Raw genomic sequence first — 57,671 nt, 5'->3', positions numbered from 1 at the left:
ATGGTTTCTTTCAGGCTAAATACTCCAACAGGCAAATTGTTCATTGATTTATTGGGTAATGGTTTAGGCTGAACAATAACCAAAGGCGATTTAAAAAAAACATTGATTTTTTGTCCTTCATCACCCTTTTCCACTGATTTCACTAATCTTAAACTTAAGCTTGGTATTCGGATAGGTGTAGGATCCAAAGCAAAGTAAGTGGATTGAAAAAATCGATATTCCGTGTATTTTTTCTTATTGAATTCAACGGAAACAATCTTTTCTTCTTCTAATTCAAAATTCTCTTGCCAACAATTGGCCGGCTTAATTTTTTGGATCAAAAGAGGGATTTGCAAATCATTTCGATCAAATTCCAAATGATCTACATTGTTTTCAGGAATAAATAACGAAAATTTTAAGGTAAAACCTTGGCCAACATAAGGATGATAATTACTAGAAGAAACCAATAAAAAAGGTTTATTATTCGCTTGAATTTCTTTGGGGATGTTGGTCAAAGCTATTTCATCAGTGAGAGAAGGCAAATTAATCCCTTTGGTGACAATCACACTAAAAGGATCTAATTTCACTGCTTGTTGATTAAATAATACCTCTAAAGCGGGTACATTGAAAATACCACTATTGGATGCTCGATAATGTTGTGAATAAGTAAATGTGGTAATCAATTGCCCATTCAAATAATTGGAAGATTTGCTTCTACTTACTCCAATTTTCGTGAAAAAATTAATTTCAGGAAATTTAAAGCTGATGGGTTCATTGGAAACAACAGGAATTTGGCTAGAAACAGAAATCACTAAATCTTCTTCTGTAGTGATATTTTTCGAATCAACCTGCGCAGTAATTTCAGGTTTAGTCTGAGCGCTTGATAAAAAACTCTTAGAGACTAAACCTAAAAACAACAAGAAGAAAATTACTTTTCTAGTAAACATCTTCGCAATTTAGTTATTAGTTGTCAGAAAAGAGGAAAGCGAAAAGAGGAATTCTTAATTTACCTCTTACGTTTTACATCATACATCATGCATCAACTCCGCTTCCCTGTACCCACTCGAAATAGCACCATCTAAATAACCATTCCAGCGAGTGGCTGTTTCAGTACCTGCGAAGTGTAGATGCATGAAAGGTGTTCTGAGGTATTGCCCAAATTGCGTCATCGTATTTGGGCCCATTAAACCTGTATAACAACCTCGAGAAAATTCTTCCTCTGTCCAGCATTTGTCGATATATTCCAAAGGATGCGCGGCTTGTTCTCCAAATACCTTTACAAGTCGATCCAACACCCATTTTTCTCGTTCTTCAGGAGCTAAATCGATGAAATTTCGTGCATCATTTCCTTCCACAAAAACCAACAACACTCCTTTGTCAGAGTTACTATGACCTACATCGAAAGTTACTTTGACAGGAAATTCATCACTCACAATTTGTCCACTGAACCCTAAATCCCTCCAAAAAGGTGTCGGATAAATACAATAACATTTCATCGCAGCACCCATGGGCATACGCTGATAAAGTTGGGCTTTTTGTTGTGGCAAAACAGGTTCAAACTGAATCTGATTCATCAAAGCCGGCGCCAAGGCCAATATGCATTTTTTAGCTTCTATTTTTAAATGATCTGTTTCAGCTATCAAGCCAGTTTCGTGCTGACTAATTTTTCTAAGTACTTGATTAAAATGAATTTTATCCATCAAAGGCTTAGCTATTTTCTTCGCCAATCCTTGCATCCCACCTTTCAAAATCGTTTGTTGAGCACCATTTTTGATAGAAATTAAGGTGTCCATATTATCGCCCGATTGAAAATAAAACAAGGCAAACAACAAAGAAATCTCGCTTGCCTCGGCAGCAAAAACGGTTTGAATCCCAATTTCAAACAAATGCTTAGCTTTCTTTGTCCAAATATTTTTATCCATCCAAGTTGCTAAAGTCATTGAATCATATTCCTTGGCTTTAGGATGATTCCAAGGACTTTCCAATGAAATGCCTTTCGATAATTTATTTATTTTTTCAATCGCAATTCCTAAATCAACCAAGGAAATTGGATCAATTTTGGGGATAACTCCTGTGTAGGAAGATAATTTATCTCCAAATTTCAACAGATTTTTACCTGCATCATAGGTATCATAAAATTCCGTTTCCGTTTCTCGAATCCACTCCCACAATAAATGCTGTGTGGGTCCAGCCCATTTTGCACCTAAATCAACTGTCACTCCGCATTCCAAGGTTTCAGTCAACGTTCTGCCACCAATTCGATCTCGTGCTTCAATCAACACAAAATCTTTATTTGCTGCTTTTAATTTTTTAGCCGCCGCAATGCCAGCAAAACCCGCTCCAACAATTAAAATATCTGTTTGTATCGTTTTCATAGTTGCACTTTTTTATTTTGCCAATTCCAATACAAACGGTAAAAGAAGGCACCTTTGTTACTAATTAAACCCCTGAATTTTTGTTTCAAATCTTGTAAAAACACGTTCGATTCTACTAGGCAATTTTGACTAAATTCCTCCAAATGCCTATGGTCGAAATTTTGCAGCAATTGATAATCCTTCTCTATCCATTCTTCTTCATTGAATCGTTGAAATGTGTCCACTTCATGGTGTATGGACTGATAATTATTCAAAGCCTTCCGATGTAATTCTTCCCATTGCCACCAATAAGAGGCGTCAAATTTAGCACTAGGTGGCATGAAATTTTCCTCCATCAAGACATTTGTTCCAAAATAAAAGGGTTTAAAAACACTCAAACAAGGTGCGGCAGAACCTGTTAACCAAACCGTCGATTGTCCATTATTTCGAAGTTCCGCCACCATACTACCTGTGGTTTGTGAGGGGGTTAATAATCCTTGAGCATGCAAACAAATACTTCCCATATCTCCATCAGAAGGTTCAAAATTGCCCGATGCTTTGTGACTTCGCAAAATAGAAATTGCATCTTTTAGCCTGAATTTCACTGGACCGCTAGCCAATAAACCCTGCTGATCGCACTGAAATTTCCGTTGAGACCCTTTGCCCAAAAACGACATAATAGGTTCTGAAAAGGCTTTTTGAAAAGAAAAACTCTCAGTTCGTGAAGCCCATTTTTTTTGATACGCAAACTCCATGGCTTCTGGATGGATTTCATCGAAATCCCTAGCAATCGTCAAAATGTTCGATATGGAGGAATAAGAATTTACCTTTTTTTGAACCCAAAAATGACCCGCTGTTTCAAAAATATAGGCCTCTGAAGGATCGGCAATCAAAAAACTATTGCTATAAAACATTCCTTTATCTTGATACCCTCCACAAGCGTCTTGCCCATATTTTTCCAATAAATACTTAATGACGCGGAGAGCTTCTAGTGCCGTTTTTGATTGCTCCAAGGCCAAACGAAGCATATCCATACCCGTTAAGCCTCGATTCGTTTTGGCCAACTTCATTTTGGTGAACACAGCCTCATTTCCAATCGCTACACCATATTCATTAGCTCCCATTTCTGCACCCCACATTTGAAAAGGTTTTGAAAGAATGACTTCATAACATTCTTGGGGACAATCTACGGTAATAAAAGTAGTTTGAACTTTTTGATTCAAGCGTTTAGAAGAAGGAATTCGAACAATTTGCTGTGCTTCATTGGGTTCGCGGTCAGAATTTTTCGCTAAAATTGAATGTCCATGTTGGTTTAATTGAGCAGGACTATACAAAGTATCGCACATAGTTAAAGCTTAGATTTGTTTTACAAGTATCGGATTAATTATTGAGCTTCCAAAATATTTAATGGCAATGAAATTTCCCCATCGATATTTTCGTTTAAATTTCAGCAAATTATTCTAAGTTTGCAGATATAATGGTACTATGAAATACATATTGTTCCTCTTTTTATTCGCATTTACACTTCCAAACGAAACATTTGCCGTTTCTGTCAACAGCGCAGTACATTACTCACCCAATAATTTCAAGAAAGCGAATAAGGTTCGAAAAAAAAGAGGCTTCCTTTGGGGCCTTTTCAAAAAGAAAAGCTGCAATTGTCCAAAACATTGAAACCTTTTACAATAAATCAAAGAAAAACTTAGTGTACTTTGCGTTAAAATTTTAACACAAGGAACACAAAGTTTTTCATTTTCAATATCTTTGCTAATTACCATCCATCAATATGCGCGAAGATTATTTAACAGGTGATTCTGAATCTCTAAATCCACAAGAAAAGGAATTTGATAAGGCATTACGTCCTTTGAGTTTTTTGGATTTTGCTGGCCAAGGAAAGATTGTTGACAATCTACAAGTTTTTGTTGGGGCAGCGAAAGGAAGAGATGAGGCCCTTGATCATGTTTTGTTGCATGGCCCTCCAGGATTAGGCAAAACGACTTTGTCGCATATTATTGCCAATGAATTAGGTTCAACCTTAAAAATCACTTCCGGTCCAGTATTGGATAAACCTTCCGATTTAGCAGGTTTATTAACTAATTTACAACCATTTGATGTTTTGTTTATTGATGAAATTCATCGTTTAAATCCCATTGTGGAAGAATATTTATATTCAGCGATGGAGGATTATAAAATAGACATTATGTTAGATTCAGGACCAAACGCCAGAAGCATACAAATTGGATTAAATCCATTTACACTCATTGGTGCTACCACTCGTGCAGGTTTACTAACCTCCCCATTGAGAGCTAGGTTTGGTATCAATGCCCGTTTGGAATATTACAATGCAGAATTATTAACAAGTATCGTAAAACGTTCTGCTACCATCTTGAAAATGCCCATTGAAGAGTCCGGCGCTTACGAAATAGCCAGAAGATCTAGAGGTACGCCGCGTATCGCTAACAACCTATTGAGAAGAACGCGTGATTTCGCACAAATCAAAGGCACCGGAAAAATAGATGAGGAAATTGCTAAAATCGCGCTTCAAGCCTTGGATGTTGACCAAAATGGGTTGGACGAAATGGACAATCGCATTCTTTTGACCATCATTGAAAAATTCAAAGGCGGACCAGTTGGTTTAACCACCATTGCAACTGCCTGTGGAGAAGAAGCTGAAACGATTGAAGAAGTTTATGAGCCATTTTTAATTCAAGAAGGATTTTTAAAACGTACTTCCAGAGGTAGAGAAGCCACAGAAAAAGCTTATCGACATGTGGGAATCGTACCTAAAGCAGGCCTTGGCACATTATTTTAAGCATTCAACAATGAAAAAAATTATATCTATTCTTATCAGCATTTCGGTTTCAATGTCTTCTATGGCACAACTACACTATCCAACAAGCAAAAAAATCAATGTCGTGGATGACTACCATGGCACAAAAGTAGATGACCCATATCGTTGGCTGGAAGATGACAATAGCGAAGAAACAAAGGCTTGGGTAAAGGAACAAAACAAGGTTTCCTTCGACTATTTAGAAAAATTACCCACGAGAAATGCTTTTAAAAAACGCATTGAAGAAATTTCGAATTACGAGAAATTATCTGCCCCAATCAAAAAAGGTGAATGGTATTATTTCTACAAAAATTCAGGATTACAAAATCAAAATGTGCTTTATCGTCAAAAGGGATTAAAAGGCAAAGCAGAATTGGTCATGGACCCCAATACTTTATCCAAAGACGCCACTACCCGATTATCCAATTTTAATTTAAGTAAAGATGGTAAATATGCCTGCTGGGGAATTAGTAAAAGTGGCTCCGATTGGCAGACTTATTATGTGCGGGATATGCAAACTGGGAAAGATTTGACAGATGAATTAAATTGGGTAAAAGTGAGCGGTGTCGCTTGGGCGGGAAATGGCTTTTATTACAGCAGATACCCAGCGCCCGAAAAAGGCAAAGAATTAAGTACGAAAAATGAAAATCACCAAGTTTGGTTTCATCAAGTAGGTACAGACCAAAGCAAGGATCAATTGATTTTCGAAGATCCTTCTCATCCACAAAGATTTCATACAGTTATCACCAGTGATGATGAAAAATATGCTTTTCTAACCATAAGTGACCGTGGAAAGGGATTAGACGGAAATGCTCTTTGGTATTTAAAGACAGCAGATAAAAATGCAACGTTTCAACCGTTAATTAAGGAACCTGGAGAATTTGATTTTAGCTTCATTGATAACAAAGGCGAGCAATTCATTTTAAGCACCAATGAAAATGCTCCCAATCAAAAAGTTATCATCATCGACCCAAAAAATCCTGTAAAAAGTGCATGGAAGGTACTCATTCCTGAAAGCAAGCAATCTTTACAAGGTATTACAACCGTAGGAAACAGACTATTTTTAAATTATTTGAAAGATGTTTGTTCCAAAGTGATCATTTACAATTACGAAGGACAAAAATTAGGAGAAGTAAAGCTTCCAGGCTTAGGCAATGTTAGTGGATTTTATGGCTATAAAAGCGATAAAACCACCTTTTTCACCTATTCATCCTTCAATTTTCCGCCAACGATTTATCGTTACGAAATAGCGGATAACAAGTCCGAAATATTCCAAAAACCGAACCTCTCTTTTGATCCAACGGATTATACCGTTGTTCAAAAATTTTACCCTTCCAAAGATGGCACCCAAATTCCGATGTTCATCATTGCGAAAAAAGGGATTAAACTAGAAGGTAAAAATCCGACAATCCTATATGGCTATGGAGGATTCAATATATCTGTCACGCCGTCGTTTTCTTCAACATTAATACCTTGGTTAGAAAAAGGTGGAATTTATGCTGTTGCTAATTTAAGAGGTGGTTCCGAATATGGAGAAAAATGGCATGAGGCGGGAATGAAATTAAAAAAACAAAATGTTTTTGATGATTTTATCGCTGCCGCTGAATATTTGATCAAAGAAAAATACACCTCTTCCTCTCATTTAGCCATTTCTGGAAGGTCGAATGGAGGTTTATTAGTTGGAGCAGTAATGAATCAAAGACCTGATTTATTTGCTGTAGCTCTACCTGGAGTTGGAGTGATGGATATGTTGAGATTTCAAAAATTCACCATAGGATGGAATTGGATAGCTGATTATGGCAGTAGCGATAATGCGGAAGAATTCAAAGCACTTTATGCTTATTCTCCTCTTCATAACATCAAATCGCGCGATTATCCTGCTACCATGGTCTACACCTCAGACCACGATGACCGAGTAGTACCTGCGCATAGTTTTAAGTACGCAGCGACTTTACAAGAAAAAAACACGAGTAAAAATCCCACAATCATCCGCATTGAAACCAATAGCGGTCATGGAGCCAGCAACACTGCCAAAGCGATTGAATTAACGGCAGATATGTATGCTTTTGTGCTGGGAAACATGGTTAGGTAATAGGTAATAGGTAAAAGGTAAGAGGTAAGAGGTAAGAGGAATAATAGTAAACCCATGGGTATTTTATCTACTCTTTTTTAACATTATGGCATTAAGAATTATTACTAACCTGAAATCCCACCTCTTACCTTTTACCTATTACCTTTTACCTCTTACCTTTTACCTCATCCCTCTACTCAACCTCCACTCTCATCACCAAACCATCTCCGTTTTGTACGACGCGGACAAAATAAATGCCATTACCTGATTTTTTCAAATCGATTTGGCCCATATATTTTCCTTCAAAATTCTTGACCGATTCTGAAGCGATTTCTTTTCCATTTACATCCGTAACTGCGATAATAACATCCCCTTTTTGAATGGCGTTGAAGCGGACATTGATTTTCCCATTGAATGGATTGTTCGGATGAGCAATTAAGCCTTTGATCGTTTTTGATTGTCTTTGTTCTTTTAGCTTACGAAGAATTACATCATCCCTATCCAATCTATCTCTTCTCATCATAACATCACCTGGACGACCTAATGGTTTAACTAAAGGCCTATTTTTTCCATCGTTACGAAAAAAGATTACATCGTTTTCTGCAGGAGATCCCATTCGACCATCATCTTGAATGATGAATCTTCGTGTTGTTTTAGACGAATCACTCGGAGAAAATTCGCTTCTATTTTTGTTAACATTGACTGTAACAATTTTTCGTTTCCCATCTGATTGTTTCATGGAAATATCTAAAGAATCTGAAAACTTTTTGATTTCTTTTTGAGCCAATTCATCATCTGAAAAGATTTTTTCAATGATTTGCTTCTTTCCATTGTCGTCGATGACAATTTTCATCGAGGTGGTATTTTTTTTGTTTGCATCTTGGGCAAAGGTTGAGAAAATGGCCAAGCCTAAAATCCCCGTAATGAATAATTTTTTCATATTATATTAGTTTAAGACTTTGCAAACATACATAAATCATTCAAAACCTAAATGTTAAAGAATGTTAAGCGCGCAGTAAAAAGGATAAGTAATCAATTTATCATTTACTTTTGTATCCAGATTTTCATCAGATGTCAAAAAATAAAATTCGACTCATTATTGGCGCAATGACTTTAGCATTGATTGGCTTAATTGCTTTTCAAGCGTATTGGCTTGGCTTTATGATGGAATCCAAAAAAGAACAATTTTCTGTCCAAGCACATGATGCCATTGAACAAGTGGTTCGAAAATTAGAAAAGCAAGAATTGGTGGTGTTGGCTCAAAGACAACAATTGTACGAAAGACAAAAAAAAGAACTGGATTTGATGGCTGAGAAACTAGCCTCAAAACCGAAAAAAAATACAGAGAAGAAAAATACGGATGTAACTACCATCGATTATTTGGGTGCAACAAATCCTGAAAATTTAAGTAGAAATAAATTAGGTAATTTTCAACATGAAGTGCCAACTGACAACATCATGTATGTCAAAAAATCATTTCTTTTACCCAATGGCCAAATAGCAGAAATCACCGAGGAATATCATCAATTAGAAATCAATTCATCCGACATTCAAAAAAGGTACCAAGAGGAACAGCAATTGAACCAAATCTTTGAATCGGATATAAGACGGCCCAATAGAAATCCATTGGCTAGACAGCGAAGATTAAACAAAAAAATCAAAGAAAAAAACATTCAAATCAGCCAGTTAAAAAAAGAAATACAAACGGAATTAGGTAAAAAAGAACAAGAACTGCGAAAGGAAAAAGCCGAATTGCAGAAAGTAAAGCAAAAAACCGAGCTTGCAAAAGAAGTATTCTCGGATTTTCTGTTCAAAGAAAGACCTATCCAACAAAGAGTTGAACCGCATTATATCGATAGTTTAATCAAGATTGAATTGGCTCAAAAAAATATCCATCAAAATTATTTATTTGGCATTTCACCCTTAACTATTCAATCAAACAAAGATTGGATATATGCCTCCTCTCCAAGCTTGAAAAAATTCAAATCTCTGCAATCAAAAGAAGGCATATTTATTTCTTCTGCCTTATTTCCCAACGACTTACATTCGTCAGGGGAGTTTTTAACCTTGTATTTCCCTAGTCAAAACTCCTACATCTGGCAAGCAATGGCACTGAATTTTTGGGGTTCTGCACTGCTATTATTAATCATGATTGGCTGTTTTTATGTTGCTATCCTGACGATTTTGAAACAAAAAAAATTGGCAGAGGTTAAAAATGACTTTATCAATAACATGACCCATGAATTCAAAACACCTATTAGCACCATTTCTTTAGCAACTCAATTGATTCAAGAAGACCCCATAATGATTCAAAATGATTCGGTTCAGCGATATTTGGGCATCATTAAGGATGAAAATATCCGTTTGGGACAACAAGTGGAACGAGTTTTACAAGCGGCTCAAATGGAAAAAGAAGAAATTAGCTTAAAGAAAAAGAAAGTAGATTTACATGCTTTAATCCGCCAAATAGTAGAAATGAATGGCCCGTTGATTCAATCGCAAAATGGGCAAATTGAATTATTCTTACATGCTGAAAAACACTACGTAGAAATTGACGAGGTGCACATTTCAAATGTTTTGTTCAATTTATTGGATAATGCGATTAAATACAGCAAAGAAAATCCCATTGTAAGCATCACAACCTATGATGACTCACAATTCATGACTATTGAAATTAAAGATCAAGGAATTGGGATTGCGAGCGATTTGCTAGAAACTGTATTTGAGCCATTTTATAGGGTTCCCACTGGTAATATCCACAATGTAAAAGGTTTTGGATTAGGTTTAAGTTATGTCAAAAAAATTGTGGAGGCACACCATGGAAAAGTGAAATTAACCAGCAAGTTAAATGAAGGAAGTACTTTTAAAATCAGTTTACCCCTTTAATTTTTAAATATGGAAGCTAAACCAAATGTTTTATTGGCAGAAGATGATCCAAATTTAGGATTATTGTTATCTGAATTTTTAAAGAAAAAAGGATACCAAGTGCAATGGGCACAAAATGGAGATCAAGCCTTGGATTTTTTTGTCAAAGGGCAATTCGACCTTTGTGTTTTGGATGTAATGATGCCAAAAAAAGACGGATTTTCTTTGGCTAAAGATATACGAGCCAATCACCTTCAAGTCCCCATCATCTTTCTTACGGCAAAATCTATGGAAGAAGATACCTTGCAAGGCTTTAAAGTGGGTGCGGATGATTATTTGACAAAGCCTTTTTCGATGGAAGTACTTTTGGCTAGAATGGAAGCTGTTTTACGAAGAAGCCAAAAAGACAAAGTCATTCCTACTTTAGCAGAAGAAATTACACTTGGAAAGTTTTTATTCTATCCAAACAAAATGAAATTAGTCGTTGACGACAAGGAACAAAAATTTACTCCCAAAGAAAATGATTTAATGAAATTACTTTGCGAAAACATTGGTCATCCCGTGAGTCGTAGTTATGCCCTTAAATTAATTTGGGGAGACGACACCTATTTCAATGCTCGCAGTATGGACGTTTATATGACTAAGCTAAGAAAGATTTTGAAGGATGATCCCGAAATTCAATTATTGAATTTGCATGGAGAAGGGTTTATCTTGAAAGTTGGAAGATAAAGGGAAGAGCAAAGAGAAAACTTAGTGCCTTTGTGATAAAACATCCATTTTAACACAAAGGCACTAAGTTTTCCAATAACTCCTAAAATATCCTATCAAACCCACAATAAGGCACCAACACTTCAGGAATCATAATACCATCTGCCGTTTGATAATTTTCCAATAACGCCGCAACGATACGTGGCAAGGCTAAAGCTGAACCATTCAATGTATGGCATAAAATAGACTTCCCATCAATCTTGGTTCTTAACTTCAAGCGATTCGCTTGAAAAGTCTCAAAATTACTGACAGAACTCACTTCCAACCATCGATTTTGAGCAGCAGACCAAACCTCCATATCATAAGTTAATGCAGAAGCAAAGCCCATATCACCACCACATAAACGCAAAACACGATAATGAAGGCCTAATTTCTGTAAAATACCTTGAACATGTGCCGACATTTCCTCTAAAGCTGCATACGAATTTTCAGGCAATTGAATTTGAACAATTTCAATTTTATCAAATTGGTGCAAACGATTTAAGCCACGAACATGTGCTCCCCACGAACCCGCTTCTCTTCTAAAACAAGGTGTATGACCCACATTTTTGATAGGCAATTCCTTTTCATTGACTATCACATCGCGATATAGATTCGTAATAGGAACCTCTGCCGTTGGAATTAAATACAAACCTTCTTCTTTGGTAATGTACATTTGTCCCTCTTTATCAGGCAATTGACCCGTTCCATAACCTGAATCTTCATTGATCAAAATAGGAGGTTGAATTTCATAATATCCAGCTTTAATTGCCTCGTCTAAAAAGAAATTAATCAATGCTCTTTGTAACCGAGCACCTTTTCCTTTATAAACAGGGAAACCTGCACCTGTGATTTTATTTCCTAAATCGAAATCAATGATGTCATATTTCTTAATCAAATCCCAATGTGGTTGCGCATCCTCAGGTAAATTGGGCACTTCTCCCCAAGTAAGAACCACTTCATTATCCTCCGCCACTTTTCCTTGTGGAACTGAAGCATGTGGTAAATTTGGTAGGGTAATCAAAACATCCAATAAATCTTGGTCCGCTTTTTTTGCGGCTTCACCCAATTCTTTTGATTGAACTTTTAATTCGGCTGTTTCAGCTTTCAAACCTTCAGCTTGTTCTTTTTGGCCTGTTTGCATTAAACCACCAATCTGCTTGGCTAGCGCATTAGATTTTTCTAATACCTGTTCTGCTTGCTGCAATAAACTCTTACGCGAATCATCCAAGCTTAGAATTTGATGGACGATCGATTCCGCATTTGCAAAATGTTTTTTCTGCAAACCTTGAATGGTAACATCTTTATTATTGCGTATAAACTGAACCGTTAACATAGTATTTTAAAAGAATAATCCTTCGTTTAAAGCGTTTAATGAATCGTTTTTGTATTTAGCATCTACCAAAAGTGAAATATTGTGTTCGGAAGCTCCATAAGAAATCATTCTGATTGGAATATTTCTCATTGCATCCAACACTTTAATGGCAATCCCTTCTTTATCTGCATAAAAATTACCCACAATGCAAATAATCACTTGATTCATATCTGGATCTTCTAAATCAGCAAATTCTCTCAATTCGCTCATAATAGCATCCAAATTTTGAGTATTATCGATTGTGACTGAAACAGAAACCTCAGAAGTGGTAATCATATCCACCGGTGTTTTGTATTTTTCAAATACTTCAAAAACACGTTTCAAGAAACCATAAGCATTCAACATTCTGGTTGAATGAATATAAATAGCAGTAATATTATCTTTGGCAGCAATGGCCTTGATTTCTGTGTCCGTTGATTTTTCAGAAATTAACGTTCCATAAGCACTTGGCTCCATTGTATTTTTCAAACGAACAGGAACTCCTTTTAATTTCGCAGGAGTAATGGTACTTGGATGCAAAATTTTTGCGCCAAAATAAGCTAATTCAGCTGCCTCCGCAAAACTTAATTCACGAATCGGAAAGGTATTTTTAACAATTCGAGGATCATTGTTATGCATCCCATCGATGTCTGTCCAAATTTGAACTTCGTCCGCAGCAATAGCTCCGCCAATCAATGAAGCAGTGTAATCAGATCCTCCTCTTTTTAAATTATCGACTTCTCCCGCTGGATTCCGGCAAATAAATCCTTGCGTAATAAAAATTTGCTTGTTTTTGTGTGGCGCTAAAATAGCTACCAAATTGGTTTCTATTTTAGACAAAACTGGTTCGTTGTCCTCATCAATCACCATAAAATCCAAAGCAGGTAACAGCAAAGAATCCACTCCTTCTTCTTGCAAATAAGCTTCAAAAATTTGGGTAGAAAGCAATTCACCCAAAGCAACCATTTCTTTCTCCTCTTTGGAAGTATATGGTGCGGTAGCAATCAATTGATCAATAAATGAAAACTCTTTTTCAACAATCGCTTGGCCCTTCGCTAGTCCAGCTGGAGTTGCATACAATTCTTGTAAAAAAGAATCATAGTGCGCCTTCAACACATTGGCTTTTTCTTTGGCTTCGCTTATATTTTTTGAGATTAAAGATTCAGATATCGACAAAAGTGAATTGGTGCTTCCTGATAATGCAGATAATACAACAATTTTAGGTTTTCCGTCCTCTGTAATTAGTTGACGAATTGATTTCATTCTTTCTGGCTTTCCAACAGAGGTTCCTCCGAATTTCCAAACTTGCATAATAATCTATTTTGATTTTATAAACCTAACATTTTAATAGCGGTAAACGCCGCTTCATCTCCTTTATTGCCATGAATTCCCCCTGCTCTTGCCAAAGCTTGTTCTTGGTTATTTGGAGTTAATACTCCAAAAATCACAGGCTTATCATACTTTAAACTAACATTAGTGATTCCTTGAGCTACTGCGTGACAAATAAAATCAAAATGCTTTGTTTCACCTTGAATCACACATCCCAAACAAATCACAGCATCAATTTCGGGTCTTTGAGCCAACTTCTGTGCTCCTAAACTCAATTCAAAGCTACCTGGCACCTCCGCTCTAAAAATATTTTCAGCCTTTGCACCATAATTTATTAAGGTATTATAAGCGCCTTCATACAAGGCATCTGTCACCTCTTGATTCCATTCTGAAACCACAATGGCAAACTTTTTAGCACTTACATCTGGCAAATTCTTTGCAAGAAATTCACTTAAATTTTTATCTGCAGAAGACATATTATTGTATTTAAAACAAGAAGGGATAAGAACTGCTGCTCTTATCCCCTACCTTATATTTCGAAAAAATGATTATTCAGAGATTGAGCTTTCTAATTGAGCTTTGTATTTCTTTGCAGGAATCGACTCAGACGACTGCGGAAATTTCTCTGTAATTTGTGTGTAAACATCTAAAGCTTCTTTCGACTGTTTATTTGATTCATAAGCCGTAGCTAATTTCAGCAAATAAGTAGGTGTAAAGAATTTGTTCGCTTTATAATCAGCCGCTTTTTGATAATATTCAATGGCCTCAGTGTAAGATTTTTTCTCAGAATAAGCATCTCCAATTAAAGAATAAGCTCTTGCTTGTACCAACAAATCTGTACTGCTAAAGTTTTTTAATTTCTCGATTGCTTGATCAAACTTACCTTGTTTTAAGAAGGTAATTCCTAAATACAAATCAGCTAAATTTTGCGTATTCCCGCCAAACTCATCTGAAATTTTAGATAAGTCCTTGACAGCAGTAGATAAAGAATCATTTTCAAAAGCATAAACCGCTTTGAATAACTTCTTTTCTCCTTCAGCATCTTGTGAACTTGTATAATATTTGTAACCAAAAGCTGCAGCAATAATTGCTACCACGGCTACACCAATTCCAATAAGAGATGATTTATTTTTTTCAACTAAACCGGTTACTTTGTTGAATTCCTCTTGAAGCGCCTCTGGGCTTTCTATAATTTCAATTCCTTCTAATTTTTCTTTCTTTGCCATAACTGTCTTTATCAGGATTCTTTTTGGAGTTATCATTCTTTTGAACTTTCAGTCAAAAGGAATGCAAAATTATAAAATCTCTTTCATTTTTATCAATTTTATTAGAATCTTTTACGTTTATTTTTACATAATCTTCCTAAATTGTCGTTTATTCCTATTAAAGACTACTATTTTATTTTTTATGACATTCAATAGAACCTCCCAATTTCAAAAAATTCAAGAAAACAACTCAACCTATGATGTATGTATTATTGGTGGTGGCGCAACAGGTGCAGGTGTAGCACTAGATGCCACATTGAGAGGGTATAAGGTTTTATTGATTGAAAAAGGCGATTTTGCTGGCCAAACTTCTTCAAAATCGACAAAATTAGTTCATGGAGGAGTTCGATATTTAGAACAGGCTGTAAAAACATTCGATTGGCAACAATTCAAAATGGTGTATAAGGCCTTGCATGAACGACAAATCATGCTAAAAAATGCTCCCCACTTGGCTCATCCTTTGGGATTATTAACTCCTTGTTATTCTTGGTTCGACAGAATTTATTACCGAATAGGAATGTGGATGTATGATAAAATAGCGGGTTCAACCAATTTGCAAAGTAGTAAGGGATTGAGCCCAAAAGAAATGTCTCATTTAATTCCCGCCCTAGACACACAAGGAATGAAAGGGGGAATTTTGTATTTTGATGGCCAATTAAATGACGCCAGATACGCTTTAGCTTTGGTACAAAGTGCTGAAAAAATGGGCGCGACCATCCTAAATTACGCTGAACTAAGTCAATTTACGCTTAGTCCCAAAAGTTTAAAAATAAAAAAATTAACCTTCAAAGATTCCCTTTCAGGTACAGAACACGAAATTTCAGCCAAAGCATTCATCAATGCTACTGGCCCATTTACGGATGCTGTTCGCAAAATGGCGAATCCAAAATTGCACCAAAGAATGAAGGTGAGTCGCGGTGCTCATATCGTACTGAAAAAAGAATTTTGGCCTGGTGAATTATCACTTTTAATACCTAAAACGGATGATGGCCGTGTGGTCTTTTTAATTCCATGGAGAGATTACATCTTAGTTGGTACTACAGATGAAGCGGATTCCTTAAAAGAAAGTCCGGTAATCAAGGAAGATGAAAAAACATATCTATTGGATTATTTCAATCGTTTTGCCAAAAGAAAAGCAAGCATGGAAGACATCTGTTCCGATTTTGTTGGACAAAGGCCTTTACTCCAAGAAGCTTTACAATCTGCCATGAAAACGGACACAAAATCCATCGTTCGTGACCATGAAGTGGAATTTGATCAAAGAAGTAATTTGATCAGTATCATGGGTGGAAAATGGACCACTTACCGAGTGATGGCAGAAGATACAGTTGATGTAATGGAAAATGAAATATTTGAAAAAAATAAATCCAAATGTACCACCCGAGATTTCACTTTAGAGGGCGGGCATATCATCAATGAACAAGCAATTCAGGATTTTGCCAAAGAAACATCTCTTCTTCCCAAAACAATCGAGCATTTGAAAGAAATATATGGCTCTAAGACTTTGGAAGTTTTAACTTTTTGCCAACAACAAAAAAATGGTCTTCAACCAATTTTAGCTGATGAGCCTTATTTAAAAGGTGAAATTGAATACTTAAAAGAAAATGAAATGGCCACCGATTTAGAGGACATTCTTCAACGCCGCTGGGGGATCGAAATTAGGGATAAGGAATTAGCGGAGAGGATTAAGAAAAAACTATGAATTATGAATTATGAATTATGATTTTTGTAAAACATTTCATAATTCATAATTCATAACCCATAATTATTAATATTCGTCTTCATTAAAGAAGAAATCATCTTTTGTTGGATAATCTGGCCAGATTTCTTCAATACTTTCAAAGGGTTGACCATCATCTTCCAATTCTTGTAAATTTTCAACCACTTCTAAAGGTGAACCTGTACGAATTGCGAAATCGATTAATTCATCTTTCGAAGCAGGCCAAGGTGCATCTTCTAAATAAGAGGCAAGTTCTAGTGTCCAGTACATAATTAGTATATTTAAACCGTAAAATTGAATGAATAATTAAATCCTTCGGCTAATTACAAAAAGCCTTCGGACTGCAAAAGTAAAATAAAATTATATTTATAAAAGATTTATTGATAAATTTTAAAAAAATATATTTTCTCAGTTAAAATAGCGTAAAAAATAAGCCATGATTGTTGAATCCATAAAAGTTGAAGTTTGCTCCTATTCCCTATTTTCTACCATTTCAGCGGATCGAGCGGGGGCACATCGAGTTGAATTATGTGGTTCTCCTTGGGAAGGTGGAACAACTCCTTCTCTGGGATTAGTCAAGGCTTCAATTGCCTCCTCCAACATCGAAATTCATACGATGTTACGTCCGAGAGGCGGAGATTTTTGCTACGATTCCTTTGAAAAAGATACCATGCTTTTTGAAATTGAGTCACTAATAAAAATAGGTGTTCATGGAATAGTGGTGGGTGCACTTTTACCTAATGGAGATGTCGATTACCCTTTTATGGAAAAGATCAAAGCGAAAGTTGGCTCTTTGCCTCTCACCTTTCATCGAGCCATTGATGTTTCCAAGGATCCCTTGGAAGTATTAAATGCACTTGTTGACCTTGGATTTACGCGAATATTAACCTCTGGATGCAAAAACAAAGCCCATGATGGCATTGAAATGATTGCCGAGATGGTCAATGAAAGTCAAGGAAGAATAGAAATCATGGCAGGCAGTGGTGTCAATCCAATCAACTGCCTAGATTTTGTTTCAGCTGGAGTAAATGCCGTTCATTTGAGTGCAAGAACTACCAAAAACTCCTTGATGGAATATCGCAGACCTGGCATTTCGATGGGTGGAGTAGCTGAAATTTCAGAATTTGAAATTGCTTATTCCAACGAAGAAATCATTCGAGAAACTGTCCAAAAAATCAAAGCTATCTAACTATTCATGCGAATCAAGAGTCAAAATTTCAAATTTTTATTTCTCTACTTACCGCTTCTGGCCTCGGATACGCCCAGCCAACGCTATTTCTTCTTTTTTCAAACTTATCAATGAACTTTTGGTTAATCCCAACGAAAGATTTGAACGTAGCGGTAGGCGGAGCTTTGACAATGTGCATGGGCGATGTGCGTCAGGGTCAAAGAAAATAGCCAAGAGCGAAGTGAAAATCGGTCAGCTTGCTGATTCGTCTTGGATTAACTTGCGACAAATACGTTTTTTTGTTTCTTTTTTTTCAAAAAAAGAAATACCATAGAAAATGAATTAGCCAGAAAATTGCATTGTTGGCCGGGAAAAATGTAATTAAATTTTATCTAGCCACAATTATTAGAAAAGATCCTGAATTTTAGTTTTTAACCCTTGATTCGCATTATTCGTATAAGTTTGATTCTACCCATTCATTTTGAGGCACTCGATTGATGTCATACAAAGGAACATTGTTTCTTTGGTAAGTAGGAATTGAGAAATCTTTCGAATCAGGGCCACCCTTTTTATAACTATCCAATAATTTCGCAAAACGAACTTCTTCGCTTTCAACAATATTGGAGTTTTGTTTACTTTCAAAATCTGAAAAGTCGAAGGTTTCACCTGGGGTCAATACGGGATTTTCAGCAGATCCATAATGACTTGTATCGTCGAAAAGGAATCCATCCAAGGCATTTTGTTCATGCTCAAAGCCTGCTGCAATGACAGTTAAATATAAATCATCCCCAAGAGTTTCATCGGTAGAAAATCCAAATTTTACCATGTCCGCTTGCGTGCTTACGCGCGCCATTAGATAATCTACAATGACGGATTGTTCATCCATTCTTAAATCCTTGTTACTACTCGTTGCAGCAGTAATCAAAATACGCTTTGCCCCTTTGATTTCTTGAGAATTCAACAAAGGAGATTCCAACGCTTCTGTGATTGAATCCAATGCTCTATTTTCGCCTTTTCCTAAAGCGGAGCTCATCATCGCCTGACCCGCATTTTTCAACACTTTCTTTACATCCATAAAGTCCGTATTGATATCTCCAGGTTTTGCGATTACGTCTACCACACTTTTAACTGCTTTGGCTAAGACATCGTCGGCTTTAGCAAAAGCATCTTTCACCGCTAAGGACTCATAAATTTGAGCCAATTTATCATTCATAACCACTAAAACCGTATCGCAATACGTTTTTAATTCCTGAATACCGTTTAATGCGTATTGAATTTTATCTCTTCCTTCCCATGAATAGGGAGCTGTAACAACTGCCACAGTCAGCAATCCTTTTTCTCTAGCAATTTCTGCAATGACAGGCGCTGCTCCAGTACCCGTTCCACCACCCATACCTGCGGTAATGAAAATCATTTCAGTCCCAGGTGTCAAAACAGCCTCAATCTTGCCCTTACTCTCCAATGCTGCTTTCTTTCCAACTTCAGGGTCTGTTCCAGCACCTAAACCTTGATCGCCTAATTTAATTTTCGTTTTTACAGGATTGGAAGCCAAAGCCTGTGAATCCGTATTGCAAATAATTAAATCAGCTCCTTTGATCTTCATGTTGTCCATGTGGCGAACCGCATTGGATCCTCCGCCACCAATACCAATAACTTTTATAATGGATTTGAATGACGATTCTGGTACTACTTCAAAATTGTGATCAAAGAAAGAAGGACTATTGTTACTCATTTTATGGGTATTTTAGAATACAAATTTTGCAAAATTAATAAAATAAGGGAATATTTAATCGTTTCCCCAACGCCATTCTCCACCTAATTCTAAATCTCTCTTCAAGTTTTGTTGAATGAAAAAATCGCGAGTGGAATAAAAGTCTAAACGTTGCGTCGGAAATTTGGGCACATTGGCCAAACCATACAAAAGCATGGCAGTATATTTAACCGTATTTTTCAATTCTTTTTCATTCACCAAATTAAAACCGTCACAGTTGGCATGGTAGCAATCTACCACTCCTTTTCCCAATCTACCCATCGGTGTACTCGCTGCAATTCCTTCCATTAAAAACGATTGATTATCAGAATGTAAGCCTGCTGAATTGATTTGTTGATTTTCAAAATTGCCATCGATGGATTTAATTTTATCACCTATTTCTTTCAAAAGAGGTAATAATTCTTTTCTCCCTCCTGCATTAAAACCATGCACATCATTTGTCATATCTAAATTGACCATATACACTATTTCATCCAAATCACCATTTTGCTTGGCTTTTTGAATATAGGCTTTGGAACCCAATAAGCCTTCCTCTTCTCCCATAAATGCCACAAATTCAATGGTGCGCTTACTCTTTAATCCCAAGGCCTTAAATGTTCTAGCAATATCAATGACAGAGAATGAACCAATTCCATTATCAATCGCGCCTTGAGCTAAATCCCAAGAATCTAAATGGCCGCCAATCACGATTTTCTCGTGTTTATATTTACTATTATCTCCTTTTAAAGTGGCTATGATATTTCTTGCCTTGATGGGTTGACTTACATTGTGCATTTCAATCATCGACAATAATCCAGGTTGAGATTTCAACCAATTACGAATTTCTGTTCCACTTTCCCACGAAACACAAACTGCCGGAATGGAAATTAAATTTCCTGTAACAGAAGCTGTTCCTGTTAATAAAACTTGTCCTTTTACGGTATTCACAAAAATAACTCCAACCGCTCCATGCTCTATGGCTAAAGCAGTCTTTTCAGAACGGTGAATATTTTTTTCTCCAGCCTTTGGCTCTATTAAACCAATATTCATTAAAACAACTTTACCCTTAACTAAATCCTTTTTCTCAAGAAAATCGCCATCCAATCCATTTCCTACATCAATGATATTACCAGTAATATTGGCTTCAATCGGCGTCATGGCCAAAGAAACAACAGGTACATCTCTAAAATCATCCGATTTTGGTGGAGCAATGGATAAAGTAACAGTATCTCTCGCCCAAGCTTCTACTTGAAATGATTGGTATTTTGTATCTCTAAATCCGTATTTTTTAAATAAAGAATAGGCGTACTCTTCTGCTTTTTTGCCTTTTTCACTCCCCGTCAAACGATGGCCCATGGTATTACAAGCAAATCCAAGATTAGAATAAGCTTGTGAATGCTGATTTACTTCATCATTGATTCTTTTAAAGACATTTTCCCAAGATTCTTCGCCTATTAATGGGATAGAACTAGTTGATAAGAATAAGATTAAAAAGGCAGAAAATATAAGTAAAATTCGGTTCATCGAGGAAGATATAATTAAAGGTAATTTATAATCAGAAATTTAGTTCTTTTTGTGTTTTTATGCAAATGTTTTATAGTTTTGAAAAACTGTTAATTTAAACCTATTCACATGAGTTCGATTTTCGCTGGCGAGTTAGCCGGAACTGCTACCCTACTGTATATTGGAAATGGCGTGGTTGCCAATGTTTTATTAAAAAATACCAAAGGTCACCAAACGGGATTATTGGCCATCGCTGCAGCTTGGGCATTTGCTGTTACAATTGGCATTTTTGTTTCTACCTATTTTGGTAGTCCAGGCGCACATCTAAATCCCATCGTTACCATAGCGGAATCTGCAAAATCTGGTGATTGGAGTTTATTCACAACTTATGTAGGTGGACAAATTTTGGGTGCCATGTTGGGTCAATTATTGGTTTGGATTCAATATAAACCACATTATGATATCACGGAAGATGCTGGGGCAATCAAAGCTTCTTTTTGCACTGATCCTGCCATCAAAAACACGACATTCAATTTAATTTCAGAAATATTACCCTCTGCATTGATCGTTTTCGCATTAGGAACCTTCTCTTCCATTTCACATGGATTGGGACCATTTTTAGTAGGAATATTGGTTTGGGCAGTAGGCTTAGGTCTAGGTGGAACCACAGGCTATGCGGTCAATCCGGCTAGAGACTTAGGTCCCAGAATCCTGCACGCCATTTTACCAATCAAAAACAAAGGAGGAAGCGATTGGTCCTACGGCTGGATTCCTGTTTTAGGGCCCTCTTTAGGTGCATTATTGGGTGTATTTCTATTATCATTAAAATAAGTAATCATGTATATTGGATCTATCGATCAAGGAACCACGAGTTCCCGTTTCATTATTTTTAATAAATCGGGAGAAATAATCTCCATGGGTCAAAAAGAGCATGAGCAAATTTATCCACAAGCAGGATGGGTTGAACATGATTCAGCTGAAATTTGGAAAAATACACAGGAAGTCATTGGATTAGCCTTGGGCAAAGCCAATTTAACCGCCAATGATTTATCCGCGGTTGGAATCACCAACCAAAGAGAAACAACAGTTGTTTGGAATAAAAAAACAGGAAAAGCTTATTACAATGCCTTGGTTTGGCAAGACACTCGTGTAGGTTCTGAATTAGCAGAGCTTGCCAAAGATGGAGGGACAGATCGTTTTAGAGCCAAAACGGGACTACCATTGGCTACATATTTCAGTGGATTAAAATTAAGATGGTTACTGAATAATGTGCCCAATGTCAGAGAAGATGCCGAAAAAGGCGAGGCTATTTTTGGCAATATGGACACTTTTATTGCTTGGCATTTAACAGGAGGAACGGAAGGTGGTATCCATATCACAGATGTTACCAATGCGAGTAGAACGCAATTAATGAATTTAGAGACTTGCCAATGGGACGATGAAATTTTAAACGTGTTGAACATCCCTAAACAGATGTTACCAGAAATAAAATCTAGTTCTACCGTTTATGCAAAAGCCAAAGGCGTATTGAACGGAGTTCCCTTAGCTGGTATCTTGGGTGACCAACAAGCTGCATTGGTAGGACAAACATGTTTTGATCCCGGACAAGGCAAAAATACCTATGGAACGGGTTGTTTTATGTTAATGAACACAGGAACAAAAGCCATTCCATCTCAATATGGCTTATTAACCACTGTTGCTTACCAATTGGGCGACGAGCCTGTGCATTATGCCTTGGAAGGATCTGTGGCTATTACAGGTGCCCTAGTACAATGGTTAAGAGATAATTTAGGCCTTATTCAAGATAGTGTAGAAATTGAAACATTGGCCGCAAAGGTAGAGGACAACGGAGGATGTTATTTTGTCCCTGCATTTTCAGGGCTTTATGCTCCATATTGGAAATCTGATGCCAGGGGTGTTTTGGTAGGACTCACAAGGTATATCAATAAATCACACATTGCGCGTGCTGCATTGGAAGCAACCGCTTTCCAAACATGGGAAGTTTTGGAAGCCATGGAAAAAGATGCAGGCATTCCCATCACTTCACTGCGTGTAGATGGCGGAATGGTTGTGAATGAATTATTGATGCAATTCCAATCGGACATCATAGGACAGGAAGTCATTTGTCCAAAAATCATTGAAACTACCGCCTTGGGTGCCGCTTATGCCGCTGGTTTAGCGGTAGGTTTTTGGGAAAATTTAGAGGATTTGAAGAAAAATTGGGCGATTAAACATCGCTGGAATTCTCAAATGCAGCCTGAAAAAAGACAACATTTGCAACACCAATGGAAAAAAGCTGTTACGAAGAGCTTTGATTGGGCAGAAGAATAGTTGATGTAAGATGTAAGACGTATGATGTAAGATGTATGACGTATGATTTAAGATGTATAATATTTAATTCTACATTCTTAATTCTACATTCCTCTTACATCATACATCTTACGTCTTACATCTCAAATCCTCCTCACTTTCTCCACATTAGCTCTTGTTGTGCCATAAGCAGGGCAATTTGTACTTTGCGAGCATGAACTAACAACAAAGGCTGTAAGTAAAGCGATAGCGATTAATTTTTTCATATAAAATAGATTAGACTGACGTCAATTTAGCTTTTTTATTACTTGTGGCGTTGGTTTCTGGTACGATGGCATCTTTTTTGACATCATTATATCCTAGAATTGACAACATTGAATTGCTTGTTTGTTCTTCAGAGAACAACCTTGTTGTAATGGTTCCATCTTCCAAACGGTCTACAATCACATGTTTAGGTGCTGGAATTAAACAATGTTGAATTCCACCATAACCTCCCAAAGATTCTTGGTAAGCGCCGGTATGGAAAAATCCGACAAACTGTCTTTCCGATGCCTCCTCAAAAATAGGCAAGTACAAATCGGAACTATGCGCCTCCGTATTGTAAAAATCCATCGAATCACAAGTAAGACCTCCTAAGTTGACTTTTTGGTAAGGAGAACTCCAATTATTCACAGGCAACATGATGTATTTTTGGTTCATTCCCCAAGAATCTGGCAATTGAGTAATGAATGAACCATCAATCATATACCACAACTCTTTATCATTTTGCAACTTTTGGTCAATGATTTCATACAATACCGCACCACTTTCACCTACAGAATATGATCCAAATTCAGTAAAAATATTGGGCACTGGAACATTGTTTTTATTACAAATCCAAGAGATAGATTCTACAATTTCATCTACCATTGCTTGGTAATCGTAATTGAACTGCAAAGAAGTTTGAATTGGAAGACCACCCCCTAAATCGATGGAATCTAATTCCGGGCAAATCTTTTTCAATTCACAATATTTATAAATAAAACGACTCAATTCAGACCAATAATAGGCACTGTCTTTGATACCCGTATTGATAAAAAAGTGAAGCATTTTCAAATTAAAACGAGGATTCGGTTTAATTTTCTCTTCATACAAAATGCTTACATCTGAATATCTAACACCTAGTCGAGAAGTATAAAATGCAAAATCAGGCTCTTCGTCTGTCGCAATGCGAATAGCAATGTTTACCTTATCGGCGGTCACGGACTTTTCGTAAAAATCAATTTCCTTTAAATTATCTAAGATCGGAATACAATTAAAACCTTCATTGATTAATTCCGAAATATATTGGGTATATAAAGGTTGTTTATAGCCATTGCACAATATATAGGTCGATTTTGAAATCTTTCCACGTTCGTGCATATCTCGAATAATCGGGATATCGAAAGCAGAACTAGTCTCTAAATGTACATTTTGTTGTTCTAAAATTTCTTCCAAAACAAATGAAAAATGGGATGATTTTGTACAATAGCAATAAGTATAATTCCCTTTGTAATTGTATTTTTTGATAGCATTTCTAAACAAAAGCTTGGCATTTTCGATATGCTCACCAATTTTAGGCAAATAAGAAATTTTCAACGGAGTACCATATTGCTTGATGATTTCCATCAAAGGAACATTATTAAACAACAATTCATTGTTTTCGTTGATGTTGAATTCACGCGTAGGGAATTCAATGGTTTGATCAATTAGATCGACGTAATTTTTCATTTACTTATACCAAAAATTTAAATCATTTGTTTTTGACTCGTGTAAAAACGTGCAAAACTGCAATAAAAGTATGTACTTTGCAAACTATTCTAAAAATGTTATATGCCAAAAATTCATTTTATTGCAATCGGAGGTGCTGCGATGCACAATTTAGCATTAGCTCTTAAAGCAAAAGGGTACCAAATTACAGGTTCCGACGATGAAATTTATGAACCTTCCAGAAGCCTTTTAGAAGCAAATGGGATACTTCCAAGTGCATTTGGATGGTTTCCAGAGAAAATCACTACTGATCTTGACGCCGTGATTGTAGGGATGCATGCAAGAGCCGACAATCCTGAATTATTAAAAGCACAAGAATTAGGCATCAAAATTGAATCTTATCCATCTTTTTTATTCGAGGAAAGTAAAAATAAACAAAGAATTGTTATTGCAGGTAGTCATGGAAAAACGAGTATCACTTCCATGATTTTACATGTTCTAAAAACCCTTGGTAAAAAATTCGACTATCTTGTTGGAGCAAGAATTGAAGGTTTTGAGTTAATGGCATCACTTTCAGATGCTCCAATTATCATCATTGAAGGGGATGAATATTTGGCATCCCCAATTGACCGAAGAGCTAAATTCCTATTATATCAGCCTCATATAGCATTAATTTCAGGAATTGCTTGGGATCACATCAATGTTTATCCCACTTTTGAATCCTATACAGATTCCTTCAAAAATTTAATTCTTGAATTACCCAAATCAGGAAGCTTATTGTTTGATGAAACGGATAAGGTTTTAAAGGAATTAACTGAATTTTGCCCTGAGCATGCTCAAAAAACAGCTTATTCAGCTCATCCAGCCAGCATAAAAAATGGAAAAACCATTTTAAAAGGAGAAGATGGGATCAATTATGAAATTGCCGTATTTGGAGAACATAACTTAAAAAACATCAATGGTGCCCGATTAATTTGTGAGCAAATTGGAGTGGGCCAAAGTGAGTTTTACCAAGCGATACAATCTTTTAAAGGTGCTAGCAAACGACTTGAATTAGTAAAAGAAAGCCCAGATAGCATCATTTACAAAGATTTTGCGCATGCCCCTTCTAAGGTAAAAGCAACAACAGAAGCACTAAAAATGCAGTATCCTGACAGGAAATTATTTGCCTGTTTGGAGCTACATACATTCAGCAGCTTGAATCCTGCCTTTTTACCCCAATATGAGCATACACTAGATCAGGCAGACACTGCTGTGATTTATTTAAGCGAACATGCCCGTGCCATCAAAAAAATGGACCAATTGGATGAAAAAGATGTGCAGAAATATTTCAATCATCCCAATTTAAAGGTCATCAGAGAACCGGAACATTTATTGAAATTATTACAAGAACAAAATTGGAAAAACCAGAATTTATTGATGATGTCTTCTGGAACGTTTGATCAATTGGATTTTGAATCTTTGTAGGAAGAGAGAAAAGAGGAAAGAGAATAAATTATTTCCTACTTGCTTGATTAATGAACTAAAAGTTCAATCCATAGTATGCACTCGGCACAGCCGAGCGCCTTGTTTTCTCTTTTCTCTTTTCTCTTTCCTCTCTTCTCTCTTCTTCTATGCATTCAAAATGGCATCTAACTCAGTTTTGAAACTGGTCAAGAGCATTTCTTTCATGCTAATTTTACGCTTTTGCGTATTGATTTTACTTTGAACAGGCTTTTCTGCGATTGTACCATCCTCCTCAGAATCTGCTATGAAAATCTCCAATTCACTACGCTCCTTTTTAGTCATGTAGTCCATTTGGTTAATCATAATCTTCAATTGTTCCAATCTTGGTTTTTCATTCAAAGCTGGATGACGGTAAGAAATAACACGCAATAAATAATTCATCTCGAATATTTTATCACATACATTTCTGAATCGCTCGGCTAAATTACGATCAATTGTTTTTACTTGTGCCGTAATTTCTTTCCACTTAACTAAATAAGCTTTGGCTAATTCTGCGGTGGCAACAATATTGACTTGGTCTTTCAGTTTACCTTCTAACTCGACCATCATGTTGGTTAATTCATGAACTCGAGGGTCAATTCTAGGTTTTACTTCAATTCCCTTAATTCGATTATATTTCTCGAAGAACATTTCATTGGCCTTCTTGAAATTTTTCCATAACATGGATTGCTTTTTAGGAGGCAAACCCATGACGGTTTTCCACTCTCTTTGTAATTCTTTTACTTTGATAACGGAGTCATCTATATCTTCTGCTTTTCTCAATTGATGAACTGAATCAATAAAACCTTGAAGCTTCGCAATTTTTTCATCAATGATTCTATTTTTCTCTTCAAAGAAGGCTCTCCTGCGAAGAAAAAATCCGTCAACAATTTCTTGAAATTCAGCATTCAAAGCATCTTGTAAAGGCTTTTCAACAGGCCCCGTTTTCACCCATTTTGCTTTAACTTCAAGCAAACGATCGGTAGCATTGGTAATATCCTCTTCAGAAGCAATACTTTTAGCATCTTCTACTAAAGCACGTTTAATTTCCAGATTTTTCACCTGATTGTTCGCAATCAAATCTTTCAAGAATACTTCTAAACGATCTAATTCAGCAAACAATGGCACAAAATCACCTAGCCCGTCAAATTCAGCTAAATAAGCTTTCATCTGAATTACTTTGGTTAAAAACGACCCTTTGTTTTGAACTTCTTCGACTTCCTTAGACAAAGCAGCTACTTTCTTTTTTGCTAATTCAAAGCGATTAACAAAATATTCCAAGGCTTCACTTTCGGTGTTGCGAACAAAACCAATTTCTCTCTCTGGGAAATTCAAATAAGCATTGATAAAAACTTTGCCGTCGCGGCAAAATCCGAATTGATTAGATAAGGCAGAATCCATATGTAAATTAAAAGAGCTTCAAGCAATACCTTGGCTCAATAAAGGTTAAAATTATTAATTGGGTAAATTATTTTTGTTAAGAGAGCAAATCTATATAATTTTTCATATAAATCTAAATTTTTCTACCTTAAAAAATCTTTTTATAAGTTCTTATAGCTTTAGAATGAAAATCCTTTCAATGAAATTGCGATATTTGTCTTTTTAAAATTAAAAAAACATATGAGTAACGAAACGATCATCTTTTCAATGGAGCGTGTGTCCAAAACCATTCCTCCTCAGAAAACAATTATAAAAAATATTTACTTAAGTTTTTTCTATGGTGCCAAAATCGGAGTTTTAGGTTTAAATGGTTCCGGAAAATCGACTTTATTAAGAATCATTGCAGGAATAGACAAGTCATATACGGGTGATGTAGTTTGGTCACCGGGTTACAGTGTTGGTTTATTGGAGCAAGAACCTGATTTAGATTTAAACAAAACTGTGCTGGAGGTCGTAGAAGAAGGTGTGGCCGAAATCAAAAACCTTTTGAAGGAATTCGATGAAATCAATGAAGCATTTGGTGATCCAGATGCAGATTTTGACAAACTATTATCTCGCCAAGGAGAAGTACAAGAAAAATTAGATCATTTTAATGCTTGGGAATTAGACACTCGCTTAGAAAAAGCCATGGATGCGCTTCGTTGTCCGGATCCTGAAGCAAAAATAAGTACCCTTTCTGGAGGTGAAAAACGTCGTGTAGCGCTTTGTCGATTATTATTACAAGAGCCTGATGTATTATTATTGGATGAACCGACCAACCACTTGGATGCAGAATCTGTTTATTGGTTAGAAGAGCATTTAAGACAATACAAAGGTACTGTGATTGCTGTAACACACGATAGATATTTCTTAGACAATGTTGCGGGCTGGATCTTAGAATTAGACCGTGGTGAAGGTATTCCATGGAAAGGTAACTACACGTCTTGGTTAGAACAAAAACAAAATCGTTTAGCTCAAGAAGAAAAAACAGAATCTAGAAGACAAAAAACCCTTCAAAGGGAATTAGAATGGGTTCGAATGGCTCCTAAGGCTCGACAAGCTAAATCCAAAGCTCGTATCGGTGCTTATGAGAAGTTATTGTCTGAAGAGAATAGACAGAAAGAAGATAAATTGGAGTTATTTATTCCTGCTGGCCCAAGATTGGGTAATAAAGTCATCGAAGTTCAAGGCGTTTCTAAAAAATTTGGAGATAAATTATTATTTGAAAATTTAAGTTTTAGCCTACCTCCTGCCGGAATTGTTGGTATCATTGGACCCAATGGAGCAGGAAAAACGACTTTATTCAAATTAATAACTGGACAGGTTCAACCTGATTCAGGGACTTTTGAGGTTGGAGACACTGTTCAATTGGCTTATGTTGATCAAGAACACCATCAATTGAAAGCAGAAAAATCGGTTTATGAAACCATTGCAGATGGAAATGATTGGATTATGTTGGGTGGCAAACAATCCAATGCCCGAGCTTATGTAAGTAAATTCAATTTTGGGGGATCTGATCAAGAGAAAAAAATTGGCAACTTATCGGGCGGAGAAAGAAACAGAGTTCACTTAGCCATGATGCTAAAAGAAGGAGCCAACGTACTTTTACTAGATGAGCCTACCAATGATTTGGACGTAAACACGCTGAGAGCCTTGGAAGAAGGTTTGGAAAACTTTGCAGGTTGCGCAGTAGTTATTTCTCACGATAGATGGTTTTTAGATCGGATTGCTACCCATATTTTAGCTTTTGAAGGAGATTCACAAGTGACCTATTTTGAAGGTAATTATTCAGAATATGAGGAAGCAAGAAAGAAAAGATTGGGGAATGATTTGACTCCAAGAAGAATACGATACAAAAAATTGCAATAAATTGAGCGTTTTTTAAATACAAAAACATGGATTCAAGAAATAAAATAAATGCTGTCATTGAGGAGATGGGGAAAGTCGTTGTTGGACAAGAACGATTGATCAATCGATTGTTGGTTGGTTTATTTACAGGAGGCCATGTTTTATTGGAAGGGGTACCTGGTTTAGCTAAAACCTTGACCATCAACACCCTTGCTAAAATTCTTGATTTGCATTTTCATAGAATACAATTCACACCCGATCTACTTCCTTCGGATTTGGTTGGAACGATGATTTACAATCCTTTAAAATCAGATTTTGAAGTAAAAAAGGGACCCATTTTTGCTCAAATTATTCTAGCAGATGAAATAAATCGCGCTCCAGCCAAAGTACAATCGGCCCTTTTAGAAGCCATGGCCGAACGACAAGTAACGATTGGAGATACAACTTATCAACTAGACAGTCCATTTTTGGTATTAGCGACGCAAAATCCTGTCGAACAAGAAGGTACATTCCCGCTTCCTGAGGCGCAAGTGGACCGTTTCATGTTAAAGGTTTTCTTGGACTATTTGAACAAAGACCAAGAACTTGAAGTCATGCGAAAAATGTCCAATTTGGACTTCAAATATCAACCCAAGGTTATTTTAAGCTTAAAAGATATCCATCAAATCCAAAAGGAAATCAATCAGATTACCATCAGCGAAACCTTAGAAAAATACATCATTGAACTAATCTTTGCAACCAGAAATCCAGCTGATTATGGGTTGACAGAAGAAGTCAATTACATCCAATTTGGAGCATCTCCTAGAGCTAGTATTCATTTAAATTTAGCTTCAAAAGTACTTGCCTATTTAGAAGGCCGAGATTATGTTTTACCGGAGGATATCAAAGAAATGGCGCCGGATGTACTAAATCATCGGATTATTTTAAATTACGAAGCAGAAGCTGACAACATTACCACAACACAAATTATTCAAACCATTTTAAGCTCTGTTGCGATTAATCGTTAAATTTTTCTGACCATTTAATCTGTTTGACTAAAAATCAAATGAGTTGAATGGATGCTATTCAAATTATCAAACAACTGAATTTATTAACACGTAAATTGCAGGGGGTAAGGGGACGCATTACCCCTTAAAAAAAGAAAATCAGAATCCCTAATTCAAAACTTATAATTTCAATCAATTAGTTGATTTCAAATCCAGAATTTCAACAAAAAAATCACCCTGCTCAAAACAAGTAAAAAAAAGTCAAATTCTTCTTTCGAAGAAAGCACTCTTTATAATCATGAAAAAACACTTCTTTTTACTCGCTTTGAGCCTTCTGATTTTCAGTTTTGTAGAACCTGAACCCATTCGTGTTTTCTTAATTGGCGATTCCACTATGGCCAATAAGCAACCTGCAGATTATCCAGAAACAGGTTGGGGAATCCCATTTCGACTGTTGTTCAACGAGGCAGTTGAAGTTCAAAACCACGCCTATAATGGAAGAAGCACTAAAAGTTTTCGAACAGAAGGACGTTGGCAAAAAGTTTTTGAACAAATAAAAAAAGGCGATTATGTCATCATTCAATTTGGCCATAATGATGCAAAATTATCCGATACATCTAGATATGCGGAAGCACAAACAGACTATAGAAAAAACCTAACAAGATACATCCAAGAAACAATATCCAAAGGAGGAATTCCAATTGTGTTAAGTTCCATACAAAGAAGAAAATTTGATTCATTGGGACATTTTGTAGATCAACACGGAGATTACCCAAGAGTCGCCAAAGAAGTTGCCACGAAAGAAAAAGTCTTGTTCATTGATATGGAAGCTAAATCGCGTGCGTTGATTGAAAAATTGGGTTTGGACGCTTCTGAAAAAATATTCCTCCATTTACCGCCGGGAATTTATAAAAAATATAAAAAAGGGGTCAGCGATGATACTCATTTCACCGTATATGGTGCACAAATTATGGCAAATTTCGTGGCACAAGGAATCGCGGAATCCACAGAACACTTGAAAAGCTTTTTGAAAAAATCTGCATTCAATCAAAAATATCAATTTGAAATACCTGTCGTTTCGAAACCCGTTTTTAAATTAGATACCCTGAACATTAAAAATTATGGGGCAAAAACTGGTCCAACCTTCAATAATGCAATAGCTATTCAACAAGCAATTGATCAAACCCATCAAAATGGTGGTGGCGTAGTACTTATACCCAAAGGACTTTGGGTTTCAGGCCCAATTGAATTGAAATCAAACGTAAATTTACATATAGAACAAGGTGCCATTTTACAATTCTCAGATAATTCAGCAGATTATCCATTAGTAAAAACATTTTGGGAAGGTGTAGAAGCCATTCGTGCACAATCACCCATTTCCGGAAAAAATGTAAGAAAAATAGCCATTACTGGGCAAGGGGTCATTGATGGTGCAGGAGAAGCTTGGCGACCCGTTAAAAAGCAAAAGCTAACAGCTGGAGAATGGGAGAATTTAGTTCAAAGTGGTGGTGTTTTGAATGAGAAAAAAGATACATGGTATCCAACACAAAGGGCTTTGAAAGGATCTCTAAATCCATTGTCAGGTAGAACGGATGCAGGTTTCAACTTGGAAAATGCAACTGAAATCAAAGAATTTTTACGGCCCAATTTATTGAGTTTAATTCAGTGCGATGAAATCATTTTAGATGGTTTCACCATTCAAAACAGCCCTGCTTGGACCATCCACCCTTTACTTTGCACCCATGTTACAATGAGTAATTTGATGGTCAAGAATCCCTGGTATGCACAGAATAGCGACGGTTTAGATATCGAATCATGTGAATATGTCAATGTCAATAATTGCAAAATAGATGTCGGCGATGACGGTATTTGTTTGAAATCAGGTAAGGACGAACAAGGTAGAAAAAGAGGCAAACCAACAGCCTATGTCAACATTGAAAATTCACAAGTTTTTCACGGACATGGCGGAGTAGTAGTTGGTTCTGAAATGTCAGGAGGAGTACATGATATATTTGTTGACAATTGTCAATTTTTAGGAACCGATGTAGGACTACGATTCAAAACAGCTAGAGGACGAGGTGGAATCGTTGAGAATATCTATATCCAAAATATTGCGATGAAAAACATAGCTGGAGAAGCTATCATTATGGATATGTATTACCAAGGTAAAGACCCTGTTTCAACCTTTGGAAATGGCAGTGAAGAAGTTAAAGCAAAACTAGAACCCGTTAATGAAGGAACTCCTCAATTTAGATCTATTTATATGGATAATATCCAAGTTAAAGGCGCAGCAACTGGAATCATGTTGAGAGGACTACCTGAAATGCCCATTAAAGATATTCACATGAGTAATTTAGCCATAGAGGCCAAAATACCAAAAAAGATAGTTGATGTGAAGAATGTGGAAATACCTATTTCCTTGTTATCACCAAACTAGGTTCAGCCATATATCTTCCGGAACGGGAGCCATAGAGTGCTAATCCATTGGGTAATGAGGCTGGAACTTCTAATCGAATACGTAGTTTTCCAGTGTAAGAAGCCTCTTGCCAAGCTAATTTTGGCAAACTAGTTTGTACCCAGTAGCCATAAGTACCAGCTTCATCTAACTCGTGATTTCTAGCTTGGTAAAACCAAGATAAAACACCCTGATGATCTGCAGGATCATCTTCCAATTCAACCGTACGGCAAAATTGATTATTAGCGAATATTTTAAGTAAAGAAGGGGTTTTCGTCAAATCTGTTTGCGGATAAGCATTTGGGTTTTTACCTGGATCTGCCGTTCCTTTGCCCAACATGTAATCGCCATTCATGCTACCTGAATTGATTCGATCTTTTCCTAGCAAAGGCTTCGAGGAAGCTTCAACGAAGAAACTAACCTGCAAAACAGAGTCTTCTACTAAACCTTTTGGCCATTCAAATTCATATTCAAAAAAGCCAAAGCCTCCACCATTCATTTTATTTCCTAAAACTCCTGTCCATTGTTTTTCGGACCAATTTGCTCCAACATATTTTCCAACAGGTACAGAAATGACTTCTTGTTTTTTATTGGCAGGTTGAGTATTACCATTTTCAACCAGAATGTTCACAAAATTTTGGTGTAAAACTTGTCCATTCGAATCTTCCAACACAAAACGCAATGTATTCAATGATTTATCTTTGGGCAATTCAATGATTACTGAATCCAAGGCCTGAATCGTCCAAGCTTTCCAGGTAATCTCCTTACTTTTTGTCCACCACGATTTCTTTTCGCCCCAAGAAGTTTGGCCATCAAAGATATATTTCAAAACAAGTTTTTTAGGCAAATCGATTCGATTGGTTAAAGCAGACAAACTCAATGGAATTTTAATCTTATCTCCTGCATTTCCTGCAAAGGCAATTTCTTGACCTGTGGACAAATAGAACTCGGAATGCAAATCTTTCAAAGTCATACCTGGAGCAAGAGCCCCCAAACCTGTTTCTTTCTCAGAACGATCAAAACGGTAATAACCATTCCACTCGTTAATCACATCATGGTGCTCGGTATATAACCAACCCGCCACTTTTAAATGATTCCTAAATGAATTCATTGATTTGTGATAATCCCATGTATAATCCACATCACCAGTGCTTCCCGTGTATCCCCAGACATTCCCAAACTCAGAATTAATCATAGGTTGTTTTCCCTGCAAATATCCTTTCTCAAAGTTTTTAGTACTTCCAGCATAAGTACTATCAGATAAATTCTTCAAAAAGTTATCCCACTCGTAACCGGGTAAATAGGAATGCCAAGAATGAATATCTGTTTCCGTATGCCCTTTTCCACAACAGATAGAATTATCTTCCACCAAACGGCTGGGATCTAATTGCTTTGCTAATCGATAAACAGAGGCTACCCATGTTTGAGTTTCAGGTAAATATTGAGCTTTTTTATTCCCCATTTCATCTTTGAAATGAGAAATCAGACCCCATGTTTCATTGAAGGTAATCCAAGAAAAGATTGCTGGGTGATTGAAATCCCTGTTAATCATTTCTTTCAAAGTGTATTCCGACTCCTTTCTCATATCGGCATCTGGCTCACCCCAAGAATTAGGTAGATCAGCCATGACCAATAAGCCCAATTTATCAGCCCAATACAACTTCCTAGGAACTTCTACTTTTATGTGAGTTCGAATTCCATTCAAACCAATTTTCTTACTTCGGATAATTTCATCTCGCATGAATTCATCCGTTGGAAATGTATAAAATCCTTTGGGATGATAACTTTGATCCAAGGCTAATTGCAAATAAACTGGCTGATTGTTGATTGAAATATAAGGGATCTCTGAATTCGGAAGATTTTGAACAGAAATTTGCCTCATTCCAAAATACCCATAAAATACATCTGCCCTATCCCCATCACCTACGGTAACTTGATAATTATACAAATATGGGTCTTCCAAACTCCACAAATGAACATTGGATATAGGTATTTCAAATTCTAAAAATTGACTTCCTTTAGGAATTATTTTGTGGTTGGTAATACCTTCTCCACTTTGAATATGTGTTTTTATGTACACATTCTCCTTCGCAATTTCAGGCAAAATTGCTTTGACTTTGATCACCGACCGATCAATATCGGGCTGGATTTGAAAACCTTCAAGGTAATTTTCACCTCGTGATTCTAGATAAACGGTTTGCCAAATTCCTCGGGCATTACCATAACCCTGTTTACCGTACAGCGTAAACATTCGGCGTTTATCATCCACACGAATTACCAATGATTGCTCTTTATTATATTTGATATACTTGGTTAAGTCAAATGAAAATGGAGTATAACCTCCTTCATGTACTCCTATTTTAACGCCATCTAAAAACACGGTCGTCTGCCAGTCAGAGGCCCCTACGACAATAAAAGTACGTTTTAAACTCCACGACTGATCTACTTTAATTTTACGCTCATACCAAGCAATATCCGCCTCATCTTTCACTTCAGATAATTCAGATCCCCAAGGGAAAGGCACTAAAATTTTATGAGAAAATAAATCACTTGATTTTTGCCAATCTTCTTTTAAACCTTCATTTTTCGGATCAAATGTAAAATTCCAATATCCATTTAAATTAACCCATTCTTTTCTTTCAAAATCAGGACGAGGATGCTCAGGCAATGGCTGTAAATCCTGCCCAAAGCTGTAAGTCGAAAAAATTAAAAGAAAAAGTAATAAATAAAAAAAACGCATTAAAGAGGCAGTAAAGAAAAACTATACAAAAAGTCTACAAAATTCGGGAAAAATTTTGATTGTAGCACCTTAATTTTAATATTAAAAGTAAATTTGTTCCATGAGTCAATTAGAAGAATTAAAAAAGAAGATTCCAACGCAGGTAACTGTATTAGGAGGTGGTAGCTGGGCAACAGCTTTGGTCAAGATTTTATCTGAAAATCAAGTTAAAATCAAATGGTGGATTCGCAGAAAATCAGACGTGGAATTTATTCGAAAATACAACCATAATCCCAGTTATTTAACAGACGTAGCACTTAACCCAAGAAAAGTTAAAACCTACCACAAAATGTCTGATGCATTAAACGGTGCTGAGTTTATTATTCTTGCCGTACCTGCTGCATTTATTCCAAGCACGCTAAAAGACTTAAACAAAAAACATTTCGAAGGGAAAAAAATCGTTTCTGCCATCAAAGGAATGATTCCGGAGGAAAACATGCTTGTGACCGATTGGATGGAAAGAGAGTTCAATCTTCCATTGGGACAAGCTTGCGTCATCGCAGGGCCTTGCCATGCAGAGGAGGTGGCTCTTGAAAAACAATCATATTTAACCATCGCTTCGCCAAACATAGAATTGGCACAAACCTTTTCCAATTTATTAAATAGTAGATTCTTGCAAGCTCATGCGATTGGCGATTTGTATGGGGTGGAATATTGTGCTGTGATTAAAAATATCATCGCTATTGCTTGTGGTATTACGCGTGGATTAGGATTTGGAGATAATTTCCAAGCCGTTTTAGTAAGTAACGCCATGCAAGAAATTAAAATATTCTTGGATGAGGTCTATCCTGAAAAAAATAGAGATTTGAATAGCTCTGGCTATCTTGGCGATTTGCTTGTAACCGCCTATTCACAATTCTCTAGAAATAGAACTTTTGGAAATATGATCGGCCGAGGATATTCCGTTAAATCTGCTCAAATTGAAATGAACATGATTGCTGAAGGATATTATGCTGTCAGAAGTATTTATTTGATTTCTAAACAGCACAATTTAAAATTGCCAATCATTGATGCTGTATATAACATAGTTTATGAAAAGGCAAACCCACAGACTGAAATGAATAAATTAAAAGGGTTTTTGAAATAACTTAAAGAAGAGAGAAGAGAGAAGAGAGGAAAGAGAAAAAAAAAGACCCTCTTACATCATACATCTTACATCATACATCATACATCATACTTCAAAGCGCTTCTCTAATCTTAGCAGCAGTCTTCGCTAATTCCTCTTGACTTGGTTTCATTTTTTCTTGCGAAAAATTAATATCAAGCATTCGATTCATCGGAACTAAATGAACGTGCGCATGAGGAACTTCTAAGCCAATGACAGCTACTCCTACTCTTTTGCATGGAATAGCTTTTTTGATAGCAGGTGCCACTTTTTGAGCAAATTTCATCAAATCACCTAACATTTCAGGCTCTAAATCAAAGATATAATCGATCTCTTGTTTCGGGATCACCAAAACGTGTCCCTCCACCAAAGGCATTACATCTAAAAATGCCATGAATCGATCATCTTCTAAGATAAGATGACAAGGAATTTCTCGATTAACGATTTTTGTAAAAATAGTGCTCATATTATTCGATACGTCTTAAATGACATTTACTAATAGGTTTAATGATCAAAGGAACTTTTTCCAATTTAACTGCATCACTATCTAATCCAAACCATTTATCTTCTGAATTAGTAAATTGCTTCACAAAGAAATAGGCCTTCATTACTAATCTGTCTAATAATGGCAATTCATTGTCGAAAGATAAAAACTTCTCCAAAACAACGAATCGGAAATCGCCAATCACGTTTTGTTCATTCAATGATTTATAACGGGAAGTAATATCCACCTCACCTCTAGACACCATTTCTTCCACCACCTTACGGAAATATAAATTGATCCTTTGTTCCACCCTAAAACCTAATTTAAAGTTCACTTTGATGATATCATCTGGTTCAATGACCGTTACTTTATAATCCATTGTGTAAGGCTCATCCAAGGTATCCACATGAACAAACCAATAAATATCTGCTTTTTTAGGTCTTCTTTGGAAAATCGAATAAATAATTTTCGATTCAATGTCTGATACTTTAGCAGCATTGGACATAAAAACCAAGTGTGTGGCATATTTAGGAATCGTTTCATCCTTGCTCAACTCCTTCAACGGTTCAATGTAATCAGCTAATTTTTCGTATTCCGTTAATTTTTGTTTAATGCGAGAAGCTCTAAACCAAATCCACATCAACAAAATAATTACTCCTGCTATGAATAATGAAACATAACCTCCGTGTGAAAATTTTTGCAGATTAGCCACTAAAAAAGACCCTTCTAAAGAAACATAAACACCTAAAAACAATAAAATCCACCACATATCAACTTTCTTGATATGTAAATAATAAGCCATTAAAGAGGTGGTCATCAACATCGTTAAAGTAATGGCTAAACCATAAGCGGCCTCCATGTTTGTCGATTCTTTGAAATACAAAACAACACCTACGCAACCCATCCACAAAAGCACGTTGATAGAAGGAACATACAATTGACCCTTTTGATCGGAAGGATAAACCAAGCGCACTTTGGGCCAAAAGTTCAAACGAATAGCTTCAGAAATCAAAGTGAATGAACCCGAAATCAATGCCTGAGAAGCAATCACTGCTGCAGCGGTTGCGACCATAATCCCTGAGAAAAGAAATTCACGAGGCAATAATTCAAATATAGGTTTGTGTGTACCCAAAAACATGCCATTGTGAGCCAATAACCACGCTCCTTGACCAAAATATTGCAACAACAAGGCAATTTTAACAAACACCCAACTTAAACGAATATTTTCTCTCCCACAGTGTCCCAAATCAGAATAAAGTGCTTCCGCTCCTGTTGTACATAAAAAAACCGCCCCCAAAGCCCAAAAACCCGCGCTTCCCGCTTGGTGTGTTGTCAATAATTCCCAGGCATAAACAGGCGAAACTGCACGCAAAATGCTCCAATCATTCTCAATCCATAACAAACCTGTAAGCCCCAACATAGAAAACCACAAAAGCATAATAGGTCCAAATAACTTACCTACCACTTTGGTTCCAAAGATTTGGAAAATAAATAATACGGTTAAAATAACAAGAACAATTGGGACAGTATCTGTCACAAAAGGAGTTCCATCCGCTCTTTTTAGCATTCTTAATCCTTCTATCGCTGATGATACCGAGATGGGAGGTGTAATAATCCCATCGGCTAAAAGTGCCGCTCCCCCAATAATCGCTGGAAGAGTCAACCATTTTGCATGCCTTCTCACTAAAGCAAACAAAGCAAAAATTCCGCCTTCTCCTTTATTGTCCGCACGTAAAATTAAAATCACATATTTTAAGGTTGTCTGAAGTGTCAAAGTCCAAAAAATACAAGACAAACCTCCTAATACAGTCATCGTATTAATCGGTGCATCCCCAATGATAGCCTGCATTACGTACAATGGAGAGGTTCCAATGTCGCCATAAATGATACCCATTGCTACCAATAGGCCCGCAGCAGTTGCTTTGCTTTTGTGTTTATGTTCCATTAAAATTGAAGGGAGTGTAAAATTTCTTTCAAACAGATATGTTTATCGTGAAAATGCAAAATTTGCCAAAAATTGTACTATTTTATGCTATTTTCTTGAAATATTTCAAGAAACGGATGCAAATATATATTCTTATTTCATATATCAATTCATTTTTCAGCAAATCTTATCACAAAAGAAAAGATATTTATTACCGTTCAAAATAATACCCAAATATGATGTTCATTTCATCTTGGGAAGTGAAACCAAATTTAATCTCTTTATTCGTTGTATTATCATAGGTCACTACGGATGTCAAACCTACATTTGCCTCCAATTCAATGGGTTGGGTAAAATTAATTACCTTAGGATGTTGCCAATCCGTCGACTCATAGATGACTTCTCCATCCCTATTTCCTCCCTTGATTTTTATCTGAAATAAAACTCCTCTTTCATGAAAATGTGAAGTGAGAGAAACAATAGTGACTGCCTTATCTTTGGCAAAACTGAAATTGGTACTGATTGTCGTTTTTTTATTCGCAGGCAATGAAAAATTCATATTGTTGAAGTCAATCATTCTGACTACATTCTTGACCTGACTCGCTGCAACAGTATATAAATTCACATAATTTTCCCCATACAATGGTTCTGATGTTCGATTAAAATAATGTGGATTCACATCAATTGAGCTATTGGCTGGCAATAAAAGTGCTGTACCTTCTGGAAATGTAAAATCAGCATTAGGATCGGTACCACCTCCCAAAAAAATATGATTGCCCAAAGTAAGGTAAGTCAAAACATCTAAACTTCCATCTGCATTTCGTAAGTCGCGGACATCATTTAAATTGGGTAAAAAGTTTTTGTCTTTGAAATCATATAAGACAAGATGGTGACTATTGGGTCTAGATTTCAACTTAATTCGATTGACGTAAACTGGACTTGAATTATTCAAAGGACGACGAATAAATATTTCTCTTTCAAAATTTGGAGCAACGGTAAATTTATCAACCTTTAATTGAAAGCCGGTTTTCCCTTCCTTTTCTGGTGTATCCAAGGCTGTAAAAGTTGAATTAGGGTCATAATGCGGCGTTGTATCATCCAGTAATTTGGCATCCACAACTGTTCCTTTCTCTGGCGCACCTGCTTCAATCCATTTTTTCACAAACTCCAATTGACCCACACTCAAAGGCTTGCCACCCAAAGGCATTGCTGTTCCGTAATTGGCATTCGGATGGTGAGAATTATCCCAGTTCAGTTTATGGTACAATAAACTAGCATCAAAACTATATTTGGTCACTCTTTGCAATTTATTGGTAATGGCCACCGCATTTTTAGGAGCCATCCCAACCAAATTAGCATAAGAAACGGATGCGGTATTTAATACCAAACCATGTTGTAAAAAACTGGCATCTCCATTGCTTAAATGGCATCCAGAAGTGGCACAAGAAGGTTTAAAAATTCGATCTTGTATTAAATCAAAACTGCCAGATACTTGAGTGCTTGGGCTTGGACTAACTGTATCTACAGTAGATTTGGAACATGAAATCAAGGCTAAAAAAGCGAGCGATAAAAAAGTTATTTTAGTGGTCTTCATTTTAAACGATAGATATCTTGGCTCTCGCCGGGTTCAATTTTTAATACATTGCACAGAACCAAAAGTACTAATTTTCTGGAAGCTAACCACAATGGCAAACGATGCAACGCGCAAAACTCGTCTAAGGTAATTTGACTATTTTTAGTCAAATAATCGATCAACCATTTTTCAGAATCACCATAGGTAAATTGCATTCCTTCCTCATGTTCACGACGCAATATTTGCTTCATTTCTTTGCTTGCCTGCACACTTCTGTCCTTGATTCTAACGTAACATTTTGGCTGATTTTCATTTTCCAATTGGACAAAATGCGGTTTATCGACACTTTCAAAAACCTCGTATACTAAAATAGATTTACTGTGATCGATCGCCACCCGATAATTAGTATAATGAAAAGCTGGAAAACAATATTTTTCAATCGCACGATTCAATACGTATTGATCTTCATCTGCAAATTTTAAACCTTGCACATCTCCATCATCACTGACACCTACCAATAAAAATCCCCCATTTGAATTCGCAAAAGCAACCAGTTCACGAACAATTTTTTCTGGAAATTTAACCTTCATCTTAAATTCCAAACGCTGCCCTTCACCTTGTTTTGCCAAAGATTTGATTTGACTCAAAGTCAAAATTGAAACCTCCTCATCCTCTTCCATTTGACCCAATAAAACCTCAGATCCCTGTTTCATAAAAATTATATTTCTTGAAAGTACAAAATTCCTAAATTCATGCTCCCTTTTCTAAAAAAATTAATTACAAGTATAGTAATTCAATAGACATTGTGTATTTTTGTGAAAATTTAATAAAATGGATATCCAAAGTTTAGAAAAAGACTTACAAAATCTATCTTTAGAAGCCCGATTAAGCAGAATCGCTGAATTGTTCGATTCTAGCAAAATTGCATTTTCCACATCTTTTGGACAAGAAGACCAAGCCATTACTTATGCAATAACGGCACAAAAATTACCCATTCGCATATTTACTTTAGACACAGGAAGGCAATTTCAGGAATCTTATGAATTGATGGACCTCACCACCAAAAAATATCAGTTTCAATTAGAGACTTTTTTCCCTGCCAAAGATAAAGTAGAAACCTTGGTGAAAGAAAAAGGTTTTAATTCTTTTTACCAATCGGTTGAAAATCGAAAAGATTGCTGTTTTATCCGAAAAATGGAGCCTTTAGCAAGAGCTCTTGCAGGCGTAGAAGTTTGGATAACGGGTTTACGTGCGGAACAATCGGACAACAGATCGAACATGCCGATGTTGGAATGGGATGAACAAAGAAATTTATTAAAATTTAATCCAATCATTGATTGGACTTTTGAACAATTAGAAAGTTATTTGGCAGAAAATAAAATTCCACAAAACCCTTTACACAAAAAAGGCTTTGTTTCCATCGGCTGTGCTCCATGTACAAGAGCCATTGCAGAAGGAGAACATCCAAGAGCTGGAAGATGGTGGTGGGAAAATTCGCAAAAAGAATGTGGTTTACATGCCTAAATTAGCAATTAGAAATTATGAATAATACATTTTCACTCAGTACAGTCCAAGAAAAAATTGGTCACTTCCCAAGAAAACTGGAAGATGAATCCATCTACATCATGCGTGAAGTTGCTGCGCAATTTGAGCGACCAGCATTGCTTTTTTCAGGTGGAAAAGATTCGATCACTTTGGTAAGATTAGCTCAAAAAGCATTTTTCCCAGGTAAAATCCCCTTCCCTTTGGTTCACATTGATACGGGGCACAATTTTCCAGAAACAATTGAATTCAGAGATTGGCTAGCCAAAGAAGTGGGTGCAGAATTAATTGTACGTTATGTACAAGATTCGATTGACGAAGGAAAAGCCAAAGAAGAAACAGGGAAATATGCGTCTAGAAATGTACTTCAAACAGTTACTTTATTAGATACCATTGAAGAATTCAAGTTTGATGCTTGTATTGGTGGTGCAAGAAGAGATGAGGAAAAAGCAAGAGCGAAGGAACGTATTTTTTCAGTAAGAGATGATTTCGGACAATGGGATGCTAAGCGTCAGCGACCAGAATTATTTGATATGTTGAACGGACGAATTGCGGTAGGTGAAAACGTTCGAGTTTTTCCAATTTCCAACTGGACTGAATTAGATGTTTGGAATTATATCAAAGAGGAAAAAATGGAAATCCCAAGTATTTATTATTCACACAAGAGACAAGTCATTGAACGTGATGGTATGCTTTGGGCTGATTCAGAGTACTTAAACAAAGAAGCAGATGAAATTCCGTTTGAGGCAACAGTAAGATTCCGTACGGTGGGCGACATGACTTGTACCGCTGCAGTAGCATCTGAAGCAAGTGACATTGATGTGATCATTGAGGAAATATTATCCGCAGAAATTTCAGAACGTGGTGCACGTATTGATGATAAGCGCTCTGAAGCAGCGATGGAAAAAAGAAAACAACAAGGATATTTTTAATAGAAGCGAAAGAAGAAGATGGATATATTACGTATAGCAACAGCAGGTTCCGTAGATGATGGTAAAAGTACCTTGATTGGTCGCTTGTTGTATGAAACAAATTCAATTACCAAAGATAAAATTGAAGCATTGGAAAGTGCCTCTAAACGAAAAGGTCTAGACTTTCTGGATTTATCTTTATTAACAGATGGCTTAATCGCTGAACGTGAGCAAGGAATTACCATTGATGTAGCGCACATCTACTTTTCTACTCCTCAACGAAAATACATCATTGCAGATACTCCTGGCCACGTAGAATACACAAGAAACATGGTAACAGGTGCTTCTACAGCAAAAGTGTCTTTGATTTTGATCGATGCGCGACAAGGAATTGTGGAACAAACGGCTAGGCATTTATCCATTGCCGCTTTATTGAGAATTCCAAAGGTGATTATTTGTATCAATAAAATGGACTTGGTTCAGTACCAAGAATCAACTTTCGAGAACATCAAGCAAAGTCTTGCTCAATTAATTGAACAAACAAGTTTTGAAGGACAAACCATTAGCTTCTTACCTATCTCCTCTTTGTTTGGTGAAAACATCACAAAACAATCGGAAAAAATGCCATGGTACTCAGGAAAAAGTCTTTTAGGTGAATTGGAAGATTTCCAATTTGCAGAAACATTGGCTCAAGCGCCTGCTCGTTTTCCAGTTCAATGGGTTATTCGTCCAAAAACAGAAACACACCACGATTACAGAGGTTATGCTGGAAAAATTTCTAGTGGAACTTTTAAAATTGGAGATAAAATCAAAGTATTACCAACTGGACAAGAAAGTTTAATTGCTAGTATTGAAAGATACAGCGATACATTGGAAAAGGCGGAAGCTGGAGATTCGGTTGTGATTACTTTAGAACATGATGTAGATATCTCAAGAGGAAATACCTTGGTTTTAGCGGAAGATTCATCTGCCCCTCAATTAAAAGACTTTTCGGCAAAAATTTGCTGGTTAGACCATCAGGCGCTAACGGCTGGAAAAACGTATTTATTGCAACACGGGGTTCATTTAACAAAAGCGAAAATCGTCCAAGTTGTAGAGAAATTAGATGTTGTCGCTCAAACAGCTGACACACAAGTCGATTCTTTGAAATTAAATGAAATTGGTAGCATTCATATTAAGACAGCTCAACCAATCATAGCAGACAAATACGCTGAAAATCCATCCAATGGAGCATTTATTTTGATTGATGAATTTTCTAATTCAACAGTTGGAGTGGGATTCATTGATTAATTATGAGTTATGAATTATGAGTTATGAATTGGGAAGAGGTAATTCATAACTCATAATTCATAATTCATAATTTAATTAAATTTCCTCGGTGCATATAAAAACCCAAAAGCTTCAGCGCCGTCTTTGGTATGTACCTCGTGATGTACATAATGTGCTTTGATTAATCTCTTCAAATAAGCATTCTTTGCTTTGTATTTTATTTTCACCCGTCGATGAACAATGATATCGTGGAAAATAAAATAGAATATTCCGTAAGTGGCAATTCCAAGACCTATCCAAAACAGATAACCATACTCAGGAAATTCACTACCAACAATAATCGTCAAGGTAGAACTGATTCCAAACACAACTGAAAATAAATCATTTTTCTCCAACAAATTTTTATGGTGCACATGATGCGATTCATGCCAAGTCCACATGAATCCATGCATAATGTATTTATGTGTCAGCCATGCGACTCCCTCCATCGTTAAAAAAGTCCCCAACAATAAAATGAGATTAAACATTTGATATTTTTGATGTAAGATGTAAAACGTATGATGTATGATGTAAGTATTAGGTAAATACGACTATGAAATTACGATTTTTAACCGAAAAAAATCAACAATTTTCATACATCTTACATCATACGTCATACATCCATTCCTTTCCCTAATAAAAAACATTTATCTTTGTAGATTATACATACACCCTCAAAAATTTAGGGTAGATTAGAATGTCTTTTATGATTGATAAGAACTACGCTCCGCAGGAGATTGAACAAAAATGGTACCAATATTGGCTAGAAAACAAATATTTTGCATCAAAGCCGAATCCTGATAAAGAACCCTATTCCATTGTAATTCCACCGCCCAATGTAACAGGAGTTTTACACATGGGACACATGTTGAATAATACCATTCAAGATGTCTTGATTCGTAAGGCAAGAATGTCTGGCAAAGAAGCGTGTTGGGTACCAGGAACAGATCATGCGTCCATTGCCACGGAAGCAAAGGTAGTTGCAATGCTAAAAGAAAAGGGCATTGAAAAAAAGGATATTTCTAGGGAAGAATTTTTAGCTCATGCCTTTAAGTGGAAAGAAAAATATGGTGGTATTATTCTGGAACAATTAAAAAAATTAGGTGCTTCTTGCGATTGGGATCGTACCCGATTTACAATGGAACCTTCTTTATACCAAGCGGTTATTGATACATTTGTACGCTTGTATAACAAAGGATTGATCTACCGTGGAGTTAGAATGGTCAACTGGGATCCACAAGGAAAAACGGCTTTATCAGATGAAGAAGTAATTTATAAAGATGTACAAGCTAAATTATTTCATATTCAATATCCTCTGGTAGACGGAAGCGGATTTGTAACGATTGCTACCACTCGACCAGAAACCATTATGGCAGATGCTGCCATTTGTGTTAATCCTGCTGATGAGCGATATCTACACTTACATGGCAAAAAAGTAAAAATCCCTTTAATTAACAGGGAAATTAGCATTATTCCCGATGAATATGTGAGTCTCGATTTCGGTACAGGATGTTTAAAAGTTACTCCTGCACACGATTTAAATGACTATGAATTAGGAATCAAACATAAATTACCCGTTTTAGACATCTTAAATGATGATGGAACCTTGAATGAAAAAGCGGTTATTTATGTTGGGGTTGATCGATTTGAGGCAAGAAAAAGAATTGTCAAGCAACTAAAAGAAGAGGGATTTTTAACGGAAACAGAGGAGTACAAATCAACCGTTGGAACCTCAGAGAGAACTGGTGCGGTGATTGAGCCGAAACTTTCTTTGCAGTGGTTCTTAAAAATGGAGGAATTAGCAAAACCTGCTTTGGATCACGTCATGAATGACGATATTCAATTGCACCCTGCAAAATTCAAAAACACGTATCGTTCTTGGATGGAAAACGTCCGCGACTGGTGTATTTCTCGCCAATTGTGGTGGGGACAACAAATCCCTGCTTTTTATTTGCAAGACGGTACAGTGATTGTCGCAAAAGATAAACAAGAGGCATTAAAGATTGCTCGTGAAAAGTATCAATTATTTGCTTTGGTAGAGGATGATTTAACACAAGATCCAGATGTGTTGGATACTTGGTTTTCATCTTGGCTTTGGCCTATTTCTGTATTTGATGGAATTGAAAATCCGGAAAATGCGGACATTAGTTATTATTACCCAACCAACGATTTAGTTACTGGACCTGATATTTTATTCTTCTGGGTAGCTAGAATGATCATTGCTGGATATGAATGGCGTGGTGAATTACCTTTTAAAAACGTGTATTTAACAGGAATTGTTAGAGATAAACAAGGCAGAAAAATGTCTAAATCTTTAGGTAATTCTCCAGATCCTTTGGACTTGATTGAAAAATTTGGTGCAGATGGAGTAAGATCAGGTTTATTGTTTTCTGCTCCTGCTGGAAATGATTTATTGTTTGATGAAAAACTTTGTGAACAAGGAAGAAACTTCTCTAATAAAATTTGGAATGCATTTCGTTTAATGAAAGGCCTGCAAGTGGTAGAAGGAAAAAATCTCCCAGAACACTCGCTTGCAATTCAATGGTTTGAATCAAAAATGTCACAAACAATTGTTGAAGTAGAAGACCATTTTAGTAAGTTCCGTATTTCGGATGCGATATTAGCCATTTACAATTTGATTTGGGATGATTTTTGCGGTAAATATTTAGAGATTATCAAACCTGCTTATCAGAGTCCAATTCATGCCGAAACACTTCACGCTACTCTACGTTTATTTGATGAATTGATGCGTTTATTGCATCCTTACATGCCATTTATCACCGAAGAAATTTGGCAAAATATTGAAGATAGAAAGGCCAATGAAAGTATTTGTGTAGCTGATTTTCCAAAAGCTAATTCTATCAATGCAGAATTGATTGCCCAGTTTGATCAACTATTTGAGATTATTACGAAAATTCGTGAAATCAGAAATGCGAAGCAACTCTCGCCGAAATTGGCATTGAATCTATTGATCAAAACAAACAATGAGGTTGCTTACGATTCAACAAAAGCTATTTTAATGAAATTAGCGAATGTAGAAAATGTATCTTTCAGTCAAGAAAATATAACAGATGCTCAAACGTTTGTTGTAAAATCAGATCAATTTGCTGTTCCATTGGAGGAAGAAGTGAATCCGGAGGAGTTAAAAGCGGAAACAGAAAAAGAGTTATTTTATTTGGAAGGATTTAAAAAATCGGTTGAGGCGAAATTAGCGAATGAGCGTTTTGTTCAAAACGCCAAAGCTGATTTGGTGGAGAGAGAACGTCAAAAATTACAAGACGCGGAAACTAAAATAAATTCTTTGAAAGAAATTTTAGCCAGATTGGCCAAATGATATCGAAACGCCTATTTCAAGTTTTATCCATTTGCTTGTTTTTTGCAGGATTAATTTCTTGTGAAAGCAAGCAAAAAGATAAAGAAGTAGCCGCAGCAATCAAAGTCAAATTAGATTTCAAACGCTTGGATCAGGAAATTGCTAAATGCAAATCGGTCCCTGCGCTTGATAGTTTATTGAAAGCCAACCCAGAGGTATTAGAAGCTTATTTTCAAACTAGTCAAGGGGATTCACCCAACTTAGCAGAAAAGTTATTTTCCTTGTTTCAAAATCCTGCCTTGCAAAAATTCTATCAACAAGCTCAACAATCGAATTTTTACGGGAACAATCGTTTGGAAAAAGGATTAAACGAAGCCTTTCAAAAGATAAAAGATCAATATCCATCTATTCAGTTACCCAAAATACGAACTGTTTTTACTGGATTTGGAGGTATTGGACAATTCCCGGCCCAAGATTTAATTATTTCGGACAGCTTAATTGTGATTGGTTTAGATTACTTCATGGGTAAAAATGGACTTTATTTACCCCCTAATACCTATTCTTATCAAATGAGAAGAATGTCTCCAGAAGCTATATTGGGACAAATTATTTTATTGTATTCTGCCAAATTCAATTTGCATGAAACAGAAAATAGTACTTTACTAAGCGATATGATTTGGTATGGAAAAGGTTATTATTTTACGAAAACCATATTTCCCAATCTTCCTGATAGCTTATTGTTTGGTTATTCGAGCAAAGAAATGGCAGAAACGGAAGCCTATCAGTCTTTAATTTGGGAACATTTTATTGACAAATCCTTGTTGTACAAACAAGATGAGTACACCAAGACAAAATATCTAGGGGAAAGACCTAAAACCACAGAAATAGGACCTGCTTGTCCAGGATCCATTGGCCGTTGGTTGGGATATACCATTGTAAAAAGATTTCAACATAATAATGCGGATAAAAATTTGGTAGAAATGATGAAAACCAAAGATCCAACCATTATTTTACAGGGTTCAGGCTATAGAGGAGAAGCTGAAAAAGATAAAGAATAAAATGGCAAAAAGACACGAAAAATTTGGAGCAGGGGTTGATCCTAAAGATGCAACCAAAGTAAATAAGGAAGGAATCCTAAAAGCGCTTAAAGTATTTAAGTTCATCTTGCCCTATCGCTGGGTATTTGCTCTGGGAATGGTGTTTCTCTTTTTGTCCAATTTGACCACATTAAGTTTCCCATTATTAATTGGTGAAATGACCAAGGTGATGGAAGGCAAATCGAAATACCACATCAATGAAGTCACCATTTTCTTTTTTAGCATATTAATTGTTCAAGCGATTTTATCCTTTTTCAGAATTTATACTTTTACACAGGTGTCAGAAAAAGCGATGCGAGATGTTCGTCAAACACTTTATGGGAAAATCATTACTTTGCCCATTGCTTTATTTGAAAAACGAAGAGTAGGTGAAATGATGAGTAGAATCACTTCAGACATCACTCAATTACAAGATGTACTTTCCATTACTTTGGCAGAATTTTTTCGTCAAATTTTTACGCTCATTGGGGGTATTGCGTTGATTACATACATTTCTTGGAAATTGACTTTGTTTATGCTAGCGACATTCCCTTTTTTGGTTGTAGCATCTTTAATTTTTGGAAAATACATACGCAAGGTTTCAAAAAAATCGCAAGATGAATTAGCGAGTACCAATATAATAGTGGAGGAAACCTTTCAATCGATTCAGGCTGTCAAAGCATTTACCAATGAAAAATGGGAAGTAGCCAGGTATGCTGCATCTTTGGAAAAAGTGGTTACACAAGCTTTAAAAGCCGCTACCTTTAGAGGTGGGTTTGTGAGTTTTGTGATATTTGCTTTGTTTGGAGGAATCGTAGGAGTTGTATGGTATGGCGCACAATTGGTGGCACAAGGAGATTTATTATTAGCCGAATTATTGACCTTTATATTTTACACAGCCTTCATTGGAGGATCCGTAGGAGGTTTGGGAGACATCTATGCACAATTGCAAAAAACAATTGGAGCATCGGAGCGAATATTGGAAATCTTAAATGACCCTTCAGAAGTATCTTTAAACCAACAATATGGTGAACATCAAATCGAATTTGGTGAGATAGAAATTAAGGATTTACAATTTTCTTATCCAAGTAGGCCTGAAGTAGAAATCATCAAAGGAATCAATTTTACGATACATCCTGGCCAAAAAATAGCCATTGTTGGATCATCTGGAACAGGAAAATCGACCTTGGCACAATTGTTGATGCGCTTTTATGAACCCAATGGAGGAAGTATTTCCTTGAATGGGAAAAATATCCAAGAATTATCTGTGGAAAATTGGCGTAAGATGGTGGCATTGGTACCACAAGAAGTGTTATTATTTGGAGGAACCATCCGTGAAAACATCGCTTATGGAAAACCTGATGCGACATTTGAAGAAATACAAAAAGCGGCTGAATTGGCTTATGCCAAAGAATTCATCGAAGGATTTCCTGAGCAATGGGAAACGATGGTGGGCGAAAGAGGTGTTAAATTATCAGGAGGACAAAGGCAACGAATTGCCATTGCAAGGGCAATTTTAAAGGATCCCAAATTCCTATTATTGGATGAAGCTACTTCAGCATTGGACTCTGAATCTGAGAAGTGGGTACAGATTGCATTAGAAGAATTGATGAAAAACCGCACGAGTTTGATTATTGCGCATAGATTGTCTACCATCCGATCGGCTGATCAGATCATTGTGATGAAAGAAGGAAAGATTGTGGAAGTGGGAACACATGAAGAATTATTAGCAAAAGGAAAGGGAGTTTATCAAAAAATGGTCAAATTGCAAACGGAACATTTGCAGGCATAAATATGGCTAAACAAGAACTAAGCTTATCGGATTTTGATTTAAGGGCAACACCCTGTAGAACGGCAGTTTTAGGAGTTTTACAAGGCATTGATTATGCCCAAAGTCAGTTCGACATAGAACAAGCCATAGGTTCTCAATTTGACCGAGTGACTGTATATAGAACCTTAAAAAGTTTCTTACAACAAGGATTGATTCATAAAGTCTTAGATGACATCGGAGGCACAAAATATGCGCTCTGCAAGGAATTATGCCACAACCACGACCATTCCCATCAGCATGACCATGTTCACTTCAAATGCAACGAATGCGGTCAAACGACTTGCCTAGAGGATGTTCATATCCCAAAAATTACTTTACCAGCAGGATTCACCAAACAAGAAAGCAATTTATTGATACAAGGGGTTTGTGGGAATTGTGGGTAGTTATTAGGTAATAGGTAAGAGGTAAGAGGTAAGAGGTGAACTCAGGCTCTAATCTGCCAAGTGTGAAATATAAATCGAACTATTCGTTCAACCAATAATTAAGATAATTGAACTACAACTCTTTTATAAAAACCCTTCCTTACAGCATCAATCTATCGAACCAAATAAGAAAAACCATTTTGCAACTGGTAAACTTTATCCGCAATACGCTCAATATTTGCTCGATGTGTAACCATAATAACACAACATTCAGTTTTAACTTTTTCTATTAAATTGAGTACATATAATTCCGTATTCTTATCCATGGCAGATGTGGCTTCATCCAAAATCAACAACGACGGTTTTCTAAATAATGCTCTAGCTAAGGCAACTAATTGTTTTTGGCCCCCTGAAAGATGTACTCCATCCTCTCCCACTATCGTTAAATAACTTTGTGGCAAGGATTCAAAAAAATGATTAAATCCAAATTGATTACAAAAATGGATCGCGTTATCTCCTTCTTGCATCATATCACCCATCACTATATTGTCTAACAAGTTGGAATTGAAAATTTTAACATCTTGAGATACAACCCCAATCGCATTTCTCCAAACATTTGGAGAAATGTCTTGAAATGATAAATTACCATTTACAATAATTTGACCATTCTCAAAATTTTGAAACTTTTGGAGTATTTGAAAAAATATACTTTTACCTGATCCTACTTCCCCAATTAATGCGACAAACTCTCCTTTACGTAAAGTCAAATTTAGATCCTTTAGCAATTGGCTTTTACCTGGAAAACGAAAGGCCAAATTTTGAATTTCAATAGAATTGACAACAAATGGATTAATGCCTGCATTAGTAGTATTTTCAATATCTTTAATTTCAGGTGTCATGGATGCAAACTCAAACATACGATCAAATGCGACCCTTGCTTCTTGTAATTGAATATTCGTGGTGACAAGGCGGCCGACAGATCCAATCATTCCTGAACCTATTGAAATTATCGCCATCATTTCTCCAATTTTAATGGTATGATTCAAAACCGATAACGCAGATAAAACTAAAATACCTGTCAATAATCCAGCATTAATTATTTCATTCCAAAATCCATAACGATTACCCAACAAGCCTAAATCGTAGCTTTTTTCTTGAAAAGTGCTGTAAAACATAGTGCCAACTTTACCGAAAAATGATTCTTTGTTAGCCACTTTTATATCAGATATACCACTAATGGCGTCCACAAAATGACTTTCAGAATTAGCATAATATCGCATCAACAAGTTTTGTTCCAAGAGTATTTTATCACTAAACAAATATATTAATCCACCATAAAGAGGAATACTTATTAATGAAATCCATCCTATCAGTAGCGAATAATTAAACAAAAAAACAGATGAAATCAGAATCACTAATACATCTATTACCACATTTCCTGTTAAAAAACCAATGACAGATTGTATTCTTCTTGTATCATTGATTCTTGCCATGATTTCACCCGTCTTTCTTCCATTGAAAAAAGTTTGAGGTAAATGAAGTAATTTGATGTAAAAATCCTCTAGGACCCGGTTGTTAAAATCCTTACCTTGACGGAGTAAAAAGAAAGTACGTAAATAATTAATAGCAGCACGAGCAATTAGTAAAATCGTTAATAAACATATTCCCAACCAAAGGCGTTCCGTTTGATGTTTGGGTAAAATCTCGTCCAATAATTTTTGACTAAATATAGCAGTGGCTAAGCCAAGAATGGCAAGTATAATGCCTAGGACAATTGCGATACTAAATAATGGCCAATCGTTTTGCAAAATATTTTTGACCCACAAATATTTTCGATTACGAACTTGGGATACTTCTTGGAATTTATCCGTTGGTTGCAATAATAATACGGCTCTAGACTTCCAAACTCTCAACAATTTATCCATGGACCATGTTTCAAATCCACCCGCAGGATCAAATATCTCAACTTTATTTACGGAAGGTGCTTGAAGACAAATAACAAAATGTTCTAATTTATCATCGATTACTACATGTAAAATACAGGGAAACGTTGCTTCCTTTTTAAAAACTTCTACATCATCTACTTCAAAAGCATCCGCTTGAAGTCCATATACACTAGCCGCCTGCTGAAGACCCAGCAAACTTGTTCCCTGAATACTAGTACCACTTAACTCACGTAACCTTTCTAAGGTACCCGTTCCCTTGTGATGGTTAATTATGGACAATAAACAAGCAACGCCGCAGTCTGATTCATCGTGTTGTAATACAAAGGCATGATTAAAATTATTTTGTTTTGAAAAAGAAAGAGGCATAAAATATGGATAGGGTTATTATGAGAGTAATGAAAAGGTGTATTAATGCAGGTATTTAATAAGGGCTTCTATTTTAGTTTCTCCTTTGAATTCCTTCAGAAGGAGTTGATTTTCATCATAGATAAAAATATGAGGTACAGAGATGGAACCGAATGTTGTTGAAATTAATTCAATAGGTAAATGAGCAAAATACTGATTAGGTAGCGTATTTAATTGATATTTTTTAAAAAATAATTGGATAGAAGATTTATCAGCAGAAGAAATCCACCAAATATTGGTAGATCCAAATTGATTCAATTCAGAAACAATACTTTTGGCTTCATATTGGCAATGCTCACATTCTGGGTGGAAAAATAAGATTATTGTCTTGTGGATATTGATTGTCGGTTTTGTTCCAATCCAATGAAATACAGAGGTCTTAGGAATTGATTTAATATGAGCATTAAATTGATTTTTATCTTCGATTTTAGAAAAAATGGTATGAATCAAAAAAGATAAAGTGAATAAAATTAATATAATGATGATTATAAGAAGTGGTTTTTTCAAGTTCTAGGTGAAATTTAATGTTAAAAATGTAATAAAAGCTACCCAAATAAATAATGCAGGTAAATAACTTGATAAAACGATATTTATACCCTTTTGAACAGATGTTAAATTAAATTCTACTATCCAATAGACGAGTAAAATCCAATAGGAAAATTCAAAAATACTTACCAAAGCCAAAGGATAAATTTGCCAATTATCAAGTTGTTTTACATCAAAAAATTGCAACAAGGAAGCTGGGGAGAAATACTGTAATTCTGTCAATTCATATTTAGTTTGAATCACAAAAAACCAGTAAAATTTTAAGAGGGCAAGAAATAAAAATGGTAATTCAGAAAGCATCACTACTTTAAAAATTTGCGAAAATTTTGCCTTAATCTCAAAAAAATAAAAACCCGTTAACAACACCAACGACGTTAAGGTGAATTTAATCAAATATATGATGGGCAAAAAGACGTAACCAGCCCAGGCATATTCATCTTTCTGCTCAATCATTGCAGAAATTTTTTGGATTGTTAATTGTTCTCCAAGAGAATTATAATAGACATCATTGGTCATAATATATTTATTCCATAGATACATCATGCAAATGGAATAAAGACAAATAAATAAGTAAATCAAAGTGTTTTTCAAGGAAAATTTAATTAGTCTGTTGTTAAGGCTTTTTTCTTTGTTTTAATTTTTCGAAAAGTAATAGGCCGAAAAATATTAAAGAAATTATATGAAAATAAAGATAAGCTTTTTCAATTTTTGTGTACCAAGAAAAAACACCAACTGCTAATCCTAAAATTGATATAAAAATAATTAATCGATCAAAATATTTCATATTATTAAATTTAAAAGATACTTTTCCTTCAAATTATTTGAAGGAAAAGTATCAAGGTTTACAACTTTACCACCATTTCAGACCACCACCGATGCTATATATGGCACATCCTGCACCTACCACGGCTAGAGCTCCGCCACCAGTAGCTCCAGCTGCGACAATTACACCATATCTAATAAGGCCACCAAGAACAAGTCCACCGGCTTCTACGCCAGTACAAAAAGCAGAAATAACTCCACCTCCATTTAATTGTTCAGTAAGAGAATAATTTAATTTTTTCATGATATTTAGAATTTATTTGTGAGAACTTGCACCGTAGATTGAGCCTAAAAGAGCACATGTTGAAACATATGCAGCATTTGCCATGCCTACAGCAGGCCCCGCTAAAAAAGAGACATTTAAAAATGTGGTTGCAAATCCACAACTAGCAAAATAGTACGTCCAACCCATCCCTCCTGCATGATAATCAACTAGATAAATATTATGTATCTGTTTCATAATAAAATTGTTTAGCATTGCCTAACACCATTGTTAGGTGATACAATATTAGCGTGGTTCACTGAACTAAAAGTTCAGTGGTTAAAAAATTTGAAAAATAATTTTCTTTATACTTATTCTTCCATAATTCACATAACTCAAGGGTTGTAGATTTATAATGAGAATCGTTTAATAGAATATCTATTTCAGTACTCAACTGGCTAACAGAAAAAGATAAATCTCCTTTTCTACCCATATTTTTAGCTACAACTCTTGCTGCGTTGCCATTTTGGTCCCACATTTCATTTAAGGGGAACAGCAACATCGGAGTTGAAGTAAAAATAGCTTCAACAATAGATCCTAAACCAGCATGTGTCAAGAATAAATCACATTGTTTAAGCACATCCATTTGTGGAGCATAATCGACAATTAAAACATTATCTAATTCATTCTCTGTAGCACCATAGAATTGTCGTTTAAGATCTTTTTCTAGCGAAATAATCAAATAAAAATTAGGATTTTCATTGGCTATTGTAATAAGATTTTGAAAAAATGTTTGTCCCAATTTTATCTTATTTCTTAAATGGGTTTTCAATACCGTACCCAAAGAACAATAAATCAATTTCCCACTTTTATTGATATTGCGCTTTTGAATAAAAGATAAATAATTGTGCTCAAGCGTTTCGATTTTATTCAAATCAACCATCCGTCCAATGTAATGTTGCCACGGTTGTAAATCTTGTCCATCAAAGTCTAATTCTTGTGGCACTAAAAACCACTCTTCCACTTGGTTAAAAGTTGGCTTGAAGGTTTTTTCTATATTGATTTTATACTTGGAATCAATATTCAAGGCCTTAAAAGCATTGTTGACCAGGTTAAGATCACTTTTCCCAAAGAAAATAATACTATCCAAAAATATTTTCAATTTCTTTTTAAACATGTACTTATTCCATAAATAAGGTATGTTTTTATCAGGAAACTTAAACAAACACAAAGGAGGAGTATGGTCATTCTTATAATCAGGGAACTTCGTTTGAAGCTGTAGAATGCGCCTACTTTGTAAATAGGGATAACAAAAAAGAAAATCCGTAAAATTAAATTCATCTAAAAAGATCCAATCTGGATTAATATCCTGAAAAAGTTTTTCTATTTGCACTTTTCGCTGATCAAAGCGTTTATTGGAAAAACGATCCAATAAACTCTCCAACCACTTTTCTTTTTTACCATGATGTACAATGCTATCAAATCCAATAGCAAAAGGAAGAACATTTAAAGGATAAAATTCAAAATTGTTAGCTCTTGTAAACGGTATTAAGTCAATTAAACCCGCGTAATACACCTTGAAGCCTTTATTTTGAAACTCCTTACCTAATAAAATGGTAGGATTAAGATGACCTGCTAGATTTGGAAACAAAAAAACGACAGATTTCATACCTAAAATCTAAAAAAATGATGAAGGAAATAATGAGATAAGAATTGCTTAGGGTATATTAACTTACCCCCTAATAGTTGAGAACTCTCGTCCGTAGGCAATTTTCGAAATCCCATTTCAAAGCATACATTTTCACGGTACACGTAACTTCGTTGGTTTACATCATATCCAATGGGCCAATGTAAATCATTGACTAATTCAGCCTTTAATTTATACCAAGAACGCTCGGTAATGGATAATTTGATGGCAAGTTCTTTAGGTGTACCTGTTGACTTGAGGGTAATTAACTTATTTAAGTAAGTCAAACGTTGTTGAATTTTCCAAAGCATCATATTGAGAGAAAAGGGTATAAAATTATAAGTAGAAATAAATTGCATTTATTCTATTAGATAAAACCAAGAATTACGGGGAAAAGAGCTGCAACATAGTGGTTAGTTGAATAAAACAATAGAATGTAATTATAATAATAAAAGCTGAAATAGAAAAACAAATAATTCTAAATTTTAAATTCTTAATTCTTAATTCTACTATTCTCTCTTTTCTCTCTCCTCTTTTCTCTTTTCTATCTTCTATCTTTCCAAACAAAAAAGCCAACCCATTTCTGGATTGGCTTTGAGATAATAACTTGGAGCTTACTTACTTTCCCGGGTTTGATCCCAGTATCATCAGCGGTGCGGGGCTTAACTTCTCTGTTCGAGATGGGAAGAGGT

The 57,671-nt window shown here is 35.9% G+C and carries 47 protein-coding genes and 1 rRNA gene (1 of these 48 running past the window's edge); 20 read left to right on the top strand and 28 right to left on the bottom strand.

Translation table 11 applies throughout. The annotated features are described in order from the left end of the window. The 3 genes from V7S79_RS07380 to V7S79_RS07370 form a co-directional block, all read right to left on the bottom strand. Positions 1-926: the 5' portion of a BatD family protein gene (locus tag V7S79_RS07380; protein ID WP_459489931.1), read on the bottom strand. Its footprint begins 496 nt before the window's first position; only the first 926 of its 1,422 coding nucleotides appear in the window; it begins with the start codon at positions 924-926; the stop codon falls past the left edge of the window. Positions 927-1,004: 78 nt separating this feature from the next. Next, on the bottom strand, positions 1,005-2,354 hold the full coding sequence (locus V7S79_RS07375) for a flavin monoamine oxidase family protein (protein ID WP_459489930.1): 1,350 nt from the start codon (positions 2,352-2,354) through the stop codon (positions 1,005-1,007). Further along, the gene (locus V7S79_RS07370) at positions 2,351-3,679 is read right to left on the bottom strand and encodes a C69 family dipeptidase (protein WP_459489929.1); all 1,329 of its coding nucleotides are present in this window, start codon (positions 3,677-3,679) and stop codon (positions 2,351-2,353) included. The genes V7S79_RS07375 and V7S79_RS07370 overlap by 4 nt, the downstream gene beginning before the upstream one ends. Before the next feature lie 437 nt (positions 3,680-4,116). On the opposite strand from V7S79_RS07370, the gene ruvB reads away from it, so the two are divergent. Next, the gene (ruvB, locus tag V7S79_RS07365) at positions 4,117-5,142 is read left to right on the top strand and encodes a Holliday junction branch migration DNA helicase RuvB (protein WP_459489928.1); all 1,026 of its coding nucleotides are present in this window, start codon (positions 4,117-4,119) and stop codon (positions 5,140-5,142) included. Positions 5,143-5,152: 10 nt separating this feature from the next. Further along, positions 5,153-7,252 (top strand): prolyl oligopeptidase family serine peptidase, encoded by a 2,100-nt coding sequence (locus tag V7S79_RS07360; RefSeq protein ID WP_459489927.1) that lies wholly within the window; start codon positions 5,153-5,155, stop codon positions 7,250-7,252. A gap of 172 nt (positions 7,253-7,424) precedes the next feature. Here V7S79_RS07360 and V7S79_RS07355 read toward each other — a convergent pair whose 3' ends face one another. After that, on the bottom strand, positions 7,425-8,171 hold the full coding sequence (locus V7S79_RS07355; RefSeq protein WP_459489926.1) for a T9SS type A sorting domain-containing protein: 747 nt from the start codon (positions 8,169-8,171) through the stop codon (positions 7,425-7,427). Positions 8,172-8,302: 131 nt separating this feature from the next. Here V7S79_RS07355 and V7S79_RS07350 point away from each other — a divergent pair, with 131 nt between their 5' ends. Both V7S79_RS07350 and V7S79_RS07345 read left to right on the top strand, forming a co-directional pair. After that, complete coding sequence (locus tag V7S79_RS07350; RefSeq protein ID WP_459489925.1) at positions 8,303-10,117, top strand: sensor histidine kinase; 1,815 nt, start codon at positions 8,303-8,305, stop codon at positions 10,115-10,117. 9 nt (positions 10,118-10,126) lie between these two features. After that, a complete protein-coding gene (locus tag V7S79_RS07345) occupies positions 10,127-10,825 on the top strand; it encodes a response regulator transcription factor (protein WP_459489924.1) in 699 nt (232 codons plus the stop codon). 82 nt (positions 10,826-10,907) lie between these two features. Here the strand turns inward: V7S79_RS07345 and serS are convergent, their stop codons facing one another. The 4 genes from serS to V7S79_RS07325 all read right to left on the bottom strand — a co-directional run bounded on the left by serS (position 10,908) and on the right by V7S79_RS07325 (position 14,752). Beyond that, a complete protein-coding gene (gene serS / locus V7S79_RS07340) occupies positions 10,908-12,179 on the bottom strand; it encodes a serine--tRNA ligase (RefSeq protein WP_459489923.1) in 1,272 nt (423 codons plus the stop codon). 6 nt (positions 12,180-12,185) lie between these two features. Next, positions 12,186-13,508 carry an aspartate kinase gene (locus V7S79_RS07335; protein ID WP_459489922.1) on the bottom strand — a complete coding sequence of 441 codons (1,323 nt, stop codon included), beginning with the start codon at positions 13,506-13,508 and terminating at the stop codon, positions 12,186-12,188. Positions 13,509-13,525: 17 nt separating this feature from the next. Continuing rightward, on the bottom strand, positions 13,526-14,002 hold the full coding sequence (ribH, locus tag V7S79_RS07330; protein ID WP_459489921.1) for a 6,7-dimethyl-8-ribityllumazine synthase: 477 nt from the start codon (positions 14,000-14,002) through the stop codon (positions 13,526-13,528). A 72-nt stretch (positions 14,003-14,074) separates the two neighbouring features. After that, positions 14,075-14,752, bottom strand: coding sequence for a tetratricopeptide repeat protein (locus V7S79_RS07325; protein ID WP_459489920.1), 678 nt, complete (start codon positions 14,750-14,752; stop codon positions 14,075-14,077). Positions 14,753-14,933: 181 nt separating this feature from the next. On the opposite strand from V7S79_RS07325, the gene V7S79_RS07320 reads away from it, so the two are divergent. Next, positions 14,934-16,493 carry a glycerol-3-phosphate dehydrogenase/oxidase gene (locus V7S79_RS07320; RefSeq protein WP_459489919.1) on the top strand — a complete coding sequence of 520 codons (1,560 nt, stop codon included), beginning with the start codon at positions 14,934-14,936 and terminating at the stop codon, positions 16,491-16,493. Between the two features lie 66 nt (positions 16,494-16,559). On the opposite strand, the gene V7S79_RS07315 is transcribed toward V7S79_RS07320, so the two are convergent. Continuing rightward, the gene (locus V7S79_RS07315; protein WP_130895915.1) at positions 16,560-16,781 is read right to left on the bottom strand and encodes a DUF2795 domain-containing protein; all 222 of its coding nucleotides are present in this window, start codon (positions 16,779-16,781) and stop codon (positions 16,560-16,562) included. A 166-nt stretch (positions 16,782-16,947) separates the two neighbouring features. Between V7S79_RS07315 and V7S79_RS07310 the strand changes: the two genes are divergently transcribed. After that, positions 16,948-17,700: a copper homeostasis protein CutC gene (locus V7S79_RS07310; RefSeq protein ID WP_459489918.1), complete on the top strand. Its 753-nt coding sequence runs from the start codon at positions 16,948-16,950 to the stop codon at positions 17,698-17,700. A 427-nt stretch (positions 17,701-18,127) separates the two neighbouring features. Here the strand turns inward: V7S79_RS07310 and ftsZ are convergent, their stop codons facing one another. Both ftsZ and V7S79_RS07300 read right to left on the bottom strand, forming a co-directional pair. Beyond that, entirely contained in the window at positions 18,128-19,411 is a 1,284-nt protein-coding gene (ftsZ, locus tag V7S79_RS07305; protein ID WP_459489917.1) for a cell division protein FtsZ, read from the bottom strand. Positions 19,412-19,465: 54 nt separating this feature from the next. Further along, on the bottom strand, positions 19,466-20,953 hold the full coding sequence (locus V7S79_RS07300; RefSeq protein ID WP_459489916.1) for a M20/M25/M40 family metallo-hydrolase: 1,488 nt from the start codon (positions 20,951-20,953) through the stop codon (positions 19,466-19,468). Positions 20,954-21,061: 108 nt separating this feature from the next. Between V7S79_RS07300 and V7S79_RS07295 the strand changes: the two genes are divergently transcribed. Further along, positions 21,062-21,763 (top strand): MIP/aquaporin family protein, encoded by a 702-nt coding sequence (locus V7S79_RS07295; RefSeq protein WP_459489915.1) that lies wholly within the window; start codon positions 21,062-21,064, stop codon positions 21,761-21,763. A 6-nt stretch (positions 21,764-21,769) separates the two neighbouring features. Then, the gene (gene glpK / locus V7S79_RS07290) at positions 21,770-23,263 is read left to right on the top strand and encodes a glycerol kinase GlpK (RefSeq protein ID WP_459489914.1); all 1,494 of its coding nucleotides are present in this window, start codon (positions 21,770-21,772) and stop codon (positions 23,261-23,263) included. A 122-nt stretch (positions 23,264-23,385) separates the two neighbouring features. Here the strand turns inward: glpK and V7S79_RS07285 are convergent, their stop codons facing one another. Together V7S79_RS07285 and V7S79_RS07280 are read right to left on the bottom strand one after the other, a co-directional pair. Next, entirely contained in the window at positions 23,386-23,508 is a 123-nt protein-coding gene (locus tag V7S79_RS07285) for a hypothetical protein (RefSeq protein WP_459489913.1), read from the bottom strand. Between the two features lie 10 nt (positions 23,509-23,518). Further along, positions 23,519-24,991 carry a type III PLP-dependent enzyme domain-containing protein gene (locus V7S79_RS07280; protein ID WP_459489912.1) on the bottom strand — a complete coding sequence of 491 codons (1,473 nt, stop codon included), beginning with the start codon at positions 24,989-24,991 and terminating at the stop codon, positions 23,519-23,521. Between the two features lie 102 nt (positions 24,992-25,093). On the opposite strand from V7S79_RS07280, the gene V7S79_RS07275 reads away from it, so the two are divergent. Further along, positions 25,094-26,437 (top strand): UDP-N-acetylmuramate--L-alanine ligase, encoded by a 1,344-nt coding sequence (locus tag V7S79_RS07275; protein ID WP_459489911.1) that lies wholly within the window; start codon positions 25,094-25,096, stop codon positions 26,435-26,437. A gap of 144 nt (positions 26,438-26,581) precedes the next feature. Here the strand turns inward: V7S79_RS07275 and V7S79_RS07270 are convergent, their stop codons facing one another. Next, positions 26,582-27,856, bottom strand: a complete 1,275-nt coding sequence (locus V7S79_RS07270) for a DUF349 domain-containing protein (protein ID WP_459489910.1) — start codon at positions 27,854-27,856, stop codon at positions 26,582-26,584. Positions 27,857-28,075: 219 nt separating this feature from the next. Here V7S79_RS07270 and ettA point away from each other — a divergent pair, with 219 nt between their 5' ends. The 3 genes from ettA (at position 28,076) to V7S79_RS07255 (ending at position 33,145) form a co-directional block, all read left to right on the top strand. Further along, the gene (gene ettA / locus V7S79_RS07265) at positions 28,076-29,743 is read left to right on the top strand and encodes an energy-dependent translational throttle protein EttA (protein ID WP_459489909.1); all 1,668 of its coding nucleotides are present in this window, start codon (positions 28,076-28,078) and stop codon (positions 29,741-29,743) included. Between the two features lie 26 nt (positions 29,744-29,769). Beyond that, positions 29,770-30,729, top strand: coding sequence for an AAA family ATPase (locus V7S79_RS07260; protein ID WP_459489908.1), 960 nt, complete (start codon positions 29,770-29,772; stop codon positions 30,727-30,729). Between the two features lie 277 nt (positions 30,730-31,006). Continuing rightward, complete coding sequence (locus tag V7S79_RS07255; protein WP_459489907.1) at positions 31,007-33,145, top strand: glycosyl hydrolase family 28 protein; 2,139 nt, start codon at positions 31,007-31,009, stop codon at positions 33,143-33,145. Here the strand turns inward: V7S79_RS07255 and V7S79_RS07250 are convergent. Beyond that, complete coding sequence (locus V7S79_RS07250; protein ID WP_459489906.1) at positions 33,120-35,903, bottom strand: glycoside hydrolase family 2 protein; 2,784 nt, start codon at positions 35,901-35,903, stop codon at positions 33,120-33,122. The two genes, V7S79_RS07255 and V7S79_RS07250, sit on opposite strands and share 26 nt — an antisense overlap. 100 nt (positions 35,904-36,003) lie before the next feature. Between V7S79_RS07250 and V7S79_RS07245 the strand changes: the two genes are divergently transcribed. After that, on the top strand, positions 36,004-37,029 hold the full coding sequence (locus tag V7S79_RS07245; RefSeq protein ID WP_459489905.1) for an NAD(P)H-dependent glycerol-3-phosphate dehydrogenase: 1,026 nt from the start codon (positions 36,004-36,006) through the stop codon (positions 37,027-37,029). Positions 37,030-37,120: 91 nt separating this feature from the next. Here the strand turns inward: V7S79_RS07245 and V7S79_RS07240 are convergent, their stop codons facing one another. The 4 genes from V7S79_RS07240 to V7S79_RS07225 form a co-directional block, all read right to left on the bottom strand. Further along, positions 37,121-37,513: an HIT family protein gene (locus V7S79_RS07240; protein ID WP_459489904.1), complete on the bottom strand. Its 393-nt coding sequence runs from the start codon at positions 37,511-37,513 to the stop codon at positions 37,121-37,123. A gap of 1 nt (position 37,514) precedes the next feature. After that, positions 37,515-39,476 carry a KUP/HAK/KT family potassium transporter gene (locus tag V7S79_RS07235; protein ID WP_459489903.1) on the bottom strand — a complete coding sequence of 654 codons (1,962 nt, stop codon included), beginning with the start codon at positions 39,474-39,476 and terminating at the stop codon, positions 37,515-37,517. A gap of 190 nt (positions 39,477-39,666) precedes the next feature. Beyond that, a complete protein-coding gene (locus tag V7S79_RS07230; protein ID WP_459489902.1) occupies positions 39,667-41,049 on the bottom strand; it encodes a hypothetical protein in 1,383 nt (460 codons plus the stop codon). After that, positions 41,046-41,741 (bottom strand): AlbA family DNA-binding domain-containing protein, encoded by a 696-nt coding sequence (locus V7S79_RS07225; protein ID WP_459489901.1) that lies wholly within the window; start codon positions 41,739-41,741, stop codon positions 41,046-41,048. Before V7S79_RS07225 ends, V7S79_RS07230 begins: the two co-directional genes overlap by 4 nt. A gap of 118 nt (positions 41,742-41,859) precedes the next feature. On the opposite strand from V7S79_RS07225, the gene V7S79_RS07220 reads away from it, so the two are divergent. Genes V7S79_RS07220 through V7S79_RS07210 form a run of 3 tightly spaced genes read left to right on the top strand, consistent with a single transcriptional unit; the run spans position 41,860 to position 44,771 of the window. Beyond that, positions 41,860-42,552 carry a phosphoadenylyl-sulfate reductase gene (locus V7S79_RS07220; RefSeq protein WP_459489900.1) on the top strand — a complete coding sequence of 231 codons (693 nt, stop codon included), beginning with the start codon at positions 41,860-41,862 and terminating at the stop codon, positions 42,550-42,552. 17 nt (positions 42,553-42,569) lie between these two features. Beyond that, a complete protein-coding gene (gene cysD, locus V7S79_RS07215) occupies positions 42,570-43,502 on the top strand; it encodes a sulfate adenylyltransferase subunit CysD (protein WP_459489899.1) in 933 nt (310 codons plus the stop codon). 18 nt (positions 43,503-43,520) lie between these two features. After that, entirely contained in the window at positions 43,521-44,771 is a 1,251-nt protein-coding gene (locus tag V7S79_RS07210) for a sulfate adenylyltransferase subunit 1 (protein WP_459489898.1), read from the top strand. A gap of 71 nt (positions 44,772-44,842) precedes the next feature. On the opposite strand, the gene V7S79_RS07205 is transcribed toward V7S79_RS07210, so the two are convergent. Continuing rightward, positions 44,843-45,277 carry a sterol desaturase family protein gene (locus V7S79_RS07205; protein ID WP_459489897.1) on the bottom strand — a complete coding sequence of 145 codons (435 nt, stop codon included), beginning with the start codon at positions 45,275-45,277 and terminating at the stop codon, positions 44,843-44,845. Between the two features lie 218 nt (positions 45,278-45,495). Here V7S79_RS07205 and V7S79_RS07200 point away from each other — a divergent pair, with 218 nt between their 5' ends. The 4 genes from V7S79_RS07200 to V7S79_RS07185 are packed head-to-tail and all read left to right on the top strand — an operon-like array spanning position 45,496 to position 51,392. Then, positions 45,496-48,123, top strand: coding sequence for a valine--tRNA ligase (locus V7S79_RS07200; RefSeq protein WP_459489896.1), 2,628 nt, complete (start codon positions 45,496-45,498; stop codon positions 48,121-48,123). Then, complete coding sequence (locus tag V7S79_RS07195; RefSeq protein WP_459489895.1) at positions 48,120-49,160, top strand: gliding motility protein GldB-related protein; 1,041 nt, start codon at positions 48,120-48,122, stop codon at positions 49,158-49,160. The genes V7S79_RS07200 and V7S79_RS07195 overlap by 4 nt, the downstream gene beginning before the upstream one ends. 1 nt (position 49,161) lies before the next feature. After that, the gene (locus V7S79_RS07190; protein WP_459489894.1) at positions 49,162-50,970 is read left to right on the top strand and encodes an ABC transporter ATP-binding protein; all 1,809 of its coding nucleotides are present in this window, start codon (positions 49,162-49,164) and stop codon (positions 50,968-50,970) included. Between the two features lie 2 nt (positions 50,971-50,972). Then, complete coding sequence (locus V7S79_RS07185; protein WP_459489893.1) at positions 50,973-51,392, top strand: Fur family transcriptional regulator; 420 nt, start codon at positions 50,973-50,975, stop codon at positions 51,390-51,392. A gap of 152 nt (positions 51,393-51,544) precedes the next feature. Here the strand turns inward: V7S79_RS07185 and V7S79_RS07180 are convergent, their stop codons facing one another. The 8 genes from V7S79_RS07180 to rrf form a co-directional block, all read right to left on the bottom strand. Further along, complete coding sequence (locus V7S79_RS07180) at positions 51,545-53,683, bottom strand: peptidase domain-containing ABC transporter (RefSeq protein ID WP_459489892.1); 2,139 nt, start codon at positions 53,681-53,683, stop codon at positions 51,545-51,547. 42 nt (positions 53,684-53,725) lie between these two features. Further along, a complete protein-coding gene (locus V7S79_RS07175) occupies positions 53,726-54,229 on the bottom strand; it encodes a peroxiredoxin family protein (protein ID WP_459489891.1) in 504 nt (167 codons plus the stop codon). Between the two features lie 3 nt (positions 54,230-54,232). Then, on the bottom strand, positions 54,233-54,859 hold the full coding sequence (locus V7S79_RS07170) for a hypothetical protein (RefSeq protein ID WP_459489890.1): 627 nt from the start codon (positions 54,857-54,859) through the stop codon (positions 54,233-54,235). Positions 54,860-55,118: 259 nt separating this feature from the next. Further along, complete coding sequence (locus V7S79_RS07165; RefSeq protein ID WP_459489889.1) at positions 55,119-55,334, bottom strand: hypothetical protein; 216 nt, start codon at positions 55,332-55,334, stop codon at positions 55,119-55,121. Positions 55,335-55,346: 12 nt separating this feature from the next. Continuing rightward, a complete protein-coding gene (locus V7S79_RS07160; RefSeq protein WP_459489888.1) occupies positions 55,347-55,550 on the bottom strand; it encodes a hypothetical protein in 204 nt (67 codons plus the stop codon). A gap of 58 nt (positions 55,551-55,608) precedes the next feature. Next, a complete protein-coding gene (locus tag V7S79_RS07155) occupies positions 55,609-56,961 on the bottom strand; it encodes a glycosyltransferase (RefSeq protein WP_459489887.1) in 1,353 nt (450 codons plus the stop codon). A 2-nt stretch (positions 56,962-56,963) separates the two neighbouring features. Continuing rightward, on the bottom strand, positions 56,964-57,293 hold the full coding sequence (locus V7S79_RS07150; RefSeq protein WP_459489886.1) for a hypothetical protein: 330 nt from the start codon (positions 57,291-57,293) through the stop codon (positions 56,964-56,966). 291 nt (positions 57,294-57,584) lie between these two features. Then, a 5S ribosomal RNA gene (rrf, locus tag V7S79_RS07145) occupies positions 57,585-57,671 on the bottom strand; the annotation flags it as partial.

It is taken from the genome of Aquirufa sp. ROCK-SH2 (genome assembly GCF_054558315.1).
The sequence above is the reverse complement of the archived record's forward strand: the minus strand, read 5'-3'. Positions and strand labels throughout refer to the sequence as shown.

What these genes read in the sequence shown, in the direction of transcription:
- V7S79_RS07195 (WP_459489895.1), top strand. Translation starts at nt 48,120, where the DNA reads ATGATATCGAAACGCCTATTTCAAGTTTTATCCATTTGCTTGTTTTTT.
- V7S79_RS07185 (WP_459489893.1), top strand. Translation starts at nt 50,973, where the DNA reads ATGGCTAAACAAGAACTAAGCTTATCGGATTTTGATTTAAGGGCAACA.
- V7S79_RS07325 (WP_459489920.1), bottom strand. Translation starts at nt 14,752, where the DNA reads ATGGCAAAGAAAGAAAAATTAGAAGGAATTGAAATTATAGAAAGCCCA.
- V7S79_RS07150 (WP_459489886.1), bottom strand. Translation starts at nt 57,293, where the DNA reads ATGATGCTTTGGAAAATTCAACAACGTTTGACTTACTTAAATAAGTTA.
- V7S79_RS07310 (WP_459489918.1), top strand. Translation starts at nt 16,948, where the DNA reads ATGATTGTTGAATCCATAAAAGTTGAAGTTTGCTCCTATTCCCTATTT.
- V7S79_RS07250 (WP_459489906.1), bottom strand. Translation starts at nt 35,903, where the DNA reads ATGCGTTTTTTTTATTTATTACTTTTTCTTTTAATTTTTTCGACTTAC.
- V7S79_RS07320 (WP_459489919.1), top strand. Translation starts at nt 14,934, where the DNA reads ATGACATTCAATAGAACCTCCCAATTTCAAAAAATTCAAGAAAACAAC.
- V7S79_RS07315 (WP_130895915.1), bottom strand. Translation starts at nt 16,781, where the DNA reads ATGTACTGGACACTAGAACTTGCCTCTTATTTAGAAGATGCACCTTGG.
- V7S79_RS07285 (WP_459489913.1), bottom strand. Translation starts at nt 23,508, where the DNA reads ATGAAAAAATTAATCGCTATCGCTTTACTTACAGCCTTTGTTGTTAGT.
- V7S79_RS07160 (WP_459489888.1), bottom strand. Translation starts at nt 55,550, where the DNA reads ATGAAACAGATACATAATATTTATCTAGTTGATTATCATGCAGGAGGG.
- glpK (WP_459489914.1), top strand. Translation starts at nt 21,770, where the DNA reads ATGTATATTGGATCTATCGATCAAGGAACCACGAGTTCCCGTTTCATT.
- V7S79_RS07235 (WP_459489903.1), bottom strand. Translation starts at nt 39,476, where the DNA reads ATGGAACATAAACACAAAAGCAAAGCAACTGCTGCGGGCCTATTGGTA.
- V7S79_RS07255 (WP_459489907.1), top strand. Translation starts at nt 31,007, where the DNA reads ATGAAAAAACACTTCTTTTTACTCGCTTTGAGCCTTCTGATTTTCAGT.
- V7S79_RS07295 (WP_459489915.1), top strand. Translation starts at nt 21,062, where the DNA reads ATGAGTTCGATTTTCGCTGGCGAGTTAGCCGGAACTGCTACCCTACTG.
- V7S79_RS07210 (WP_459489898.1), top strand. Translation starts at nt 43,521, where the DNA reads ATGGATATATTACGTATAGCAACAGCAGGTTCCGTAGATGATGGTAAA.
- cysD (WP_459489899.1), top strand. Translation starts at nt 42,570, where the DNA reads ATGAATAATACATTTTCACTCAGTACAGTCCAAGAAAAAATTGGTCAC.
- ribH (WP_459489921.1), bottom strand. Translation starts at nt 14,002, where the DNA reads ATGTCTTCTGCAGATAAAAATTTAAGTGAATTTCTTGCAAAGAATTTG.
- V7S79_RS07190 (WP_459489894.1), top strand. Translation starts at nt 49,162, where the DNA reads ATGGCAAAAAGACACGAAAAATTTGGAGCAGGGGTTGATCCTAAAGAT.
- V7S79_RS07355 (WP_459489926.1), bottom strand. Translation starts at nt 8,171, where the DNA reads ATGAAAAAATTATTCATTACGGGGATTTTAGGCTTGGCCATTTTCTCA.
- V7S79_RS07225 (WP_459489901.1), bottom strand. Translation starts at nt 41,741, where the DNA reads ATGAAACAGGGATCTGAGGTTTTATTGGGTCAAATGGAAGAGGATGAG.
- V7S79_RS07350 (WP_459489925.1), top strand. Translation starts at nt 8,303, where the DNA reads ATGTCAAAAAATAAAATTCGACTCATTATTGGCGCAATGACTTTAGCA.
- V7S79_RS07280 (WP_459489912.1), bottom strand. Translation starts at nt 24,991, where the DNA reads ATGAAAAATTACGTCGATCTAATTGATCAAACCATTGAATTCCCTACG.
- serS (WP_459489923.1), bottom strand. Translation starts at nt 12,179, where the DNA reads ATGTTAACGGTTCAGTTTATACGCAATAATAAAGATGTTACCATTCAA.
- V7S79_RS07360 (WP_459489927.1), top strand. Translation starts at nt 5,153, where the DNA reads ATGAAAAAAATTATATCTATTCTTATCAGCATTTCGGTTTCAATGTCT.
- V7S79_RS07155 (WP_459489887.1), bottom strand. Translation starts at nt 56,961, where the DNA reads ATGAAATCTGTCGTTTTTTTGTTTCCAAATCTAGCAGGTCATCTTAAT.
- V7S79_RS07260 (WP_459489908.1), top strand. Translation starts at nt 29,770, where the DNA reads ATGGATTCAAGAAATAAAATAAATGCTGTCATTGAGGAGATGGGGAAA.
- V7S79_RS07240 (WP_459489904.1), bottom strand. Translation starts at nt 37,513, where the DNA reads ATGAGCACTATTTTTACAAAAATCGTTAATCGAGAAATTCCTTGTCAT.
- V7S79_RS07375 (WP_459489930.1), bottom strand. Translation starts at nt 2,354, where the DNA reads ATGAAAACGATACAAACAGATATTTTAATTGTTGGAGCGGGTTTTGCT.
- V7S79_RS07270 (WP_459489910.1), bottom strand. Translation starts at nt 27,856, where the DNA reads ATGGATTCTGCCTTATCTAATCAATTCGGATTTTGCCGCGACGGCAAA.
- ettA (WP_459489909.1), top strand. Translation starts at nt 28,076, where the DNA reads ATGAGTAACGAAACGATCATCTTTTCAATGGAGCGTGTGTCCAAAACC.
- V7S79_RS07300 (WP_459489916.1), bottom strand. Translation starts at nt 20,953, where the DNA reads ATGAACCGAATTTTACTTATATTTTCTGCCTTTTTAATCTTATTCTTA.
- V7S79_RS07200 (WP_459489896.1), top strand. Translation starts at nt 45,496, where the DNA reads ATGATTGATAAGAACTACGCTCCGCAGGAGATTGAACAAAAATGGTAC.
- V7S79_RS07335 (WP_459489922.1), bottom strand. Translation starts at nt 13,508, where the DNA reads ATGCAAGTTTGGAAATTCGGAGGAACCTCTGTTGGAAAGCCAGAAAGA.
- V7S79_RS07205 (WP_459489897.1), bottom strand. Translation starts at nt 45,277, where the DNA reads ATGTTTAATCTCATTTTATTGTTGGGGACTTTTTTAACGATGGAGGGA.
- V7S79_RS07220 (WP_459489900.1), top strand. Translation starts at nt 41,860, where the DNA reads ATGGATATCCAAAGTTTAGAAAAAGACTTACAAAATCTATCTTTAGAA.
- V7S79_RS07275 (WP_459489911.1), top strand. Translation starts at nt 25,094, where the DNA reads ATGCCAAAAATTCATTTTATTGCAATCGGAGGTGCTGCGATGCACAAT.
- V7S79_RS07245 (WP_459489905.1), top strand. Translation starts at nt 36,004, where the DNA reads ATGAGTCAATTAGAAGAATTAAAAAAGAAGATTCCAACGCAGGTAACT.
- V7S79_RS07345 (WP_459489924.1), top strand. Translation starts at nt 10,127, where the DNA reads ATGGAAGCTAAACCAAATGTTTTATTGGCAGAAGATGATCCAAATTTA.
- V7S79_RS07370 (WP_459489929.1), bottom strand. Translation starts at nt 3,679, where the DNA reads ATGTGCGATACTTTGTATAGTCCTGCTCAATTAAACCAACATGGACAT.
- ruvB (WP_459489928.1), top strand. Translation starts at nt 4,117, where the DNA reads ATGCGCGAAGATTATTTAACAGGTGATTCTGAATCTCTAAATCCACAA.
- ftsZ (WP_459489917.1), bottom strand. Translation starts at nt 19,411, where the DNA reads ATGAGTAACAATAGTCCTTCTTTCTTTGATCACAATTTTGAAGTAGTA.
- V7S79_RS07165 (WP_459489889.1), bottom strand. Translation starts at nt 55,334, where the DNA reads ATGAAAAAATTAAATTATTCTCTTACTGAACAATTAAATGGAGGTGGA.
- V7S79_RS07230 (WP_459489902.1), bottom strand. Translation starts at nt 41,049, where the DNA reads ATGAAGACCACTAAAATAACTTTTTTATCGCTCGCTTTTTTAGCCTTG.
- V7S79_RS07180 (WP_459489892.1), bottom strand. Translation starts at nt 53,683, where the DNA reads ATGCCTCTTTCTTTTTCAAAACAAAATAATTTTAATCATGCCTTTGTA.